Raw genomic sequence first — 57,671 nt, forward strand, 5'->3', positions numbered from 1 at the left:
CCACGTGGAAACCGATAAAACCCGCATTGCCGGTAATCAGATATTTCATGAATAGAATCAGACCTTGATTGAATTTAATCTAGCTTAGTAGTTTAAGAAGGCTAAGCAAATGGAAAACTCATTTTAATTAGGTGCCGTAATTGTCATCAATTCCTCTGAATTGCACCTTGGATAAAACACAAGGGAAGCTATACAAAACCGGCGCAAAATGAGCATCGCGAGAATAAACACTCTGCCTATTCCGCGCAAGCAAACTCAACCTCAAGATGCCAAGCAACCTAGAAACCTAGCTCTGCACTCACATTAACTCTACAGCATCTAAGAACTACGGCAACTCGCAATATCGTTCTACTCTGAGCAAGACAAAACCCAAAAAAACCGTATCGAGCTTGCCTTATAAATCTAAAGATATGTTTAAATGGTATTAAGCATGCGTACCAAGACCGGTGCAATCTATCTGTGAGGCCTAAGAGTAGAGTCTATGAAGCAATCAATAAATCCTTTCAAAATCGATATTCCGCAGGCACAGCTTGATGATCTCAAAGCCAGACTGGCCAATACCCGCTGGCCAAATGCCGAACCCGTTGACGACTGGAGTCAGGGAGCCCCGCTTAATGCGGTGCAAGCACTTTGCGAATACTGGCAGCACAGCTATGACTGGCGTCGCTGCGAGCGCGAATTAAATAGCTACCCGCAATTCACCACTGAAATTGATGGCTTAGACATTCACTTTCTGCACATTCGCTCTCCCCACGACGACGCCATGCCAATGGTCATGACCCACGGCTGGCCCGGTTCGATACTCGAATTTATGCGCGTTATCGAACCACTCACCAACCCCACTGCTCACGGCGGCAGCGCCAGTGACGCCTTCCATCTCGTCATTCCCTCCCTGCCCGGCTACGGCTTCTCGGGCAAGCCAACATGTACCGGCTGGGGACTGGAACGAATTGCCAAGGCTTGGATCACCCTAATGGCAAAATTGGGATACACAAAATATGTAGCACAAGGCGGCGATTGGGGGTCAGGAGTCACCAGCGCGATAGGCTATATAAACCCACCAGAATGCCAAGCAATCCACGTTAATATGGCGCTGGCGCAACCATCAGCCGAAGATATGGAAACCCTTACTGAGCGCGATCAAAAAGCCTTGGCGGATATTCAATATTACTTCGACTCGGACTCAGGCTACGCCATGATTCAAAAAACACGGCCGCAATCCTTAGGTTATGGCCTGGCAGACTCTCCGGCGGCGCAGGCCGCGTGGATATATGAAAAATTCCATCGCTGGACCGACAATAACGGCCGCCCGGAAGATGCCCTCACCCCAGACCAAATGCTAGACGACATCAGCATGTATTGGCTGACCAATAGTGGTGCCTCATCGGCGCGCCTTTACTGGGAAAGCTTCGATAGTATCTTTGCCGAGCCCATGACTATTCCCTGCGGTATTTCAGTCTTTCCAAAGGAGTTATTCCGGCCAGCTCGTCACTGGGCTGAACGTATTTATCAAAACCTAATTCATTGGAACGAACTAGAAAAAGGAGGGCACTTTGCGGCCTTTGAGCAGCCCAAATTATTTGTAAACGAAGTACGAACTTGCTTTGCGAATATTCGCTAACTCGCCCCGCGCGGGGTTAGCAATAGCCCTGCGCAAACTACCAATGTTTGGCAATAAACTCACAAAGTTTATTAAGCGCAATTTTGCTTTCGGGCAAAAAGGAAATGATTTGCATATCGTGGCACTGTCCGGGCCAAATATCTAAGTCCACAGACACACCTGCCGCGCGGGCTTTTTCTGCCCCTACCACCGCCACATCACGCAACAACTCCGTACTGCTCGCGGTAAAATACATCGGCGGATAGCCATCAAACGACGCCAACAGCGGCGACACTTCCGGGTCACTAGCGTCATACCCTGCCAAATATAAGCTGCGGAAAAACAAGAACGAACTAAGGCGAAACATAGGGTCGCGGTCTTCGTTCTCGAATAAAGACTTACCGGACAATGTCCAATCACCCGCCGGCGAAAACAAACTAGCCGAACTTGGCATTGGCAGCGCCGCGCCCCGAATTTTATCGAGAATAGACAACACCAAACCACCTCCTGCGGAATCCCCCAAAAGTGCTATCTGATGTGCCGGCACACCTTTTTCGATGAGTAATTTATAACTTTCAAAGCAATCATCAATCGCCGCAGGGTGTGGATGCTCTGGCGCCAAACGGTAATCTGGAAGCACACCTATCGCGCCTAAATTACTACAAATACCTGCGAGCATGGCACGGTATGTATTAGGCGAGCGCAGACAGTAAGCACCGCCATGAAAGAACAGAATATGCTTTGCGCCAATGAGATCGTCGCTAAATTCCAAGGGTTGCAGAACATCGGCCTGACAATGCGACAAGTCAATTTGGCTAATACGGCACAGTAAATCGGCCTTACCAATTGCCCGCGCATCGAGCTTGGCAAAACGTGCTCTGAGCGCCTTCAGCTGTCCTAAATTCCAAATGGGACGCCGAAGAAGCTTAAGAAAAAAATTCAACAAGCGGCTGCGAATACTTTGCTTCATCATTATGCCCTTATCAGCGTAAAGTGACTTTTTATTTTACCTGTCTGGCCGCTGTATATAGGGCGAAACACTAAAATAACCTTAAGGCGAAATATACTCTGCCACAAAGGAATTAATGGTTTTCTGCGCAGTTTTTGAGGTTGCTCCGCAGAACCGCATATGGGCTATGGTGTGTGCCATACCCAAGATGGTTCGCGCCGCATCTGCAGCTTGTAAACTAGCTTTAATGGAATTATCAGCCCGCCCTTCTAATAAAAGTTTACGTATAGCAGCCGTCGTCGCGGTATAGAACTCCTTATAAAGTTCCCAAATATGACCCTTAGTTGAACCACTCCACTCCAACCAAATTGTCACATAATTTTTATCCGTATCAACAGCCTTGGCAAAGGATGACAACATATCCTCGACACGCGTATGAACCGGCGCATCGACGTCCGTCCTCACAATGACAAAGCCTTCAAGTAAGAACCGACGCACTTCTTTAATCACCGCTTCCTGCAAATCGTCAATCGTCGGAAAATAATGAAATACCGTAGGACTAGCGACACCAGCAAGCTTAGCGATATCGGCGTGCGTCGCCTTCTCAATACCCTGCGAGGCAAATACGTCAACAGCGCACATCAAAATTTGATGTCGGCGCGCTTCGGGCGACATACGTTTAGCCCTTACCTTTACTGTCGTAGTGTTAATCGCTGCTTTCTTTGCCCCTACCACACGCCTACCTCTTTCTGTTTTTTAACATACCCGGTCATTACAAATCCATTGCTAGGGATATCTATTAGCCCAGCATCAACCGCTGCGACAACATCCTAGGATTCTATAGCATAAACAAGGGTTTACACACCCGTTAATCGGATTCTTAACGGCTAGATACAACGTACAATCATAACCCTTTATCAACCGTCTTGTCCTGTCTGTTACAATACACAACAATCGTTGGCGCCCAATGTGTTTATCACGAATAGTACGAGGTACGGTGGCGACTTCTTTAACTATCTCATTATCAAAAAAGGGCAGGTTAATCATGTTTTGCATATCGCCGTCCGTATCGATCCCCGACGACGAAATTGAGCTAAGCGCAATCCGTGCTCAAGGCTCAGGCGGGCAAAATGTTAACAAGGTATCATCGGCAATCCATCTTCGTTTCGATATCCGCGCATCCTCACTGCCAGAGTTCCACAAGCAGAGGTTATTGAATCGAAATGATCAGCGAATAAGTAAAGATGGCGTCATTATTATTAAAGCCCAGCAATTTCGAACCCAAGAAAAAAACCGCGATGATGCCCTGTCTCGCCTACTTGAGTTAATAAAAGACGCCATTAAAATACTGCCGCCAAGACGACCGACCAAACCCACCAAAGGATCGCAAAGACGTCGTATGGACAGTAAATCTCAACGTGGAAAAATTAAAGCCTTGCGCAGTCGTGTAGACGATTAAAGGCCAAGATCTATTGAGCCCTAGCCCTTTAGTAATGCCGCCACACTAGCAACAAGTGTCATAACAAATAGGAACCATTTGAGCCCTTTTGGGCTTGTCTTTATGGCTATGCGCACACCAATTTTTGCCCCCATGATCGTACCTACCGCCAAAATTAAGCCCGGCACCCACGCCACCAAGTCCTGCCAGATAAAAACCGCTAAAGCAGCTACGGTCAGCGCCGCAGTGCATACCATTTTTATCGCATTGGTTTTTACCAAGTCGTATCGCAAACTGCCGGCAAGTGCAGCAATCAAAATAAACCCTACTCCCGCCTGCACAAAGCCCCCATAGACCCCTGCCAGAAAAAGAGTCCAACGCGCATAAGGTGCCTCTTTCATCGACAGCGCCTGGGTACCTAGCGGTGGTGCAACAACACTTGGGCGCACCAAAATAATAAACGCCATCGATACCATTGCCAGCAACAAAGCTGGTTTAAGCCATTCACTCGGTGCAAACGCGGCAATGACAGCGCCTAAGAGTGAACCAAGCAAAGTGGGCTTTAAAATACCGAAGAGATCCTGACGCGCTAACTGGCCATGACGATCAAAGTCCTTGGCAGCGGTCAGCGACTGCATTAATACACCCACACGATTTGTTGCGTTTGCAACGTCAGCAGGCAAGCCCATCAACATCAAGGCTGGCAAGGTCAAATTTGATCCACCGCCTGCTAGGGTATTAATAATCCCTGCAAGCAAACCAACAACAACCAATAAACCGATTAATGCGGGACTTTGATACATTGCACCCAATTTAATTACCCCAGTAAAACAGGCGAAGACTCTCGACCAACAAGCAATGCTGCCATATACCTTGAATCCGACTTATTACCCAGTCTAATAAGTAGATATTCGCATCAAACAGCCCACTTTTTAGCGCTACTATTGCTCAACATCCAGTCGTTTGATTATTACGTAAATAGCGTGTTGATATTATCAATATTACGGAGAATAAAATGACAAACTCTAAAGCGATTAATATAAATATCCCCGTCGTCGCAAATATCATGCTATTTGGCGCATCAATCACTGCAACACAAGCTAGCATCGGAATACTACCTGCTATCGCTCTTGTCCTCGCATTATTACTCAGCGCAACAGCACTTAGTAGCTAAATCAAGGCCACGTACTACAATGCCTAACAAAGGGCTACAGCTACAAAATACTGGCGAGTTAGATTTGTCACCGACAGCTACCACTCATTACAGTACATGTATTATTCTTGTAGTAATGCAACACAAATACGAACAAGTAGTTGCAATCAACTCACCGCAGCAAAAATGAAGAGGCGATATGATACTGGACGAAGCCCGAGTTCAGGACATGACTCGGAACAATACAAAGTTAATCGCCTCTATATCACAACTGTTTCTGAACGAACTTCCTGATATGATCGCCACTATTGAGCGGGCATATAATCAAAATGACTACAATGCCCTAGCAAACGCGGTGCACCGTTTGAAAAGCGCGCTTGGAAATTTCGCAAGCAAAAGCTACTACAATGAATTCTCACACCTAGAGTCTTTAGCACTGAATGCTAGCACTGCAGGGAACTCATTAGCGGAATGGTTCACCGCATGGACTGCGGCAAAACAGAAACTTGAGCAAATGGTCAACGAGCTAAAAAGCATGGCAGGTATCTAAATCCGTGGACGTTCTCATTGTCGACGACGACGCAATAACCCGCTTCGCTCTCTCTGCGGCATTAGAAGAGTGGGGCTTTGTATCCGTGCTTGCTGAAAACGCCGACCAAGCTCTTAAAACACTTGCTACCGAAACTACTCCCCACCTACTTATTATCGACTGGTCGATGCCAGGTATGAGTGGGCCAGATTTATGCAAAACCATACGCAAGCGTGAAGATGGTCAATTTTTCTACATTCTTATGCTTACGGGCAAAGAAGGTAATGAGGCCATAATTGAAGCGATGGAAGCCGGCGCTGACGACTTCCTCAGCAAGCCCTTTGACCACCGTGTGTTAAAAGTACGAATTGCCGCCGGCAGCCGCATTGTTCGCCTAGAGCAAACCCTCAACCAATTAGCCTCTCGGGATGCACTCACGCAATGCTGGAACAGACGCATGATCGACGAGCTATTTGCCAATAGCATTGCGGAATCTACCAGAAAGCGCAGCAAATTCTCATTGATGGTATTAGATATCGATCATTTCAAACGAGTAAATGACACCTTCGGTCACTCGGCGGGCGACGCAGCCTTAAAACACGTTGTTAATATTTTAAATACCAATCTGCGTGAGTATGATCAGGTGGGACGCTACGGCGGTGAAGAGTTTGTCATACTGCTCCCCGCCACTGACCGCAATGAGGCCTGGGGAGTGGCAGAGCGAATTCGTTCCGCTATTCAATTTCAGCCTACTATTCTTAACGACGACCTCAAAATAGATGTCACCGCGAGCATTGGCATTGCAGAATTTGACCGCAGTCGCGACGCCAACCAAAGCGCATTTTTTGAACGTGCGGACAAAGCCCTGTATACGGCTAAGCAGACCGGCAGAAATCGCATTATTTGTTCAGAATAACCGTACTATAGGGTCGATTCAAAATCCGTAATGAATCGAATACGTAAAATAATAAAACCTAAAACGGAAGCCAAACTGTGGACGCTATCACCCCACCACCGCTGCATCTCTCGCTAAGTGAAACTTGGCGTGCTGGTATCGAAATCACCGAGCTTGCCTGCAAGATTGCCAGCCTACAAAACACACCGAAAGGTGACGGGCACCCTGTCATGACTCTGCCGGGCTACGGCGGCGCAGACGGCTGCATGGCTCTACTCAGATATTTCTTAAAAAGTCGCGGCTACCAGAGCTGCGGCTGGGGCCTCGGTCGAAATATGCCGTCAAATCGAATCACTAGTTTAGCTGAGATGAATGCGTTTCAGGCTGATTTACTGTTACGGCTCAACCAGCAAATCGACACCCTATTTGAAAGCAAACAACAAAAAATCAGCCTCATTGGCTGGAGCCTAGGGGGTAATTACGCCAATTTGCTTGCCCAAAGCCGTCCAGACGCTATCCGCCAAGTCATCACCCTTGGTACACCCTATGGTGACCCAAGAGGAACAAGCGCATGGAAAATTTTAAAATGCCTAAACCGGGGCAAGCAATCTGACGCATCACAAAACACCGAAACATGGGCTCACACCAATAACGGCCAGCGCGAAGTACCCACTACCGCCATATACAGTCCGATAGACGGAATTGTGTCACCACAAATTGCCAAATTGAGCACCAAAAATACCGAGAATATCGCCGTCAATTCAAGCCATATCGGCTTCACCGCAAACGCCAAGGTCTATCGGATTATCGCGGAGATACTGGCTCGTCCCCTGCGCCCAATATAAATTGGGCTCAGATAAGCACCTATAAAAATTGGCATAAAAACAAGCGCAAAATCGCGCATTACTAAAATAGATGCACTATATTTATCATCTATACAAAAAATATAACCATAAATTTAACGCATAATAAACATTAACAAAATTTAACAAACATCAAACCCACTCACAACAAGACGCTGCAACGACATTCAGCCCAAACTAATTCAAGCGGATTATGCCTGCATTGTCTTTTAGTGGTTAATATGTTTTAACTAATGCAACGCATTAATAACAATAACGATCCTACACGGAGCGCCTAAGTGAAAAAATTAACTCCTATAGTCTCAGGACTGTGTGCTTTCACCGTTTCAATGAGCAACCCAGTTTTTTCTCAGACCGAGCTTAAAAAATCAGGCTACGCCCTAGAGGAGGTTATTGTTACCGCACAGAAAAAAGCGGAATCACTGCAAGACACTCCCATATCACTAACCGCCTTTGGCGAAGAACGCTTAGAAATTGACGGTATAAATAGCCTAAACGATATCGGCTCAAAAGTGCCCAGCTTAACGATTGAGCCCTTTCCTATTAACAATGCCACGCTGCGAATTTTTATTCGTGGTATAGGTCTTTCTGATGTACAGGTTACCCAAGACCCGCCAGTCGGCATCTATGTAGATGGTGTGTATATTGCCCGCTCTACCGGCACGGCCCTAGATGTTGCTGAGCTGCAACGGATAGAAGTTCTACGTGGGCCACAAGGCACCTTGTATGGTCGCAACACCACCGGTGGCGCGATCAACCTAGTCACCAAGCGGCCCACTACCGACGCTTTCGAGTTAAAACAAAAATTCACCGCCGGCAATCGCGGTCTATTTACATCGAAAACCTCAGCCAATATTCCTTTAACAGATACCCTAGCAGCCAAAGTAGCCTACCTCACCACCAAATCTGACGGTTTTATCGAAAATACCGGCCCTGGCGGTGACTTTGGTGACAGAGAGGTCGAAGGCTATCGCATAGACTTGCGCTGGGACATCAGCGATAGCATGTCGCTGGATTATGCCTACGACAATTCGGACTTTGAGTACTACAACTCCATGTATCAGTCGATTAATCCGGCGATACAAAATAAGGGCCAGGCAGAACCTATTCGCGAGTTTGCGGTAAGCGAGTCTAAACACAGTAAAAGTCGTTTTAACAGCATGGCAACAGCCAGAAAATTTGAAGCATCAACCACAGAAATTGAAGGTCACTCATTTATTCTGACCAAAGATTTCCAAAACGTACAATTCAAATATATCGGCGCCTTCCGTGAACTTAGAGATGCATCTTACGCAGATTTAGGAGGCGGCCTCGGCTCTGAGGAATACCGCGTCGATTCCAACGAATACTGCGGCCCCGCAGCTACCGCCCAAACTGGCTCAGACTGTCTGCCGCTGGTAATACCCGTCATTTCGCAAGAGCAGTATTCACATGAATTTCAGCTTAGCGGCTCGCTCTTCGATGACAGCCTAGACTACATTCTAGGTGCCTATTACTTTGAAGAGGAAGCCACCGAGAATAACTCGCCACTACACCACCAATTCAGTGCTCGAATCAGCAACGGAATAATCCCCATTCCAGTATTGGGTGAAATCCTCGGCGGCGTCCTCATCGGCGCTGGTGACGTGCACCTAGTGAATATGCTGTCACAGCGCTACGACATCAAAAACGAAGCAAAAGCCGTATTTGGTCAGTTCACCTGGACGCCAAACCTCTTCGACAAGCGCATGCACCTAACCTTTGGCGCCCGCTACTCTGAAGACTCGCGCGAGGCGCTCAAAAACCAAATCGATAAAACGTATTTAGAAGTGCGCAGCCTGAATATGGCCATTGATACCGAAGATCTCAGTGCCTTATCGCCGGTACTTGCAGCGGCGGGCTTCCTACTCCCAGGTGACCGCAGCTTTGACAATGTACTTGGTGAAAAAGAATTCGATGACGCCTCATTTAGCTTCATCGGCGAATTTGATCTTACCGACGACATAAACGTCTACGGAAAATTTGTCCAAGCCTATAAGTCCGGCGGTTTTAACACCCGCGATCCACAACGTGGCGCCACCGGCTTTGCTGCCGGCACCCCTGGCAAAGGCGACGACACAGCGGTTGAAGCGCCCGATGGCAACGTTTACGGCTTCGGCTTTGCAGACGGATTTGACGAGGAGCGTGTCGCGTCCTTTGAAGCAGGCATTAAGAGCGAGTTAATGGATCGTCGCCTACGCATAAACGCCAATATTTTCTATAGCGAATACACTGACATTCAGCTCAATTTTATCTTGGCGGGTACCGTTGCAGACACCAAAGTAGCTAACGCCGGTGAAGCGGAAATGCGCGGCTTTGAAACCGACATTACCTACCTTGCTAGTGAAAACCTCATGCTAATGTTGAACTATGCATTTCTTGATGCAGAAGTCACCAAAGCCATTGATGAGTTTGGCAACGACCTTACCGACAGCTTTGGGTTTTATTCAGCACCTAGCCAGTCTTACACCGCATCTGCAGACTACACGGTAGGCCAGTACGACTGGGGACAATTAGCAGTAAACCTGAGCTATAACTTTATGGATAATCGCCGTGGTGGTATTCGAGGCGCAAACTCCAAAAACGTTTACCTTGGCGAATACGGCTTAATCAACGGCCGGGTTAGCTTTAGCGAAATTCAAGTCAGCAAATACGGCACACTCTACGTCGGCCTATGGGGTAAAAACCTAGCCGATAAAGAGTACGAAATTACCGCCGTAGACAACCTTCCCCACAGCGACCGGACTGTTATTTGGGGCGATCCAAGAAGTTATGGCATCGACCTAATCTATCAGTACTAATCGCTGGGCAATAAAAAAGGCAGCTCCGGCTGCCTTTTTTTATATCTGGGCCCTTCCTGCAGAAAGACCTTCGTAAGCTCAAATTCAATATTACATACCGACAAAGGGCTGAATCAATTTAGCCAACCAGCCCTTAAAGACCAGTGGCGCATCCATCCCCGCCAAACAAATACAATCCATGTCGTCATCTGCTACTGGTTGGTGCTCAACACTGCCATCTAGATCCGCCACATCGCCGGCATTAAACTGACCAAGCTTATCGCTGTAACCACCACGTAAAATCAGTGTTAACTCACTGCCGCGATGGCTATGTACGGGCATTTTTTGCCCTGCAGCAATACGCAGCAAACGCGCTTGTCCTTCACCGCAATCCAATACAATTTGCTTTAGCCCCGGCGCAATCGTTTTTTTCCACGGCAGCTCATCAAAATCAGATTCTTTTAATATATTCCGCAACAAAGATGGCATGGCATCCTGCGCAGAAGTTGCCTCAGCTGTTGTAAGCGAGCCAACAGCCGCAGGCACCTCACTCTGCGATTCCTGCAAGGCCAATCGCGCTAACATATTGTCCCTAGCTCGCATAGACAGCGCTTTAGGCGTGAGCGCAGACATCAACTCACCACCCAAACTTTCACCCGCGCGTACCTGCGAACGGCAATGCGGGCAGAACTGTATATGGCATCCCACTACCAAGGCCAAGGCGGCAGGCAGCGAGCCCGCCGCATAGCTCAGCAAGGTATCTTCATTGGGATGGTGCTCAATCCGGCTCATAAGCCATTTTCTCCAAAATACTGACGAAATGCTTTTATCGCCAGTCGTAAACTCGACTTCACACTACCGAGGGGCATACCCGTTTCTTCAGCAATTTCGCTGTGGCTTTTGCCTTCATAATACGATTTATAAACAACCTGGGCCTGATTCACCGGCAAAGTGTCTAATACCGCCTTTAATCGCTCACCGTCAGCATTTAGACGAACATCCGCATCAACGGTCTCCTCTAAGTTTTCATCTGACTCATAAGCTATACCGCGCTGCTTACGTAATTTATCTATCCATAGATTTCTCGCCACGCGAAATAACCACGTGCTCACTGCCGCTTTTTCGGCATTGTATAAATGCGCTTTATTCCATAAGGCCAGCAAAGCCTCCTGCGCTAGGTCCTCTGCCATTGACGCCGCCGCCCCCTGCCCCAATAAATAGGCATTCACTCGAGGCGAAAAGTGGTCGAATAACAACATAAAACTATCTTTATCGCGGCTTTCTGCAATACGAGCCATACAGCCAGCCCAAAACTCACCATTGCGTTCCTGCTCGACGGCATTATCTGCCATTGATAAACCCCTTAATTCAGACCCTATACGTTGCCTGTAGACTTGTGGATCAACGTCTGATTATTTTCACTGGTTGACCATAAAATAGCGGCAATCAACACAAATTGCAGCGGAATACGCAACCAAAGCAACTCCGGAGCAACCGGACTACCAAATATCGGCACATCACTTATGGCCTGATAAATATTAGCCGGTAACACGAGCAAACAATACAGCGCAGCTAACTTACCAGTGAGTAATCGCGTGCTCGGCAGTAAAATTCCAATCACTAAGAAAAACTCTAGAACCCCTGTCACCCACACAATCAACTCAGGCCAAGGTAAAAATGGGGGCACAATACCAGCAAAATCGTCGGTGACGAGAAAGTGCGCAATACCGCCGAAAAAAAACACCGCGCAAACTAAAACTCTAACCACAATTTTAAGCATATAAGGCCCCACACCACGCTTTAGATTTGAATCGTGGCCTATTCTTAAACGACGTACTCGCCAATAGACCCGTAAACCAAGGCGCTGTTACACGCAATAAGTAAGATTAGCACAGACCAGACGAATAATTAGCATTGCTGCTATCCGCTCCCGCCTATACCATTAAGACTGAAAAACACGGAGAAAAACATGCTTTTGCCTAGCGCTAAATCAATGCCAGACCTTATCGGCAACACCCCATTGCTTCACTTAAAGCAAGTATCAGAGCTCACCGGTTGCACTATTCTTGGTAAAGCAGAGTTTCTAAATCCCGGCGGCTCCGTTAAAGACCGCACCGCACTGGGCATTATTCGCGATGCCGAAAAAAAGGGCACGCTAAAACCCGGCGGCACCATTGTGGAAGGCACCGCAGGTAATACCGGCATTGGGCTAACCTTAATTGCCAACGCGCTGGGCTATCGCAGCGTGGTTGTCATGCCGCACAGCCAAAGCCGCGAGAAAATTGAATTGCTCGATTTATACGGCGCCGACCTCCGCCTCGTAGCCGCCACCAGCTACAGCGACCCCAACCACTATATTCACACCGCCCGCCGTTTAGCCGAAAGCCTTAACGAAACCGAAGCGAATGGCGCTGTATGGGCACGACAGTTTGATAATGTCGCCAATTGCGATATCCACGAAACCACCACCGGCCAAGAAATTTGGGCGCAAACTGGCGGCAATATAGATGGCTTTATTTGTGCCGTGGGTACAGGTGGTACCCTCGCAGGCGTAAGCCGCGCACTCAAAGCACACAAGCCCGACGTGACCATCGGCATTGCCGATCCCATGGGCTCATCGCTTTACAATTACTTCACCAACGGCGAATTACGCGGTGAAGGCCGCTCCATAGCGGAAGGGATTGGCATTAGCCTCGTCACTGACAACTTGCGCCGCGCATCCGTCGACGAAGCCTTTGAAATCAGCGACGCCGAAGCACTACCCTATATCTTCGACATTCTTCGCCATGAAGGCTTATGCCTCGGCGGCTCCTCGGCCATTAATATCGCCGGCGCAGTTCGTTTGGCTCGCAAACTCGGCCCTGGCCACACCATCGTGACCATTCTTTGCGATTACGGTGACCGCTACAAAAGCAAACTGTTTAATCCGGTATTTTTAGAAAACATGGGACTGCCCGCCCCAGACTGGACAAGAAACTAAGCTCCGTGCGCCCCGTATCTGAGGGCTGTTATTACAGCCCTTGCCAATAACAAATCTGACTATCGAGTTTATCTAGCCATGCCGCAATGTCCTTTTGCCAATCTCTTAGATCCAGACACCTATGCGCAAGGAATGCCCTACGAGGCACTCAAAGCCATACGTCAACAGGGGCCGGTGGTAAAAATAGACGACCCCATCACCGGCGTCCCCTATTGGGCAGTTGTCGGCCAAGCAGAACTCGATTTTGTCAGCAAGAACCCAGCACTATTTTCCTCTGCCAAACGCACCGCGTTTCCCATGGAATTCCCACAGGACGAAGTAGACTTTATTCACTGCCACACCATTATCAACATGGATCCACCTCGCCATCAAAAAGTGCGACGAATCGTGCGCGAAGCCTTTACCCCCAAACGGGTAAATTCCTATGAGCCGGCGTTTCGTGCCCACGCCAAACGCATTCTCGACTGTGTTATTGATCGCGGCGAATGCGAATTCGTAGAAGAAGTGGCCGCAGAACTCCCCCTAGTCGCAATATTAGAATTACTCGGCGTGCCAACTGAAGATCGCAAGCAATTTTTTGATTGGACAAACATCATGATGTTTGCCGACGACCCAGATATGGCGGTCAGCGTTGAAGCCGGCCAAATTGCCGCTGGTGAATGTATTAATTACGCCCTCAAACTAGCTGCCTTGCATCGCGAAACGCCCATGAACAATATCACCAGTGCACTGCTAGACGCCGAGGTAGACGGCGAACCCATTTCCGAAGAGGACTTTGCCTGGATGTTTATTCTCATCCTCGTTGGTGGCAATGAATCTACCCGTACCGTTATTTCCCACGGCATGCGTTTGCTGATGGAACACCCCGAGCAACTTGAATACCTGGTTCAACACCCCGACAAAATTACGCTGGCAATTGACGAAATTCTGCGTTACAACACCGCTTTTATTCAAATGCGTCGCACCGCAACAGAAGACCTTGAACTTGGCGGCCAGCAAATTACCACCGGCGACAAAGTCATATTGCACTACCATGCGGTAAATCATTCAGAAGCCGTATTCGGCGATGACGCCATGCGCTTTGACGTGCGCCGCAGTGAGCGCATGCCCAAATTAGGCCAGCAAATACGCTCCTTCGGTATCGGCCAACACTTCTGCATTGGCTCCCACTTAGCACGTTTAGAATTGCAAGTTATGTTCGAAGAGATCATTCCGCGGCTGCGCAATCCGCGCCTACAAGGCAATATTGCTTATACCCGCTCCTATTTCGTTAACGGCATCAAAAACATGCATATTCGCTTTAATACGGCGGCCAAAGCCGACTAATTCGCTTTATACTCTGCCTCAAGGTATTTTAACGACGCCGCACAGCACACGGAAAAGGACTCTGTCATGGAAATTGGATTAATTATTAGCCTCTGCCTCCTCGTCTTCGCCATTGCCTATGTCGTGATGCTGTATAACGGTCTCGTCAATCTCAAACACAATGTCGCCAAACACCTTGCCAATATTGATGTTCTACTTAAGCAGCGCCACGACGAACTGCCTAAACTTATAGAAACCTGCAAACAATATATGCGCCACGAGCAAGACACCCTCACCAAGGTAATTGCCGCAAGACAGCATGTTGCAGATGCACAATCGAATCATGATATGAAGGCCCTAGGCGCCGCCGAAACCGGTTTGCGAGCGTCGATGGGACAATTATTTGCCTTGGCAGAAAACTACCCAGAACTCAAAGCCGACCGCACCTTCACCGCATTACAAGAGCGCATATCTGCACTTGAAAACGCCATCGCTGACCGCCGCGAGGTCTACAACGAGGCGGTTAACAATAACAATGTCCGCATAGAGCAGTTTCCAGATGTCATTATCGCCCGCTGGTTTAACTTTGGGCCCTTTGACTTACTACAGTTCCAAAAAGAAGAACTTAGCGACGTTGATGTGAAGTCACTATTTAACTAAATGGAAACCGATTATTTTGCCCTAGCGATTTGCGCCCTCATCTCCCTCGTCAGCGCGGTAAGCAGCTTTAGCCGCCTAAAGACTGCGAGGGTCATTGAAGACACACCCACCTCTAAAATTCGCTCGGCCCATCAAGGTTATGTCGAACTCGTCGGCTTTGCCAAAGCCGGCCCCGAACAATTGCTGTTAAGCGGGCTAAGTCAAACCCCCTGCCTGTGGTATCGCTACAAAATTGAGCGCTATGAGTCCTCAGGTAAAAACAGCAGCTGGCGAAGTATTGAAAATAAAACCAGTGAACAGCCTTTTATCATTAACGACGGCAGTGGCGATTGCTATGTAATGCCAAATCGCGCTGAGGTCAGCACTATCCGTAAGCGTAGCTGGCAAGGTAATTCTCGCCATCCAAAAAAAACGAGTGGTATTAACCTGTTTGGCCAGCGCTATCGATATACAGAAGAAATGCTCTGCACCGACGACCTGCTTTACGTCATTGGCCTATTTGAGACCCGTCACCCACCCAGCCCCACCGCTGTGCGCGACGCTGAAATGGCTAAAATCCTTAACGAATGGAAACAAGATTACGATAAACTTACTGACCGCTTTGACCGCAATGGCGATGGAGAAATTGACCTACAGGAATGGGAACTGGTAAGAGCCGAGGCGCTACGCAAAGCAGAGCGCCAGCAGCGCACGGCGGGGCCAGTTAACCCAGTACATACCATCAGCTATTCGCCCAATCGTAGACAACCCTATATCATTGCCAGTTCAGAACCTGAGTCACTCAGCCGCCGCTATCGATGGCAAGCTTTGGCACTCTTGCTTGTCAGCGTGATCAGCGCTTCAATATTAATTTGGATGCTAAGGCCGCACTAGCACGTGAACAGAGCTGCCATAAATAAGACAGAAAGACAAAGATAGAAAACAAGGACAACACTATGGCTAACCGCCGCAACACCAAACAACGCATTCTCGATATCGCTGAAGACCTCTTCGCCCAGCAAGGTTTTGGTGCCACGTCGGTAAGCGAAATTGCAGCACAGGTTGGCATTAGCAGCCCAGGTATTTATAAGCACTTTAGCAATAAGCTCGACATCTACGAACAGGTTTGCCAACGCCTATTTGAACCCTTAGCTGAAGCTACCCGCGGCATGGCCGCCGACGCAGAGTTTGCAGAAACCCGCCAACAAATCCATCAGGTTATGTCGCTGCTCGCAAATAAACCCAATACTGCAAGAATAGTTCAGCACGCCACCCTTGCGAGAGACGAGACCCTAGATTTATTAAGCGACCGCTGGTATCGAAAGTTTTTTTCCACCATCAGTGACCCCGCCAGCAATCCCGATAAAGAGTGGATTAATGTGCCCACCGCGATGGCCTTCCATTGCATGATATTGGGCTACGTCACCTTGGCCCCACTGCACAAATCCATCTTTGGCGTAGATCCACTATTACCCGAACAGCTCGAAGCGCAGCTGCAATTCCAGCAAGATATGGTCGACGGGTTAAGTAGTTTGGTTCAACGTCCAATCAAAAAAAAGTAAAGCCTTGCCTACTCGACTAAGACTGCGGCCGCAGCTCGAATTTGCTCGCTGTACTTACCCTCCAGCAAAGCCATTTCGGTACCGTATTTAGCACGCTGCTCCGCCGTTAAATTTTTCCACGCTTGGTGCGTTGGAATATGTGCCAGCGCGGCGGCCATCTCGGTAAATACCCCAGTGTCCTTCTGATAGTTTCTATCTAATCGCGCAGTTTCTGCCAATACCGCGATACGCAACGCCAATTCACTACCGCCCAATTGGCCACCCAAATAGCAGCGCGCTAAAACATCTATCCCCTGCTGGGCATCAACTTGTTCTGCAAGCGACTCCCGCTCAGCTTGCTGCAAGGCACTTTTCTCGGCCTGTGTTTGCAAGCGCAAACGCCACAACAAGTTGCCTGCCACAGCCGCAAGTACGACAATAATAAGCGTAGCCAACCCCAGCCACAGCGCATAATTCGACATTCAAACCCCCTATCTTGGTAATAAGCGTAATACCCACACACATACCGTGTCATCTTCAGTGCTGTGGTTGTATCTACCAGCACGAATCGCGTTTAACAAACCTAGGAGCAGAGCCTCCACTGCCTTATAATTACGGCCCCAAAAACTGGAGGTAATCAGTGACTACTCCTAGCGCTATCATTTGGTCAAACAATCAACTGCAATTGCTGGATCAGCGTATTCTGCCTGTGCAATGCGAATACCTCCACTACCAAGATCCCTTTGCGGTTGCCGATGCCATCCGCGCCATGGTGGTTCGCGGTGCACCTGCCATCGGCATTACCGCCGCCTACGGCATGGTGTTAGCGGCCCAGCAAATCACCAACACACCCGCCAGCGTCGCCGCATGGTGCAGCGCCCTAGCGCCGGCAAGAGAAGCTCTAGCCAACTCCCGCCCCACCGCAGTAAATTTATTCTGGGCCCTAGACCGCTGCGATCAGGTGATCGAAGAACAAGGTAATGGCGGCAAGCTACTGCAGGCACTGACCGAACTCGCCGTACAAATCCATGCCGAAGATATTCAAATTAATAAGCGCATTGGCGACTTTGGCGCTAGCTTAATTCCCACCGACAGTATTGTGTACACACACTGCAACGCCGGCGCACTCGCAACTGGCGGCTACGGCACCGCCTTAGGGGTGATCCGCTCAGCCCACCGCGACGGCAAAATTCGCGGTGTTTTTGCTGGTGAAACCCGCCCGTGGTTACAAGGTGCCAGACTGACAAGCTGGGAGCTAATGCAGGACGGCATTCCCGTCACATTGGCCATCGAAGGTGCGGCCGCCCACATCATGCGCGAGCACCGACCAAGCTGGATGATAGTGGGCGCCGACCGCGTGGCAGCCAATGGCGATGCCGCCAATAAAATTGGTACCTACAACCTTGCCATTATTGCCAAACACCACGGAGCTAAAGTCATGGTCGCAGCGCCGACCAGCACCTTTGACGCCAATATCGACGGTCCGCAAATTCCCATTGAACGACGCCCAGCCGAAGAGATCACCCACAGCTTTGGTAAACGGATTGCGCCAGAGCAGGTGGTGACGAGCAACCCCGCCTTCGATGTCACACCCGCGCAACTCATCGATGCTATCGTTACCGAACACGGCATTATTCATCAGCCAAACCGCGACAAGGTTCTCGCACACCTTGCGGCCGCGCAAAAATAGCAGGTAAGCACATGATTGATAGTAAATATTTTTATCAGCAGGCCATTGCCCTCGCCGCCGCTGGCGAAGATCTATATCAACGTGGTTGGGTTCCAGCTACCAGTGGCAATTTTTCTGCACGGCTCGACGCATCCTCCGCCATTGTCACCGCCTCAGGCAAGCACAAGGGCCGCCTAAGCCCCACCGATTTCATTGCAGTGGATTTACAGGCCAAACCCATTAGCGAAGGCAAGCCCTCTGCCGAAACCGAACTACACACCCAGATTTACGCGTGCTTCCCAGAGGTTGCGGCGGTATTACACTGCCATTCACCCAAGGTAACGGTAATTTCAAAAGCAAACGTAAATGCTACGGCCATCCATTTAGAAGACTATGAACTCCTAAAAGCCTTTGACGGCATTGACACCCACGCCACCCGCGTCGATATTCCGATCTTTGACAACACCCAAAATATTAGCGCACTCGCCGCCGAGGTAGACGCCTATTTAGCTCTTCACCCTATGTGCCCCGCCTATCTTATTCGCGGCCACGGCGTGTATTGCTGGGGCAAAGATATCGACAGCTGTATGCGTAATCTTGAAGCCTTGGATTTTCTTTTAGAGTGTGAATTAGAACTGATGCGCCTTGCGCACTAGGAGTACCGCCATGAGCCAACTCACTATTTTTTCAGACGACAATGCCAAACAAGCGCTGTCTAGCAGCCGCGACCCACAGCAAATTAGCGAGCAACTCAAAGCGGTAGGTGTTCGCTTTGAACAATGGCAAACCCGCGACGACATTGTTGCCGGCGACACCCAAGAAGCTGTGCTGCGCGCCTACGATAGCGACGTAAAGCGACTTATCGCGGAGCAGGGTTATCAAAGCGTCGATGTCATCAGTATTGCCAGCGACAATCCACAAAAGGACGCGCTGCGCCTAAAGTTTTTAGACGAACACACCCACAGCGAAGACGAAGTTCGTTTTTTCGTACAGGGTCAAGGATTATTCGCCCTGCACATTGGCGACAAAGTCTTTGAAGTTTGGTGCGAGAAAGGCGACCTATTAAGCGTACCTGCCAATACCACCCATTGGTTTGACCTTGGGCCACAACCCAACCTAGTCGCAATTCGTTTCTTCAATAATCCCGACGGCTGGATTGCAAACTACACGGGCAATGACATCGCCAGTCGCTATTCGCGGCTCGATGCCTAGTTCAGGCTAAAAGGAATATTTTGTGATCAAAGCCATCCTTACCGATATCGAAGGCACTACTAGCTCGATTCAATTTGTGCATCAGGTGCTCTTCCCCTATGCCGCAAAAAATCTGCCTGAGTTTGTTCGTCAGCATCGCGGTGACGACGCCGTTGAAGCCGCCTTAAATGAGGTCGCAAACCAAGCTAAACTCGACATAGACAATACCGAGCAATTAATTCAGCAGTTACTAGAGTGGATCGCAGAGGACAAAAAAGTCACCGCGCTAAAAGCGCTGCAGGGACTCATTTGGGATCACGGCTACCGCAACGGCGACTACCAAGCCCATATTTACCCAGACGCACTTGATGCATTAATTGAGTGGCACAAACAGGGCATCGCGTTATATGTATATTCATCTGGCTCTATTCACGCCCAGAAATTATTTTTTGGGTTTAATGAAGGCGGCGATCTTCAATATTTATTTAAAGACTACTTCGACACCACTACCGGCCCCAAACGCGAGGCCACGTCTTACCGCTTGATACAAAAGGCTATAAACCTAGCCGCGGAAAACATTCTGTTTTTGTCGGATATCCGTGAAGAAGTGGATGCAGCGGTAGAAGTCGGCATGCATACCGCGTGGGTACAACGCGACACCGCCGCGCCGGTTTCAGATCCGCAGCATCAGTGCGTCGGCAGTTTTGCTGATATACAACTACCGAACTAATACTAAGTTTATATCGCGCAAATTATTCAGCGCGAACTAGCTTAGAAATTGACTCAATACTGCAGCGTTTAGACACACCCGCTTCTGGCACAATAATCTCATCAAACTTGGTAAGGGAATTGGTGCGGGTTTTAAACACCAATGATTCTGTGCTTCGCAGCTGGTTGCAGCGGCTTTTCAGACTAATAAGATAATGCTCAGAAATGCCATTGCTAAACATAAAATGCTGGTTGTCTAAATAGGTCCAATCGCTGATTCGGTACGATTGAATTTGGTCAACATTTTCACCAGGGCGAAAACCGTACTCGGCCAAGCGTTCATCTAAGCCCTTGGCATCCTCTTTTACACCGCCACATGCGAGCAATGAGAAAGCCATCAATATCAGAAGATTACGTTTTATTACCGTGCTCATATTCACCTCCAGATGAATGTTCGCCACATTAGTGCCATGTTCATCAGACTCTATATTCGCTATTAGGTTCGTCGTGCTGAAACACCGCAAGCCCTATTTATTCGCGGCGATACGTGTCGCGCGAAACAAATCTCGCCGAAAAGTTTTACTGCCATCGCGAAACCGAACGTGGATGAATCGCGAATCAATATCTGTGACCACGCCGCGACCAAATTTACTGTGCGCCAAAATATCGCCCGTCGCAAATCCGCTCTGTCCTTCCAATGTCGGCAGCACATCCTCTGACGATGACTCAACCAGACCCAGTGCACCATCAAGAACTAGCGACGGAAAATACACGTGCTTGCCACTAAACTGCACCACCACACCATGCTCATCGACCCCGACGATTCGGCCGCGACCGTGAACCGTATGCACAAGCATTGCGCCTAGGTCGTATTTTTCATGTAACGGGATGTCTTTTGCGAAGTCACTGCCGATGTCTAACGCGGCAAGATAACGCGTAGCGATTTTGCTAACCGACATGTCCGCGTTGATCGCATTCTCCGCTAATGACCTGCCTAGCTTTATTGACTGGGAAAGATTCATTTCCTCTAAAAATGGGCTTGGCAGTATATTTAATTCAGGACGCACTCCACCGTTAAACCCATTTACACAATCTAAATTTGGCGCAAATAAATACAGCGCGTCAATTGCGCGGGTCATGGCAACATACATCAAGCGCCGTTCAGATTCCTGCTGTTCAGCATCGGGGCGTCGCCTTTTACCTGCTTGGTAAGGCATATAATGCGCGCTCAAATTCGGCAAAATCACCACCGGCCATTCCAGCCCCTTACTGCGATGCATAGTGGTGATGGTCACCGCATCGGTGGTTGGCTGGCTGGTCTTAGTATTAAACTCCGCACCACCAAAACCTAAGCCCTCGACCATGTCGATAATCGCCGCCGGTGCTTGATCTTGCTGCATGGCGACAAAACTGACAAAGGCACTAATCGTTGCCGCTCGGTTTTCACCGTCTTCACTATTTAAGGCGTTTTCACGAACTGATTTCAGCAAATCTAAATCGGCTAAAAAGGTGGATAAACCATCACCGGCAAGACGTGACTTTTCAATACCTTCAAGCGCACCGGCGACGCGCGACAGGCGCTGTTCTTGGTATACCGTCAATCCTTCTGCAGACATCCGCAGCGCATTAAAACCCATGCCATCACTGAGGATACGCCGCGCATAGCCGCGCAAGGCCTCATGCTTAATTTTTAGTTCGCAGAACCGCAAAAAATCGAACAATTGCTGTTCGCAGTCAGACGAGGGTTGCTCGTAAAAACGCCCCGCCATAATCCGCAGCAATACAATTAACACCTTGGTTTCTCTGCGCTCCAATACCCGACTACCGCCGCTAATGCGATTCGGTATGCCACGCTGTAACAAGACTAATTCAACCGGTGCTGCCTGCGCCCAAGTCCGGCATAAAAACACCATATCCCGAAAGGGTCGGCCCGCCGTGTGTTCGGCTAAACACACTTCCGCTAAACACAAGCCGTCTGCGGATTGGGCGCGCAATTCTACTTTGGTGGCGGGGGCATTATCAGCGCTGATACACAATACCGGCTCGCGGCGCTGATTATGTGAAATCAGGTGGGCCGCCGCTAAAGCCAAACAGTGGCCGTAACGGAAGGTACGCGACATTTGATAATTAATATGGGGATAACTCGCGCCAAAGTGTTCAAGCATATACTCAGGGCGCGCACCCCGAAATTCATAAATACACTGATCGCTATCACCCACCACATGTAAGCGGGCACGATCACCGGCAAGGGTTTTTAAAAGGAAGAACTGTATATCGTTTATATCTTGGAATTCATCGACCACAAATAACTCGACGCGATTTGCGAGAAAATCCGCCAATTCAGGCTTGGCCGCAATCACCATACAGGGATCATAAAGATAGTCAGAGAAGGTTACCCTGCCAGCGGCCTTCCGCCACTGTTCAAACCGCGCAAAGGCTTCAATAAACAATTGATATTGATCTGGATAGTAAGCGCCGTAAAACGTGGTTTCTGGGGCGAGCAAGCTAGATTTTGCTAAATCGACAAAGCCCGCAAAGGCATCAAGCCATTGTTGCTGCTCATCGCGAATAGCCTCCCGCTGGGCAGACGTACCCGCCGACGCCTGCAGGGCTCGCAACATTTCAAGGCCGGTCTGCGCATCACCCAGCGGACTTGGGTCAAATGTAGGTAAGTACCCCTCCTTTGCCAAGGCCATGGCCAAATTTCGGCCCATAGCATGAAAGGTCCTTACCGGCGGCAAGGCAAATGTGGTACCGGCGGCTAACTGCAATTTGTAGCTAAAGTCCTCTTGCGCCGCTTTATTAAACATCACAACCCGCACTAAGCGCGGGTCCATGCCCGACTTGAGGCGCTCAAGCACATAACGCACCATCGTCGTGGTCTTTCCTGCGCCAGCAACTGCGGTCACCCGCGCGTGACCGCGAATATGGCTGGCGACTAAACGCTGTTCTTCAGTCAGCATGACAAAGTTGCTTGATAGATCATGATACGGATGCGGCGAGATTGTCCTAAATTAGCAGGTGGGGAAGGATAGCAAGGTTTTCATTATTTTTCCGAATTAGCCCTGTCATCAGGGTACACATAACTCTCGTTTCGATATCACGTAGTCATTTGTTACAATTTGCGCCACACTAGGCTATCTCACTCCGTTCATCCCAGCAGAGTAGTCTTTACTGCTAGTTTAATCATTAAGGAATACCCTTGGGCAGACCATCCAAACCAATCATTTCAAAGGAACTCGCGGCGCGGGCAGCACTAACCGTCATTGATGAACTTGGCGTAGACGGTATGAGTCTGCAACTGGTTGCCAAAGAACTAGGCGTCAAGGCACCGTCGCTGTATTACCATTTCAAAAATAAAGCTGAAATGCTCGCTGAAGTGGCAAGAATCATATTAATCGACGCCTCATCAAACAAACCACATATTGATGCAGACTGGCGCGAGGCCCAGATCGAACTTGCTATTGCCACCCGCCGCTCAATTCTTCGCCATCCGCGGGCCGCACCACTGATGCTGCAGTTTTTTCCTCGCCATCTTATGCTAAAACCCTATGATCGTTGGAGCCACAAATTTGATGTACCACCAGAGCTGCAATTACTGGTAATTGAGGGCATAGAGAAGCTGACCTTCGGCTCGGCACTGCTCGGCGCCATGAGCCGCGCAAACGGCACCCAACCTATGCCAGAGTTTGAAGCAGAGGACTACCCTCATCTGGATATCGCAATGCAAGCCAACACCCTAGATGAAGAAGCAATGTTTGTTGAAACCCTTCGACGCTTTCTTTCTTCGTTTTGATATTTTTACGACGTAAAAACACCCGAGCCTAGCTGCTAAAAAATACGAAAAAACAATTGTTAGCTTGGCCGCATTCGCAGCCAAGCCAAACGAGTAAAACCTTACTTAATTAAAGATTTCCAAATAATATTGCGCTGAATTTCACTGGTGCCACCATAAATAGTCTGTGCCCGCTCAAACAAATACGCATCTGCAGATAAGCTGCCGTAGCTAGGTGTGCTCAATAGGGAGTGCTGCCAATTCGGCAAATTCATGTCTGGAAACGCCAAGCCATGTCTCGCACTTAACAACATAAATAACTCGGTTATACGCTGAGCGCATTCCGTGCATTGAATTTTTAAGGACGACACCGCAGCGGGAGCCAACTCCCCCACCAAAGCCCGTAACACCGACACTTCCAAGGCGGCTAGCTCGATCTCTAGCGCCGCTAGCTGAGCAGCAAACAAAGGATCATCTATTAACTTCTCGGCTCTATCACCCGACACGTCTGATGCCAGTTTTCGCAATTTAGCAAGGTCCGCCTTTTTACGACCAATATGCGCGTAAGAAAGACGCTCGGTACTCAGTAATACATTTGCGTAATGCCAACCCTGTCCTTCTTCGCCAATGCGATTGGCAACGGGAACACGTACGTTTTCAAAGCTAATACGATTCAGCTCCCAAGCACCGTTCATAGTAATAATGGGATGAACTTCAATACCTTCGGAACGCATATCTACGCAAACAAATGAAATCCCTTCTTGCTTACGTTCACCTTTAGACGTGCGTACTAAACAAAAAATCCAATCAGCCCAGTGGCCTAATGTTGTCCAAACTTTATTGCCATTAAGAATATATTCGTCGCCGTCACGATCCGCCCGCATACCCAAACTGGCGAGATCAGAGCCTGATTCCGGCTCTGAATATCCTTGGGCCCACATACTCTTGGATGACAATATATCTGGCAACCAACGCTGTTTTTGTTCAGCGCTGCCAAATTCGACAATAATCGGTCCGACGTATATGACGGCCATCGGAATAATATTCGGCGCGCCGATACGCTCTAATTCAGACTCAAAAATATAGCGCTGAATTTCCGTCCAACCTGGCCCACCGTGCGTTTTTGGCCAAGCGATACCCAACCATTGCTTTGACTGCAAAGCCGCCTGCGATACGCAGTGATCTTCGCGGCTGAGGCGATCCCCCCGACGCACTTTTTCTAAAATATGCTGGGGATAATCGCACTCAAAAAATTGGCGCACCTCCTGTTGAAATGCGCTTTCGCTAGCGCTTAATTGCAAATTCATTTCACTAATCTGCTTTGGCGCATTGTCTGCTCCGTATTATTTTGTCGCTTTTTTCGGAATGTAAATTGCTTTTGGCTGGGTAAATTCCATCAGTCCCGCCATGCCATTTTCTACACCAAAGCCAGACTGCTTGTGACCGCCCAAAGGTGTCACTGGTGTCGATTGCAAATTTTGATTAATCCACACCGTGCCGGTATCAAGGCGCTTTGCCACCGCTAGGGCTTTATCAATATCTGACGACCACACCGCACCGGCTAAACCGTATTCGCTGTTATTCGCCCGCTCAATAACCTCATCTAAATCGCTGTATCGCAGCAAAGGTAATATCGGCCCAAACGCCTCTTCAGTTACGACTCGTGAATCTTCTGGAGGATTATCGACCAAAGTTAAGGGTAGAAAATAACCACTACCTTGGGGTACCGCGCGCCCCTCTAACAAGGTCAATCCGTCTGCCCGCGCCTCGTCCATCAGGGCTTTGACACGCAAATACTGGGGTTTGTTTTGCACTGGGCCAAATACCGTATCGGGCTCCATACCATCCCCGACTTTTAAAAACTTGGCTAGGCCATGTAGCTTATCCCGCAGCGCATCGTATATATCATCGTGAACATACATGCGTTTGGTCGCGATACAAATCTGCGCAGTGTTATAGAACGCCCCCATGAATAATTCCTGGGCGACTTTGTCGACATCAACATCTGGAAGAATGATTGCCGCATCATTGCCACCTAATTCCAGTGTTAGACGCTTAAGATCTTGTGCCGCCGAAGCCATAATACGTTTACCGGTTGCGGTTGAACCAGTAAACGATATTTTTGCAAAGCCGGGATGCGCAGTCATTAAAGGCCCGAGAGCATCGCCGCCAGTAATAATATTCAGCACCCCCGCCGGAAACACATCGCGCAGAATTTCGCCAATTTTCAACATCGCCAGTGGCGTAAACGGAGATGGTTTTAATACCATCACATTACCAGTAAGCAAGGCGTGGGAAATTTTCCAGAACGCTAATAATACTGGGAAATTCCAAGGCACAATTGCACACACCACACCCAGGGGTTCGTGATGCACCTCTACTCGACGGGTTTCAGAGTCTTCAGTGATATCCACGGGTATGTCGAACTTGGCCATGCTCATTAGCCAATGACTGGCACCCAGTATTTCTTCCTTAGCAAATTTAAGAGGACGCCCCTGTTCCAGGGTAAATATTTCAGCTAATTCGTCGGCGTGTGCAGCAATTACTTTTGCTGCATTTATTGCCGCCGCTGCGCGCTCTTTGTGCGGTGTTGCACGCCATTTCGGAAACGCAGCCGCCGCCGCGCTAACCGCCATATCAAGCTCAGCAGCCCCCGCAACCGGCGCCTGCGCAAACACCTCACCGGATGCAGGGTTTACCACACCCATTGTCTCTACGCCGGCAACACCTTTGCCGTTGATCGTCATCGTATAGGGTGTGGCTCGTAACTGACTCATATCAACCTCATAAAAAAATAGCCGACAAGATCACTTGTCGGCGAAATAAAATCGTCCACAAATTTGCTTTAACGCACTTTACTTAATTCCACATGGGCATTGGCGTATTTAACCCGCAGTGCGGGTTTCGCGATTTTGCCCGTTGCCAAACGGGGCAATGCCTCGCCTTCCAAGACCACATAACGCGGAACTTTAAATGCGCTCAAATGGGTATTGCAGTGCTGAATAACAGTCTCAATGGTGAGATCGTCGCGGCCATAAATAATCGCTAGCGGGGTTTCACCAAAGCCGTCGTCTTTAGCTGCAATGACCGCCACCTCATTCACGCCGTCTATCTCTGAAATAACGCGCTCCAACTCCGCAGCTGAAATATTTATACCGCCAGAGATAATAATATCCTTGAGGCGATCTAACATGGTGAGCAGGCCATTCTCATCTACCATGCCTAAATCACCGGTGTGCAGCCATCCATTCACCAGCGTCTTCGCTGTCGCCTCTGGATCGTTCCAGTAGCGGGTCATTATGCCCGCCCCTTTAATCACGATTTCACCTGGCGTATTTGGCCCGCAGAATTCGCCTTTATCGTCCACAATAGCAATCCGCGTAAACGCTGAGCCACGACCACATTTTTCTGGATCGCTGAGTGCCGCAGACCTTGAGTTGACTGTCGCCTGCCCTCCCGCTTCTGTCTGGCCGTAGAGCTGACGTAGCGTAACGCCCTTCTCCAACCACGTGTCTAGCAGTTGATTAGAAACCCTCGCGCCGCCAACCAGACAGTAACGCAAGCTAGCAAGATCCGCCGCCGCAAAACTCTCGCTGGCCGCCATCCGCTCGAAGAATATAGGCGCGCCCATCATCACGGTAATACCGTGCTCCTGAATCATTTGAATAGCGCGCAGCGGCTCAAAAGCCTCTTCAACAAAGATCGTGCCGCCATAAGCCAAATATTGCGTTGTAACCACGTAACCCGCAGAGGTGCACAGCGGGCCAAACAACAGCACTTTTGCCTTATCAATTGAGTATGGTTCGGCAATGGCGGTTTCCGACACATAGGAACTTAAGGTGCGATGGGAATACACCACGCCCTTGGGGTGCCCAGTTGAACCACTGGTTGGAATAATAACGACTTCGTCATCGAGACCAATTTCCGGACGCGGAGTGCTATTAGCGCTGGCCCCGTTTCTAAATTGATCAATCACACTGATATCAAACACCGTGCAGCCTTCCACTTTGGCCTGCGTAGCATTCGCCAGCTCGGCGCGTGCGGTGTCGTGAAAAATAAACTTCGACTGGTAGCGCTCACCAACCATATAGGCGACTTCGCTTACCGTAAAACGGGGATTCACCGGCGCCAAAATACCGCCAGACAACATCACCGCCTGCGACAGCACTATCCATTCCATGCTGTTGGTGGCCAAAATCGTAACGCGCTCGCCGCGCTGTAAACCTTCAGCTATAAGCCAGTCCGCAATCGCCTCGGCCCAACAGTTAAGCTCACTGTATGTGATTTGATCCTTTGCAGTGACAATTGCGGCAGTGTCTTTACGATCAACTGCCCACCACTTAAAAATGTCTATTAGTGTACTGCTCACGACTTCCTCCGACGGGCCAACCCTTGGTTATACTCTTTATATTTATGACTAAAGACGGCCATTCACCCGAAAATACTGCAGGGGGAAATATCACGCCTTCAATATAGCTCTTTTACGCGCGCCAAGATTATCCTCCAACGCCAATTTTCTCAGTAAGCTCCACCAATATGAGTAATTACAAGGTAGATTAAAACTGAGTAAAACCAAGTCTTGCAGCGCACAACAAGATAATCTAATCTAATTAGATTAATAGCTGCCGTCAACAACTACGTCATGTCACGCTCGGCAAATTGACTCACTAAACGATACAACGCAGGACTCAGCAATGAATATTGAATGGACCGCCGACGAACTAAAATTCCGCGACGAAGTGCGCGATTTCTTCAAACTGGAATTAAGTGAGGACATTCGAGCCGCTGGAAAATTAATGACCAGCGTGTATTCAGACCATGAACTGTCGATGAAATGGCAGCACAAATTAGTCGCCAAGGGCTGGGCCGCCCCCTCTTGGCCTGTGGAATACGGCGGTTGCGACTGGACGGTTGCACAGCATTATATTTTCGCCCGCGAGCGCGCACTTGCCGGCGCACCACCATTATCGCCAATGGGCATACAAATGTGTGCCCCGGCCATTATTTGCTTTGGCACACCCGAACAAAAAGACTTCTTCCTACCCCGTATGCTTAGCGGTGAACATTTTTGGTGTCAGGGCTACTCGGAACCCGGTTCCGGCTCAGACCTGGCCTCACTGCAAATGCCCGCCGTAGACGACGGCGATCATTTCATTTGCAATGGTTCAAAAATATGGACCACCCACGCCGATGAAGCCAACTGGATTTTTTGCCTAGTACGCACCACCAAAGCAAGTAAACCTCAGCTGGGCATTACATTTTTAGTGATCGACATGAACACCCCCGGCATTGAAGTGAAACCGATTATTTCACTCACCGGTGAGCACATTCAAAACGAAGTATTTTTCCAAGATGTACGCGTACCAAAAACCAATGTTATTGGTAAGGTCGATGAAGGTTGGACCGTGGCCAAATACCTGCTCGAATTTGAGCGCGGTGGCGCCGCTTATGCGCCGCTCATGCAAATCCGCTTAGAGGAAATTCGTGACTTCGCCGCGACCATTCCCGGTGACAGCAGCCCTCGCCTTATTGAGGACCCGCTCTTCGCCGCTAAACTCGCCCAAGCAGAAATAAAGGCCGCCACCTTAGAAATGTATGAATTACGAACCATGTCGGCCATTTCCGCCGGCGGCTCACCGGGAACATCTGCATCGGTAATGAAAATACTGGGTACCGAATTACAGCAACTGGTGAGCGAAGTTGCCTTGGAGGCCAGCGCGGCCTACGGCCATAGCTACCAACCCCAAGCCTGCGCCCCCGGTGGCGCCACCATTTATCCGCATCAAGAATCAGGCCTAGAAGGCCCACTCGACGCCGCACTGGCTCCGCTGCGCTACTTTAACGAGCGCGCCGGCAGTATTTATGCGGGTTCGAATGAAATACAAAGAAATATCTTAGCGAAGGCTGCATTGGGGCTGTAAAGCCCCTCCGATTATATTTGAGTTTAGAATAGCAATAACCGCTCATAGCGTTTGGCCAACCGTTGGCTGAAGACGATGCGTTGGACAGCTCGCAGATAAATCACGCTGTGCCAGAGCTAAAGCCGCGCATAGCCCGCACGACCAGCCGACTCACTGAACGAAATATACCCACACTCATTCATTGAAAATTATCGCTAAAGATTTTATCTATACTTACGTTTGCATTTACGAGCGGCAGAAAATAAAAACCATTTGTTAGAATCAGTAAAAAGCCATCGTAACTCTCGCTACAATGGCTATTATTAATTTCCGACTTTTAGTATATGGGCGTTACTAGAACCGGAACCCGACCTCAACACCGTACGTCGCTGGCATACCGTATTGCTGTAACATCGCTGCACTCTGACCTAGCACCTGCACTAAATATTCTTCATCAGTTACATTATTACCGTAAATAGAAACGCTATAGCGCTCATTTTCAGGTGTCCATGTAGCGCGCAGATTCAGCAATGCATAAGCATCTTGGTGTGCATCATTCGCGGCATCAAAATAGAATTTAGACGAATAATAGTAGCTACCAAAAAATGTGAGCATGCCGTTATTTAAAGGTTGATCATAAGTTGCAGAAAGATTGGCCGTCGCTTTAGGTGTACGCAATAGTTCGTTACCGCCTGCATCTATGCTCGCCGTCGTATAAGCATCACCTGGATTGCCGGTACCAATATAGGCTGGCGCATCAGGAAAATCATCGTATTCCGACTTGGTATAAGCGGTATTAAAGTCGATCTTCAGCTTTTCGTTAACGAGATAAGATAGCTGAAAATCCGCTCCGTAGATGGTCGCCGCTGCCGCATTAACGAGAATCGAACTAGCATCGACATATCGATTAACTTGAAGCTCAGAATAATCGTAATAGAAAGCCGCAGCCTCTAAAGTCCAAACATCTTGCTGAGTTTTATAGCCAACTTCATAGGCAATAATTTCTTCAGGGTCAACCGGCACGGTACTAAAACCTGCCGCATTAAACACACCAGATTTATAGCCTTTGGTAACTGACCCATACATTGAACTGTCTTCATTTAGACTATGACGCAATACCACTCGAGGTGAAAAATCGGTGAAGGTTTCTTCCTCGGTAGTGTACGGAATCGCCTGCGGAACGCTTTCAAAATTTACCGTTAGCGTATCGGAGCTATAGCGACCGCCCAATGTTAAGAACCAAGATTCCGAAAGGTCGTAAGTTGCATCAGCAAATACCGCATAGGCTTTGGTCTTCTGCCCATCTGCAAAGAAATTATCTATTTGCGCGCCAGAAGCTGTTAAATTAAAGAATGGAAATTGCGCGTCATTCTCAAAATAATACAGGCCAGCTACCCATTGCAATGGTCCAGAACCTGTAGATGTGAAGTTAATCTCTTGAGAAAAACTGTCGTCCTCTACCTGATAATGACCGTGAAAAATTGGCAGGGAGGTAGCATCGTAGTCTTGCTTACTCACTACCGTCTCATCATGATAGCCAGTGTACGAAGTCAATATAAAGCTATCATAGTCGACCTCAACTTTTATGCTGAAGTCATCAGACTTTGCAGTAAATGCTAAATCAGAATCTACTGACACAAGGCCACGACGCGAATAAATATCAATAGGTTCGCCATCCGTGTGAACAGGGTCTACTGTAGGATTACTAGAATCATTGGCAACAGCTCTACCCTCATAAGCGGTAACTCCGTTAGCGCTGCCGTCATTTCTGTCGGTATGTGCATAGTTCAGTAATACTGAAACGTTATCGGTGGGCTCGATAAGTACTTTTATACGCGCACCCCAGTTTTCTAACTCATCAACATTCTTACCCGTATACCTGTTTTTAACAAAACCATCGTTTTCATGGTAATACGCAGCAACACCCAAGGCGACCTTATCACTAACACCACCAGAACCAGCAAAGGTAGTACGTAAATCGCCATAACGTCCATAGCGCACTTTTAATGCGGCTTCCGGCTCGTAGCTAGGCGTAGTTGTGGTAACTAATATAGCGCCCCCTGTTGCGTTACGACCGAACAAGGTTCCCTGCGGCCCCTTTAACACCTGTACTGACTCAATATCAGCCATTTCAAAAGCACTAGTCAACGCACTTGAATGATAAATTCCATCGACATAGGTAGCAACCGACGCACTCAAACCTGGCCCCGCAACTGAACTACCCACGCCACGCAGGGTAGGCTGTGAAAACCCACCCGAAAGATCCACCCGTAAGCCAGGCACTGTTTGTGCTAGATCTTGCGTAGAAATAATGCCAGCTTGCTCTAAGTCCTCACCGCTTGCACTAGCAATAGAAATTGGCACATCAATATTTCGCTCAGAACGCTTTTGCGCGGTAACAACGACTTCCTCTATTACTGTATCACTTTGAACTCCATGAGAAAAAGCCATAGGGAAACTCATGGCGGATATTAAGACACTACGTGTTGTTATTTTCATACCTCTGCTCCCAGATTAAATACATACGATTGACCCGACCGATACGTCATCAAAATCAATCGATTAACTAAATAGCCAATCTAACAATGTTAGTTTAACGAGCGTAACCCGTCAATTAAGGCGTGGTAGGGATTTATACTTACGGTTATATTTTTCGAGTTGTAATCAAAAATTATCAACTAGCGAAAATCATTACCCATCAAATAAACGAGATAGCTGACAACGCGGGAAACCATCTTCTACCGCGTTTTTTTAAGCTGCATTTTCAGCATTATATTTATAGTACTTCCGTAAGGTGGATCCATCATCGCGCCGAGTTTTTTATACCAGCCTTGTTCAAAAACTGATTTGGCGTGTGAAAATCTTTTGAAGCCCGATCCGCCGCCCCAATAACTACCCATACCGCTATGTCCGACACCACCGAAGGGAAGATCAGACATCATAAGCTGCATCATCACTTCGTTAATGGCTAATCCACCAGAGCTGGTTTGACTTAGGATAGCCGCCTTCTCTTGCTCGTTATCACCAAAAAAATACAGCGCCAAGGGGCACTCGCCCTTGTTGACGTAATCAACGGCGTCTTGAAATGATTTATAGGTTTTAATAACCAAAATCGGCCCGAAGATTTCCTCCTGTATTAGGCGGCTGTCCTCCGGCGGATTAACTACAATCGCTGGCGTAAATTGACGGCGCGCATCGGTGGCGCCCACATCAACTTTAATAATATTACATCCCTTGGCTTCGGCATCAGCTATTAGCTCATGCATGCGTTTGTAATGAGCATCGGTGGCGATCGATGCATAATCTGCCGCCGCCTTGTCTAGCGGGTACATTTTAGTCACCGCAGCCTTAGCCTGCTCAACAAATTCATCGAGCTGCGCCTCTGGAAGCAAAACATAATCAGGAGTAATGCAGCCCTGTCCAGAGTTAATGAGACGACCGCTCATCGTCCGCGACGCGGTATAAGCGATATCAGCACCGGCGCCAATAATCACCGGAGACTTACCACCCAACTCCAGCGTGACCGGCACTAAATTACGCGCGGCTGCAGCCATAATATGTTTAGCGGTGCCAGCACTACCGGTGTACATCAAATGATTAAAAGGTAACTCTGCGAAAGCACGGGAAACCTCAACTTCACCGGTAACAATCGCCAACTCACTCACATCAAAATATTCAGGTAATTTTGTCGCCATCAGCTCTGCCGCATGGGGCGAAAACTCAGACACCTTGACCATAACGCGATTGCCGGCACAAAAGGCGTCCATGCTAGCAACTATCGCCATTGCCAAGGGCCCATTCCAGGGCACCATAACGCCGACCACACCGAGAGCTTGATATTTTATATAGGTTTTCGCACCCATAAGGTTAAAGGGGAAATCCGGTTTACGAACCTCATCCTTCATCCAGTTTTTTAAATTCTTTTTTATTGATTTGGCGTGATTGATAACGGGGATAATTTCTACTGCTTTGATAAAGGAATCTGGTTTATGGATCCAATCCTTTTTAGTGGCTTCAACAATGGCATCTTGATTATCGATTAAAAAGTCCACACAGCGTTCAACACGATCTATACGCGTCTGAATACTCGCCTCTCCGCCCTGCATAAAACTTTCGCGCTGAATACGCAAAATGTCGCCTAGCGATTCTGGACTATTTGCCGCCATCATATTTTTATACTCCCCAATTATTGTATGGCCTAGAATTAGCTCGCGCGCAAAGCCGCGTGGCGCACAAGATGATAATCTGCACTTCCAAATTCAGATTCAATAAGCGTCGCGCGCTTAAAATAATGACTTATCGCCAGCTCGTCAGTCATACCCATACCGCCGTGAAGCTGCACCGCATTTTGGCCTACAAAGCGGCAGGCTTTACTGACGGCAACTTTGGCAGCAGAGGCAGCAATGGCGCGTTCATTTATTGACGAGGATAAATTTAAGGTCACCAAATACGCCGCCGAACGGGCCATTTCGATTTCCATATACATATCGACCATACGATGCTGCAGGGCCTGAAAGTTTGATATTGGCTGACCAAATTGCTTACGCTGCTTGGTGTAGGCAACGGTGTCTTCGTGCAGTACCGACATCACCCCCACGGCCTCTGCAGAGAGCGCGGCTATTGCTTCATCGCCGGCTTGTTCAATATTCGCAAGCGCTTCACCTACGTCGCCGATAAGAGCCTCGGCACCTAATTGCACATTATTAAATTCAACATCCGCGGCACGCCGACCATCAATCGTGGGGTACTCACTTATGCGAATGCCAGTGCTAGCTTTATCGAGCAAAAATAAAGAAATACCGCTGCTATCGCCTGGCTCGCCGCTGGTGCGCGCCGTCACTAACAAATGCGAGGCCCAAGGCGCCGCCATCACCACCGATTTTTTACCGTTTAGCAACCAACCATTGCTATTCGCAGTAGCGGTACTAGCAAGCGATTTAAAGTCGTAGCGTGCATTAGGCTCGCCCCATGCAAATGCCACAATTCGTTCACCGGCAGCAATTTTAGCAAGCGTCTCATCAGCAGTAGCGCCACCAGCACGAGCCAACATACCGCCACAGATAACGACGGTTTCCAGATAAGGCTCTAGTACCAAACTGCGTCCGAACTCTTCCATAACCAGCATGGTGCTTACGGCATCCATACCCATACCGCCCACTCGCTCCGGCAAGGTCATCGCGGTAATCCCTAAGTCTTCTGCAAAGGCCTTCCAAATTTCGGGGCGCCAGCCATCAGCCAAACTCGCTTGGCGACGCGCTTCAAAATGGTAATTGTCTTGCAGATAACTTTGCAGACTTTGGCGGATGAGGTTTTGTTCTTCGGTGAAAGAGAAATCCATAAAATCTTGTTCCGCTAATAAAACCAAATAATGTCAAAATGCCTTCGCGAACCGCTCGCTTTAAGCATCGCGCAAAATAATATCCGCCGCGCGCCACGCCATGGCCATCGTCGGCCCATTGGTATTGCCCGACGGTATTTGCGGCATTATCGATGTGTCCATTACGCGTAAACCAGACACGCCTCTTACTCGTAACGCTGGGTCAACCACAGATTCGGCATCCTGCCCCATACGGCAACTACCCACCGCGTGATAACCGCAGCTACCGTAGCAGTCATATGCCGCGATAATGTCGTCGTCAGAAACACACTTCGGCCCAGGGTAGGTTTCTTCGGAAATTAATTCGTTTAACGATTGCTGAGCAGCATAGCGACGTGCGATATGTACCGTTTCAATCATCAAGGCGCGATCTTCCTCGGTACTGCGATAGTTAGGCTTCAAACTCGGCATCGCATTTGGGTCACGGCTATTGATATGTATTTCACCTTTTGACGTTGGGCGCAGCGGATAACCGACGATCCCCATGCCCGGAAAGGTTTCTAATTTCTCGCGATTGGTTTCAAAATCAAAACTAAATGGCGCAACAAGAAATTGAATGTCTGGCCGCGGCACTGATTTACTGGATTTAAACCAAGCACCCACTTCATAGGCACCAGAAGACATCGGGCCGGTCTTCTTTATAAAATACTGGAAAACGTTTTTCAGTAAGCGCCAGCCGCTATATTCAACATTCTCTGACAGGGGCTGATTTAATTTCCATTGGGCAATAATTCCCCGATGTTCGAGTAAGTTTTTGCCAACTTCTGGGCTGTTGTGGACCACCGGAATATTCAAGCTATTCAACAAATCTACGGGGCCGACACCTGAGCGCTGCAAAATGCCCGGTGACGCCATTGCGCCACCGGCAATAATAATTTCTTTATTCGCAGAGTAGCTGCGCTTCTCAGCGGCTTTTCCGACCAGCGCATCAACACTCACTGCGCGCTTATCTGCAAACTGCACCTTGTCTACCAAGGCTTTTGTCACAATCGTTAAATTGGGGCGATCTCTAACCGGATCGATAAACGCCTTTGATGCGCTCTGACGCTTTCCATCCCAGATTGTGCGCGAGGCGTAACCAACACACTCGGCGTCAGTTGGTGCATTAACGTCTTCAACCCGCGGCAACCCCATTGCCGCAGCAGCATCAATCATCGCCTCGGTCAAACGGTTGCGACGATTAGCTAAACTGACTTTTTGTGGCCCCTTGCCACCTCTGGTTTCGCCCTCGCCCAGCTCGTGGCACTCCAGCGCTTTATAGGCTGCGCCAATATGCTCCCAAGACCAGTCATCGCTTGATTGCGCTGCAATTTCATTAAAATCAGAGGGCTGGCCGCGAACATACATTAGGCCGTTCATTGAGCTAGAGCCGCCCATCACTTTGCCACGCGCCCACACTTCTTCTTTGAAACCATTGCCCGCCTCGGGGTCAGCCGGATATGCCCAAATATGATTTGGGTCTGTCATCAACTTACCCAAACCTTTAGGCATATGCACAAGCGGGTGGCTATCTTCGCCACCCGCCTCTAACAGCAGAACGCTATTCTTTGGATTTTCCGAAAGCCGATTAGCCAGCACACAACCAGCAGCGCCTGCGCCAACCACAATATAGTCAAAGCTATTCATTTATTATTGTCCCCACAAGCCACTGAACTTGCTCAGAATCCGCTGCGGTAATCTTTTAGCCGCAGCAGAACTTGGTATTTTTATTAGCGCGATAATTGTCGACGCCTAGCGATCTTCTGGCGCCAAATACGACTCGATAGAGTCGTGGAACGGCCCGATCATTTCCTCAAGCCCACCAAAATACACCTCTTTAATCGCGCCAGAGTTCATACCTTCCTGCTGCAATTCCGCCGCTCTAAAGTCTTCGCCACCAAATACTTCATCAATAAGAGCAAAGGACTTCGCATACAAAGCTTCTGCTTTTTCACTATCTGCAGGGCCTTTTACCAGCATGTAGTAATCGACCACGGTACGATCTTTCGCGCGCGGCATTAAAATCATAACGCTGAAATAATACGGACTGGTGATGACCACGGTATTTGGGAATACCAAATAGGCGTGGGTAACAAACTTATGAAGATTGTCGACTTCTTCTTGCAGCATTTCTGGCTTGAAATTCGCTTTGCCCGAGGTTTGGCGCTGGTGATCGCCAAGATGGGTATACACACTCGGCACATCCACAAACATGCTGGCAATGGAGTTCGCGTGTAATCTTTGTATGTGATATGCCTCTAAGAATGGCTCCATCACAAACTTCCAGTTGGTTTTTAAATCGTACATGCGGCGCCCATAGACGTGCATTTTATCTAAACCAAATGACTCTAAATCTTCTGCAACCTGATCGGTTCCCTCTATTTGTTCTGGTGCATAATCAGGGTCAAGCCCAACCCAAATGAAACCACCGGATTCGTAGCAGGTTAACGCGACCAAACCTAAGTCGCATTTCTTGGCACTGGGGAATGTTTCTTGGCGAGGAATGCCAACCAGAGCGCCATCCATGCCGTAAGTCCATGCGTGATATGGGCATGAAACCCGCCCTGCTTTAACAGGCTTGTCGCCCTCTACTAATTTTGAACCACGGTGCCGACAGGCATTGATAAATGCATGGGCAACGCCATTGCGATCTCGGGTTAACAGGAGCGGAACACCGTAGCAGTCCTGCGGCAATGACATGCCCGGCTCGGGTAAGTATGCAGACGGTGCAGCGACCACGGGCACCTTTTTGAAAAGGTCGCGCATTTCTGCCTCGAAGCGCGCCTCACTTAAATAAACCGATGTAGGCCGACTCGCCTCGGTTGTTGGAATTTCGGCGTCTTCTGGCGCACGCAATTTTGAAATAGCGTCCCATTGACTGTCAGTCAAACCTAGGGGAGCTTTCTCTGCCACTTTTTTGCTTTGCTCCATATCACGTCCTCTCTTATTCGTATGCGACCAGTCTTAATTTGCCAGTCCCAGGCACAACTCTATGCATTTAAGCAGTAGGGTAAACTCGCGAGTAAACCGCACAATATCGATTACTCATCATGAAGCCAGACTAAAAGAGCATTTATCTAATGTCAATAGTTTTAGGCGCACATTCGAGCATGTAACTCAAAGCCTTTACAAAACTAATAACGATAGATAACATGGTTTTCAACTGACGCCGCAGACCCCTTCTACATCTGTAGCGTCGGCGAAATAAGACCCACAGACAGAAGCGTGTCGTCGTGTTCGACGGCGTCTAGACCTAAAATAATTGAATATACTCAGGCCACAACTTGAGAGGGATTATCGTCATGCACAACAAAGTAAGTATTCCAGACCACATACCGCCGCACCTTGTGTTTGATTACAACTACCACGGCGACGCCAGAGTTAACGCGGAAGTTCATACCAGCCTAGAAACACTACATGACGACGCCCCCGATGTATTCTTTACCCCTTACAACGGCGGGCACTGGGTAATCACTCGTCACGACACAATCTCTGACATTGTTCGCGACCCCGAACATTTTTCAGCGAGCGAAATGCAGATACCCCGCATCGAAAACCCACCGATGTTTATTCCGCTGAATCTCGATCCTCCAAAGAACATACCTTACCGTCAGGCGCTAATGCCCGCCTTTTCACCCAAGGCGATAAAAGCGCTTGAAGGTAAAATACGTTACTGGGCCGGTAGAATTATCGACGACGCCATTGCAGGCGGTGAATGTGATTTTATAAAAGATATTTCTTCGGTATTTCCCGTTACCGTGTTTATGGAGTTTATGGGCATGCCACTGGATAGACTGCGCGAATTTCGTGCGCTGTCCGATGCATTTTTTAGCACTAACTCTCAAGAAGAAATCCATCAGTTATCCATGCAAATTATTGGCGTGATGACAGAAATTGTCGAACAGAAACGTGCCAATCCGGCGGACGATTTAATTAGTCATATTCTCACCGTAAAAATAAACGGCGAGCCCATTAGTATGGAAGAAATACAAAACATGTGCTTCCTGCTTTTTTTGGGTGGCATGGACACCGTCACCAATGTTACCGGCTTTACGTTTAGGCAATTGGCAAATGAGCCCGCACTGCAGCAACGCCTAGTGGATAACCCCGCTGACATTACTAAATTTGTCGACGAAGGGATTCGTAGCTTTGGTGTTATTAGTACTCCACGCCTAGTCGCAAAAGATTGCGAAAAATTTGGCGCAAATTTTAAAGCTGGCGAGATGGTATTGTGCCTACTGCCGATATCAGGTCGGGATGACCGTAAAAACAGCAATCCAAATACGTTCAACATAGACCGAGAAAAAGACGACGGCCACACATTGACGTTCTCAATAGGCCCCCATCTTTGTATTGGGCACTTATTAGCCCGCGCAGAAATCCGCATATTGACGGAAGAATGGGTAAAACGTATTCCCAGCTTTAAAATAAAAGCCGGAACCACGTTAAGCTTCCGGATGGGCTTTGCGCTGGCTCTTACCGGCCTGCCATTAAGCTGGTAAGCGAAACGCTAAGCATACGGGCTCCCCAGAGCCCGTATGCTTACAATTCAACTTTTAACTTTTTGCCCTCGCCGCCTGATATGCCGAACGACTTTGCAATCGATCAAAATAAGCCGTAATGGTTGGCGTAAAATATTTTTGATAGCCAAACAAACTGCTCAATAGCAGCGCGTAACCCACCGAAATATCCGCCGCGGTAAATCGCTCACCACTCAAATATGTTTTGCCTTGCAAACCGGCATCTAACACATTCAGCCGCTCCTGCAAGAACGCAGTGAAGTCGTCGCCCACGACAGGTAAGCGTTGAGGCTTTGGTACAAACAAGGTGTAACGCAAAATCATTGCTTGAATATTGGCCAGCGACGCCTCACCAAAATGCATCCAATTTAACCAACTACCGTAATCAACTTCGTCAGGCGTGACCCGCAACTCACCACCGTCATAGCGATTAAGCAGATACTCCAGTATGGCAATGGATTCGCTCATTTTGGTATCGCCATCCACCAAATACGGCAAGGTGCCAAGCGGATTTATCGAAAGAAATTCTGGCGCCTTTACCCGCGGCGGAAACGGTAGAACGTCTAAATCGTAGGAAACCCCCAACTCTTCAAGCAACCAAACACAGCGTAAAGAGCGGGTATCGACAGCATGATATAGCTTCATTTTTTATTCCTGTAATAATAATTAGAACGCGTAATTATTTTAGTTAATAGCATGAATCAAAAATAATCTAATGACAATAGATTGTAGAGTTTGTAAGCTTAGCAGGCATAAAACTAGCGCAGCGACTAATATTTAATTAAGCCTAATTGCTAACAAAATACTTGGCCACGGAATCAATGTCGAACGCACAACCTTGAGTGTGTCGCCCGTACAAAATGCAAATCTTTGAAGTCATGTAGCAAGGAATAAATCGAACACACATAGTGTCAGGAGAATCATGTGAAAGGTGTCGGAGCAGATGAACCGTATTGGCTGGCACTCAGTGCCGGTCAACTCAAACTGCCAGAATGTAGCGCATGTGGCAAAGCGCATTGGCCCGCAGTGTGGCGCTGTGGTGAGTGCGGTAGCTGGGAACAACAATGGACGTCTTTTGAGTTAAGCGGCACTATTTTTAGCTGGGCGCGCACTTGGCATGAGTTCGGTGCATCCAAGGAGTTTGGCCTCCCCTACGTGAGCGTCGTAGTCGAGATCGATAACGCTGACGGCAGACGTTTATTGGGCACCATCGCCGGCAATGCGGAAAGCATCCGCATTGGTGATCGGGTTCACGGCGAAGTCATTAGCGTCAATATTGAAGACGAAAACATACCCGCACTGCGCTGGTATTTAGACGGCAACTCCTCTACCTCTAAAGCATCTAACTCGGGAGCAACACTATGAACCGCGCATCCCAGGGTAAAGTCTCTGTCGCCGGCATTGGGCTACGACAATACAAGCGCGGCGGTGCGCCGCTGCCAGAACAAGGCATATTAATCAGAGCAATTATCGACGCCTGCGAAGACGCCGGATTTAATCCCGCTGATATTGACGGCTTTGTATCCTACGGCGATGACAAAAATGAACCCGTGCGCCTAATGCCAGACCTAGGCACCAAAGAGTTACGCTGGAACTCGCAGGTTTGGGGCGGTGGCGGTGGCGGAATTGCAGCGGCTTTCGGTCAAGCGGCGGCGGCAATCATTAGCGGCCAAGCCAATGCCGTCATCGTGTTTAGAGCCCTAGCGCAGGGTAATAGCGGCCGCATGTCTGCCGCGGTCATGCGCCACCATCTTAATGATCACATCGTGGGTGCCGGCTTAATTGCGCCGGCCCAAATTTGCGCTCTGCGCGCCCAGCGTATGTTCGAGTATTATCAAGTACCGCACTCCGTCACCGAAGAACTGGTAAAAGCCTCTTACTACCACGGCTCAAAAAATCCGGAAGCCAGCTCATTCGGCAAAGAGCTCGATATCGAAGCCTATCGCACCGGACGCTGGGTCACAGAGCCGTTCAGATTGTTCGATTGTTCGCGTGAAAACGACGGCGCGGGGGCACTACTGCTAGTTTCTACCGAGCGGGCCCGCGACCTTAAAAAGCCACCCATTAGGCTGCTTGGGGTTGCCAACGGTGCGAGCCAAGGCTGGGGAGATCTGATCGAAAATGATACCGACTACGCATCTGCCGGTTTCAAGCCTGTCGCAGATCGCCTGTGGGAGCAAACCGGCTTACAGCCAAAAGATATTGATGTTGTCCAGTTATACGAAAACTTCAGCGCCCAGGGTATCGCCTCATTAATTGATCACGGTTTTTGCAATTATGAGAACGTCGCCGAGTTCGTGAAATTTGAAAACCTCATTGCAGACGGTGGTAAATTGCCGGTGAACACCTCCGGCGGCAACTTTGCGCAGGGCTTTATTCACGGCGTAGGCACCCCGATAGAGGCCGTTCGGGTATTGCGTGGTGAGTCAGCAAACCCCGTCACCAATGCCAAAACCTGCCTACTTGCTGGCGGGCCAGGCGCACCTACCGTTAGCTCGGCAATTTTTGGTGTAGATGATCGTTAATTCGCTTTTCTAGGTTATTGAGCATGGCACATCGCATCTAAGGCATGCAAAATACGGGCGACTTAACTCTCAGCTCCTGCGAGTAAACCACGCTGTGCACAGCGCGGCACTTCTCGACAGACGCTGCCACAAAGGATGATAAAAGATGAACTTCCAAGAAATTACCGTTGAGATTCGCGAATCCGTCGGCATTCTCACCCTCAACGTGCCAGAGACCCTCAATGCGCTGACACCGATTATGGTGGGCGAGATCACCGAGGCAATTGATTACATCGCTGACAATGCGCGCGCAATGATACTTTCCGGCGCAGGTCGCGGATTTTGCTCAGGTGCTTCGCTAAATCCTAACAATCCACTAACGCCTATGTCGGCTGATCGCAGCCAACGCGATATTGGTTTGATTCTAGAAAAATACTTGAATCCCATTATGATCAAACTCAAAAACCTACCCATCCCTTGGATTACCGCTGTTCGCGGTAGCGCGGCTGGTTTTGGCGCCTCACTTGCACTTGCTGGCGACATGATTGTCGCCAGCGAAAACGCCACGTTTATTCAGATTTTCTCAAAAATCGGCCTCGTTCCCGACGGCGGTGCCACCCACTTACTTAGCCGCACAATCGGTCGCGCCCGCACTATGGAATTAATGCTAACGGGCGACCGCCTCAGTGCCGAAAAGGCCTTGGACTGGGCATTGGTTAATCGCGTTGTTGCTGATGAGGTATTGGAAGAAGAAGCCTTTAAAATAGCGCTCGCCCTTGCCATGGGCCCAACCGTTGCACTAAGCCTAATCCGCAAAGCGGTTTGGACCGCAGTCGACTCAAATTGGGAAACCAGCTTACAAACCGAACGTGAATTGCAGAAAGTAGCGGGACAGACCGCCGATTTTGACGAGGGTGTTGCCGCCTTTGTGGAAAAGCGCGCAGCCAAATTCACCGGTCAATAAATAACCACCATATCAGGACGGTCTTTGATGAACTTCCAATATCTACTTTATAAACTTGAAGACGGCATTGCGACGATCACCATTAACCGCCCAGACAAACTCAATGCCTTCACCCCCGCGATGGCCGACGATCTGATCGCAGTACTAGATCACATCGACGAAGACGACAACGTCAAAGCCGTGGTGATTACCGGCGCTGGCCGCGCCTTCTGCGCCGGAGCTGACTTATCATCCGGCAAAGATACCTTTAATGGCGAAGGCGATGGTGAATCTGCCGTGCGCGCCGGCGACACTTTAGATTACAGCGACGAGTCCGTTCGAGATATCGGCGGCCTTGTGACGCTGCGACTTTATCGCTGTTTAAAACCGATTATTGCCGCCATAAACGGCCCTGCGGTCGGCGTTGGTATTACGATGACTCTAGCGATGGATATTCGACTCGCCAGTGAAAACGCCAAGGTCGGCTTTGTTTTTGCTCGCCGCGGCATTGCGCCAGAAGCCGCGTCCTCCTTCTTTCTACCCCGTATTGTGGGCATATCTCGCGCACTGGAATGGTGCTTTAGTGGCCGTGTTTACCCAATTTCCGAAATCAAAGACAGTGGATTGATCAGAAAAGTGTGTTCTGAGCAAGAATTACTTCCCGAAGCCTATGCAATTGCACGCGAAATCGTAGACAATACGGCTCCGGTTTCTGTGGCCCTGATCAGACAAATGTTGTGGCGAGGGCTGGACATGAACCACCCTATGGATGCCCACAAGCTAGACAGCAGGGTAATACTTAGCCGAGGTCGCAGCAGCGATGCCGCCGAAGGTGTTGTATCATTCATAGAGAAGCGTCCTCCGGAATTTAAGAATCAAGTGTCGAAAGACATGCCAGATTTTTACCCGTGGTGGGACGAACCAAAGTACTTATAACTTAGTACCTATAACTTAGTACCTATAAAACATAATCCATGAGTCTTACGGCAGCCCGCAAGACAACATGAAACTGAACAAGAGCCTCCTGGAAATTACTTATGAGTGAACACTGTATTATTATTGGAGCCAGTCACGCAGCGGCCCAGCTAGTATCCAGCCTCCGCCAAGAGGGCTGGGAAGGCAAAATTTCGCTAATCGGCGACGAGCCAAATCTGCCCTACCACCGTCCACCGCTGTCAAAGGCCTTTTTTGTCGGCGAGAAGTCAGAAGATGAACTACTGATTCGCGCAGCTGATTTCTATGAAAAGAATAAGGTTGACCTACTTTTGGGTTCGCGCGTTACAAAAATTGACCGCGACGCCAAGCAGATCACCCTAGAAGACGGCGCTGAAATTTCCTACACCAAGCTCGCCCTTACCACCGGCGCACGGGTTCGTAAAATTCCTTTCACTGGCAGTGAACTTGCCGGTGTGTTCTATATGCGCGACCTAAACGATGTGAAGCAAACCCACAAATTCACCGCCCCAGGCAAGTCGGCGGTTATTATTGGTGGCGGCTATATCGGCTTAGAAACCGCCGCCTCACTGCGTAAAATTGGCATGAAGGTCACAGTAATAGAGGCCATGTCACGGGTATTGCAGCGTGTTACTGCACCTGAAGTTTCGGCTTTTTATACCCGTGTACACACCGAAGAAGGTGTTGATATTCGCACTGAAGCGGGCGTCGATGCCATTGTTGGTGAAAAGCACGTAGAAGGCGTTCGCCTTGCCGATGGCACAACCGTTCCCGCTGACTTAGTCATTATTGGGGTCGGCGTCATCCCCAACATCGAGCTAGCAGAAGCAGCCGGCATCACCATCGACAACGGTATCGCCGTTAACGAATTTGCTACCACCAACGATCCAGACATTGTGGCAGCAGGCGACTGCACCAACCATTACAATCCCATATATGATCGCAAACTGAGATTAGAATCAGTACAAAACGCTACCGATCAGGCTAAAATAGCGGCCAAGAGCATCTGTGGTAAACCTGAAGCGTATAATGCCCTTCCATGGTTCTGGTCAGATCAATACGACCTAAAACTTCAAATTGCTGGACTCTCACAGGGTTTTGACCAAGTCATTATCCGTGGTGACAGTGAGCAAGGCCGTAGTTTTGCTGCATTTTATTTCAGTGAAGGTCGCTTTATTGCAGTAGATGCGATTAACCGGCCAAAAGAATTCATGATGAGTAAACGCGCCCTCACAAGCGGCCAAATTGCTGATCCACTGAAGCTAGCCGACGAGTCTATTGAAATCAAAGACGTATTCAACTAATTCTAAGTACGAGAAAACATACCATGCCTTTAATCATTTACAAATCTCACGATGGCAGCACGCAAGAAGTTCACGCGGAAGTTGGCACCAGTATTATGCAAGCTGCGGTTGACAACGGTATCGACGGTATTCTTGGTGAATGTGGCGGCTGCTGCAGCTGTGCCACTTGCCATTGCTATATTGATCCTGCTTGGGTTGCTAAAGCCGGTGAGCCAGACAGCACAGAAACAGACATGCTCGACTGCGTACTAGAGCCGCAAGAGACTAGCCGCCTAAGCTGCCAAGTAATTATTACTGACGAAATGGACGGCATTATTATTGCCATGCCTGAATCTCAGTACTAATTACCAGCACTTGAATAGGGCTTTCAATAGCCCTATTCAATCCCTCCATCCAATACTACAAACACCCCCTCCCCGCTCAATCTTTCACCATCCTCAGATGCATCCTCCCAACAAAAACTAAGCGATCAATTAAATATATGCTAGGATTCGCATAAGTCACTATAATATTCGACCATCATCGCCATTTATATTGGAAAAACAGGCCGACATGACCGCTGCTGATAACAAGCCCAAACACAAACCTACTACGAAGAAAAAAAATAATTCCAAAGATCAGCTTCTCATCGCCGCCAGCACAATACTGACTGAGCGCAACGCGATCGACATCTCACTCAGTGATATTGCAGAAGCGTCAGGCCTCAATTCAGCCTTAATCAAATACCATTTCGGCAATAAAGAAGGTCTACTACTCGCACTGGTTGCGCGAGATGCGGCGTCAACACTTGGTCTGCTCGATCAGCTACTGGCGATGCATGTATCGCCCGCACAAAAAGTGCGCCTACATGTTGCCGGCGTGGTTAAAACCTATGCCAAATACCCCTATCTGAACCGCCTCATTCACACCCTGATGGACAGTAAAGACCCCATTGTTGCCGAAGAAATGGTGAACTTTTTTGTAAAGCCGCTGCTTGAATCTCAAACCAAAATTCTCGAAGAAGGCCTACAAGCGGGCATTTTCCACAAGATTGATCCAATGATGTTTTATTATTCGGTCATCGGCGCCTGTGACTATATTTTTTACGCCCGCCACTCCCGCAAAATCGTTACCGGGAACACCGAACTCACGCCAGAGTTACGCGATAAATATATTAATTTTGTCGCCGACACCATTCTCAAAACCCTTTGCATTGAAAAAGAGACCGAGAAGTTAGCAACGCCGTAGCACCTAGCGCAACATCAAACCACCATCAACCACAATGCTTTGGCCAGTAATATAGGCAACCTCAGGAGATGCTAAAAACATCACCGTCTTAGCGACTTCGTCTGGAGCCCCCCACCGCCCAGCAGGTATAGAGCGTAAAACCTCGGCCTGCGTTGCTTTATCGCTCTTTGCCCAGTCGATAATTTTAGTATCGATAAAGCCAGGCGCCACTAAATTTACCCGCACTCCGCGGCGCACCCACTTATCGGCAATCGCCCGCGTAAAACCCAATAAACCAGACTAGCTCGCTGTATAAGCTGGGTAATCTCGCAGAGCGATAAAACTCGCACTTGAACCTACATTTATAATGGCGCCCTGACTGTCACAAAGCCGCTGATAAAACCGATAACATAGGTCGACTACACTGTTTAAATTCACCTCGATGGTCGCCAGATAAGTCCGGTAATCGTACTCGCCCACCTCTGCGCGGCCTGCATTATTTACCAATATATCTAGCACTGAAAAAGAATCAGCAAGTCGCCCACGGCCAACCTCATCAGCCAAATCTAATTGATAATAGATAAACTCAGATAAATCGGCCTCATAGTCTGCAGCACTAGCCCGCGTGCCAGTAATGTGAACCTCAGCACCCGCCTCAGCAAAACCTCGTGCGATGGCGTAGCCAATTCCTTGACTACCACCAGTGACCAGCACCACTTTCTGGCTAAAATCAAACGTGATCACAACACACCTCACTTAGGGGAAACAGGTCGAACACGGAGCGCTATTGTAGTTTGTTTAACCGTTCGATTAAACAAACTTTGCAGCTAGGTCATGTCATCACACGGCGTCTTTAATTGGAACCGCTCCACTTTATCCACGCAAGATTGACTATCGCCAGCCTTTGGTAATCCACCTCTACACAGTTTATAATCTGCGCAGATTTATCAACCTCAAACGCAATCTGAAATGGAAGCCCACAATGAGCTACAACCAAATTCCAGCCGGTAAAGACCTACCAAACGACATTTATGTTGCCATCGAAATTCCCGCTAACAGCAGCCCAATCAAGTACGAAATTGAAAAAGAATTCGACGCGTTGATGGTAGACCGCTTCATGGCAACGCCCATGTTCTACCCAGCCAACTATGGCTACATTCCAAACACCCTGTCTGAAGACGGCGATGCACTGGATGTACTTGTTGTAACGCCATACCCAGTAGTACCAGGCTCAGTGATCCGCGCACGCCCAATCGGCATTCTGAACATGAGCGATGAAGCAGGTAAAGACGCTAAATTGCTAGCAGTTCCACACGACAAATTGAGCGTTTTATACAAAGACGTTAAAGAGCCGTCTGACCTGCCGCCATTGCTGATTCAGCAAATTGAGCATTTCTTTGAGAATTACAAAGATCTAGAAAAAGGCAAATGGGTTAAAATTGATGGCTGGGCTGGCAGCGAAGAAGCCAAAGCAGAAATCATAAAGGCAGCTGCAGCTTACAAAGGCTAAGCCGTCACGACGGAGTCACATTAGCGACTCCGTCCCCTCCCCTTAGCAATACCGCCTCATTATTTTCCAGACATAAAAAAGCGGAGCCTATTCAGACCCCGTCATTTGTTCTCAACAGCTGTAGTTCGTGCAATTAATCCAGCCACAACACCTATGAAACGTTTGGCATTGCCTTTAATAAGCGCTGGTATAATTTAGTATTTTTGCGAATCGACTTATGCTTTGCATACGCATCCACTGCACGATTCCATGCATCATCGCTACCATGGGCATTCAGAGAGAAACTAGTGCACACGGTTTTATTTTCAACCTTTGAAGCCACACCAACTTGAAAAATTGGCGTTAGATTTCCGCTTTTTTCGGTCTTCAATAAATAACTGATTCCACGCACCGTGCCGTCGCTTTTAAAACACCGATCCTCTTTGGTTTCATCTAAATAACGTTGCTGCTCAGCTTCTAACACCGCATCGCGGGCCAGCGCTTCTTTCTCAATGTCATTCTTCTGTTTACCGTCAAGGCGCGTGCCTCCGGTCTTCAGCGAGAAATACTCCTGATACAACTTGCCCGCCACGGTACGGCGCACTCTGTAGCCATAGAATGCTTTGTTATCCAGTAGTTTAACGCTCACACTAACCTCGCTTTTGCTGTTCTGCCACTATAGCTCACAATATAACATATGTAACACAATAAATCTGACGCAACGACCTAGCTGCGCTAACTTTCGTCACTGATGTATTGATCCATATTCAACGCCGGAAGTTCCGCAGATAAGGCACCGACTTGCTTCGCCGGAACACCCGCCACTGTAGAATGCGCAGCAACATCACTTAACACCACGCTACCAGCAGCAATTTTCGCCCCATCACCAACTGTGATGGGGCCAAGAATTTTCGCACCCGCGCTGATCAATACACCGTCGCAAATACGCGGATGACGCGCGCCCAATCCACTTCCACAACCACCCAAGGTCACCGAGTGCAACATAGATACATTATTGCCAACCACCGCCGTTTCGCCAATAACTAAGCCGGTAGCGTGATCTACCATAACACCACTGCCAATAACCGCGGCGGGATGAATATCTACATCGAACACACTGGCAATGCGATTCTGCAAAAACAAGGCCAGTGATTCACGGCCTTGTAGCCACAGCCAATGGGCGATTCTATATGCTTGAATTGCCTGAAAACCCTTAAAGTACAAAAACGGCATACCATAGTGGTCACAGGCGGGATCACGCTCAAAATGGGCGCAAATATCCCGTGCTGCCGAATTCACTATGCTTTCATCGCTGGCAAACGCTTCATTAAACACATCTCTGATCAACATTGCCGGTACTGAATCACAATCTAGCTTAGCGGCGATGTGAAAACTTAAAGCATCAGCAAAACTCGTGTGATTTAAAATACTAGCGTGATAAAAACTTGCCAACACCGGCTCATTGCGGCCGTACTCGCGGGCTTCGGTGGTCATTGCTGACCAAAGTTCGCTTACAGATAAACTCATAACGGCTCCCGACCGTTTAGGGCTTGCGCATGAACCGGCGGATAGCAACTAGTCGGCACTGCGATATAGCGCTGATAAATATTAGGCAATTCTTTTAAAACGATATCCCTTAACCGTAGATCCGACTGCTGCTGTAACGCCTCATAAAGTAACTCGGCCTGCATCACAACATCGCATTCAGCCGCCAAGGGTGCGTAACTTAAATGCCAGCGTTCCGGTGCGATGCCGCCGCGATCAACATTATAAGGCCTAAAAAACCCTTCGCCGCGCCCCGCTGCAAACTCACCATCAAGCCATTTATGCATGGGACCAAATACCCCCGCATCAGTCACCTCCTCAGGGGTCAACTGCACATGATAATCTGCTGACACCGCGGCGGCGTCATAAACATCAACATCGCTCCCCCAGTGATGACGAGAGGCGCCGGGTAACGCCGACCAACGTAATATTGCAGTTATTAATTCGGGCTCAGATAAACTAGCCCAATCTAATAACTGCCCCGCATCATCTAAAAGCTGGCGCTGCCCCGCTGCCTTGGCATTCCAAATCGCTAGCTGGCGGTCAAAACTGCGAAAACCACTCACCACCCTAAGATCAAATCCCGCGTTGGCCGCAGATGTCTTAAGCGCAGTTAAAGGGGCGACAATCTCCTGATGAACTGGCACGCCGTCCAACAAGCTCATCACCGACTCATCACGGCCCAGCAGTAAATCTCTGCTGATATTGTAGCGATTAGGATTTAACATTTTTTAGGTACAAATTATTCCTGCGGTTGAGTTGTCACCAGTCGTGGCATCATACTACCGACAATTGATCTATGTTGAAATTCCGGAGTGATGCAAGGTGGAAGACGCTACACTAGGTAACAAGAAAATCGCCTTGGCGCTAGGCAGTGGCTCAGCGCGAGGCATGGCTCATATTGGTGTTATTCAGCGTCTTGGCGAATTAGGTATTCAACCGGACATAATCTGCGGCACCTCTATTGGCTCAGTTATCGCTGGCTGCTATCTCACCGGTAAATTGGAACACTTCACCGATTGGATACAATCACTCAGTACCACCCAGGTACTGCACTATATGAGCGTTAGCCTTACGGCAACGGGAGGCGTTGCCCATGCGACACGCCTGATCGAGTTTTTTATAAATGAGTACGGCAACCCCAATATCGAAGATTTAAATATGCCCTTTGCCGCCGTCGCCACCGACCTAATGCGTGGTCGCGAAGTATGGCTGCAACGCGGCCCACTATGGGACGCAGTTCGCGCATCGATGGGAATTCCCGGCATTCTTACGCCAGTTGCCTTCGGTAACTCTTGGTTGGTAGATGGTGGCCTGGTGAACCCTGTCCCAGTTTCCGTATGCCGCGCCCTTGGTGCCGACATCATTATCGGCGTTGATCTCAATAGCGACTTAGTGGGGCGCCAAAAAGTGCTAACGGATGCTAAGGCACCTGCAAATGAAGAGACCATCGAAGAAGAGGAGTCTGAAGATGAGGAGTTACTACCGGAAGAAGCCGAAGACGACCCCTTTTTAGGCGCTGCCTTTAGCCGCTTCGCAAACTCCATCAAAGAGGCGACTAGTAACTTCCGCAATAACAACGCCGAGAAAAAGCCCGAACCGCCAAGCACCATGAGCGTGATGATGAGTGCCATCAATATTATGCAGGATCGCATTACTCGCAGCCGACTCGCGGGCGAACCCGCAGACATTATGCTGTGGCCCCGCCTTGGTCATATTGGTCTATTGGAATTCAGCAGCGCCGCCGAGGCGATTGTCGAGGGTCGCGATGCCGTTGATCGTATGCTTCCCGCAATTCGCCACGCGTTCATGAGCGAAGGTGATGACCGCATACTAGAACCAACAACACCACAACCACCGTTAAATACATAGATTTTATGCACACACTTTGCCCCATCGACGACATCCCCGAGCCCGGCTCTAAGGGCTTTAAATTTCCGGACAAATCACTCTTTGCCGTGCGTGCGCGAGGAAAAGTTTTTGTTTACCAAAACAGCTGCCCTCATCTTGGGATTGAACTGAACTGGCAGGAAGATCAATTCCTCGATTACGACGACGCCCTCATTCAGTGCGCAACCCACGGTGCACTATTCATTATTGAATCTGGACAATGTATTGCCGGTCCCTGCCACGGTAAAGCCCTAGAAAAAATCGCCTGCAAAATAGAAAACGGTTATATTGTGCTCACCGAGGAATACCAGCCGAACGTAATCGCCAAGGAAAGCTAACTCATAACATCACTGAAACCTGATCAGCTAACACCAGTTCCTTATCGCTAATCTGCGCCTTGTATGCAAGTACTTCCAAGCCTTCATTTACCGCATTTTTTAAGGCCAGCGCGTATCGTGGGTCGATCTCGAATGCCGGTCGAACACAGTTAATGTCCTCGTGAAGCACCGCAAACAATAAAACCACCCTCGCCCCCTCTCGCTTCAATTGCATTAATTCATCTATGTGCTTTAGCGCCCGTACGCTGACAGCGTCAGGAAAAGCGCCGATACCATCTCCGCAATGCAGAGTCACAGACTTAACTTCTACATAACAATCGCGCGTATCGTCGAGGCTATCTGCCAAAAAGAAATCTATCCGACTGCCCGAAGGTAACTTCTTCTCAGAATGGACCTTCGCATAGTTTGCCAAGGGCGCTATTCGCGACGATGCCAAAGCCTCATTCACTAAGCTATTCGCGCGGGCCGAATGAATACAAATCATCCCACCGAGTTCACTTTCCACCAGCTCCCATGTATAGGTATATTTACGCTTCTCATTGTGGCTATTCAGCAGCCACACTCGGCTATTTGCTACGGCGCAACCGGTCATGGCGCCAGTGTTAGGGCAATGCACCGTAATTTCCTCGCCGCTATCCAACACTACATCGGCCAAAAAGCGCTTATAGCGTTTTAACAATCTTCCGCGCTGTAAATTTTCAGGCCACTTCACGCAGTACTCCAGCAAACATCATCATTGTTTTCCTCTATAAAATCCGCCACATTCCCGCGGTATCATACCCTATACCATCACCCTCAAATGCCCTTCTACCGCGCTACAAGCGGTACCATCTCTAGCTTAGCAATGTTAATCTAAGACCATTCGTCATCTGCACGACAACATCTGCAATCCGCCGTTTGCCGTAATACTAAAATTAAAGCGGTATTCGCGTAACATCCTAGCGCCGTAGTAATACGGAGCCGGAAAAGAGTATTCATTGTGATCAAAAAATTTCTACTAGGCCTAAGCCTAATTATCGGCATTATTGTACTAGTGGTCGGCATTGCCCTTATGCAGCCGCATTTGCTACGCGGATTGATAGACAGTGGCGCCCAACGCTTTGCCGGTTTAGATATAGAAATCTCAGACATCCAATCGCACCTTAATCCACTGCGTTTTGAAATAAGCGGTCTGCGGCTTAACAATCCTGAGTGGCCACAGCCAGAACTCCTCGCCCTAGGCGATATCACCATCGCCTTAACGGAAAGCCCCTTCAGCCATCAAGCATTCTGGGAATTACGTGCTAAAAAATTAGTAATTAATGTTGCGCAGAATGACGCCGGCGAACTGAACTGGATTAGCAGCAAACTAAAATCTAACGAAGAAATGCCGACACCAGAAGAGATAGACAAGGGGCCACTGCTCCCCGGCGACTTTAACTTCAACCGCATCGCTATTAGTGAAGTTACCTTGAACTGGCGCGATAAAAAAGATAACGAGAGCCAAATTTATCTGCCGGAGTTAAGGGCAGAGCGAATCGAAGCCGGCAATGGCGACATTTTTATTGGCCTCGACTATCTTGAGCAGCATATCGAGTTACACAGCGCGATCACGCTATTTGACCCGCAGCAAGGCATACTCGGTTACGACCTATCACTTCACCACAAAGACGTAGATATCAAAAGTAAAGGCAAGCTGTATCTTAGCCCTAACTTAGCCGGCAGTACGCTATCCTTAAACCTCGATCTACGCAGAGCCGACGCCCTTGGCAAACTTGCGAATACCGATCTTCCAAAACTGCCAATCACAAAGCTTTCTACAAATATTGCTATCACCCCGAATTACGAACTAAGCGACATCGTTCTTGAACTCAACGACAGCAAAATTAAAGGCGACATTAATATCGACGCCGAGACCTCCGCGGTTAAGGCAAGCCTACGCTCAGCCAATTTAGATATCGACAGTCTATTACCTGTAGCAAGCGATTCCGAAGCAAACGATACAAGCAAGACAACAAACGCGAGTAACACTGCAATAGTGAGCAAAGACGAAGCCCCCATAGACTGGGCTTGGCTACATGACACCAACGTACAAATCAATCTCGACATTAAAAAACTTAGCGTTATGGGCTGGGAGCTAAATGGCCTGAAGTCGGATATCACCGTTAAAAAACCAATCAAACTCACATTAAGCGCCACCCAAATTATTGAGCTGGCAAGCAAACGTGAAATTACGGATTTCTCCACAGATATTAACCTAGAGCCCCTCGCTGAAAACACCAGTGGCAGCGACGCCAAGGTTTCAATCACAGCCAAGCAGCAAGGCATTAGCGCCGAAGCTTCTGGCACGGTTAATTTAAACGGGATCGCAGGTACAGAATTTGACCTTAAAGCCGATGCAGAAAAGAGTCAGGCCGTCTGGAAACTAGCGCTGCTTCCCTGGCAAGAGGCCGGCCCTCTCGCAATTAACGTGGCGATAAAAACCACAGCAGACAGCTACGCCGTAAAGGGTAGTAGCCGTCTCGGAGAACAAAGTACGGACTTAGATCTTAATTTCACTCCCGCTAATACCCCAGACGACATATCGAATTTGAAGGGCACACTATCGCTGCGTAAAATTGATTTAGCCTTCCTCAACCCGCCTGCCGATGCATCGCAAACGGAAGAAAAACCTAAGCCCGCCAAATCCTCCAAGAAAAAGCTCATCAGTGACGAGCCCATCGCCTTTGACTCACTAAAGTCCGTTAACGCTGAATTACAAATTCAGCTTGAAGACATCGACACCGGCTACAACCGCATTAACAAAGCGAAATTCAAACCAACCGTAAAAAATGGCTTGCTTAAACTCAAAGACACAACCGTCAATTTTGACGGCGGTGAAGCCAAAATCGCCCTCACATTAGATACCGCCAAAGCCATCCCTGAGCTGGATATAAAATTCAGCGTCGATGCTGACGACTACGGCAAGCTCGGCCTAGACAAGGCGGCGGGGATCAACCAAGGCACAGGGCGTATTCGTTTTGACGCCGACAGTAAAGGCCTAAGCCCCCATCAATTTGCCGCCAATATGAATGCAACATTAGATATAAAAATTACTGATTTAGTCGCACAGGGCAACGCGCTAAATCTCATTGGCTCTGACGTGCTCAGTGAAACCATCGATAAACTCAATCCTTTTTCCGAAAAAAAATCCCGTACCGATATTGAATGTGTTGCGGTGCATTTTAAGGGAAGTGAGGGCAAATTTATCAGTAAAGATGGTATCGCGCTCGAAACCGAACAAACCAAAATTATCGGCACAGGTAATATCGATATCGGTAACGAAGAATTTCTACTCGGCGTATCACCCATTGCCCGGACCGGTGTAGGAATTAATGTTGGTGCAGCGGCTGGCCTAGTCAGGCTTGGAGGAACCTTCAGCAAACCCAAGATAGTCGCTGATCCAGCGGGAATGTTTACCTCAGGACTGTCTACCGGCGCCGCTATTTACACGGGTGGCTTATCGCTCTTAGCACAGGGCTTACTCAAACGCGCCATTTATGCCGGCAGTGCCTGCGACGGCGATATTGATGATATTCCGACGGTAGAGGAACTACCTGATGAAATCCTCAACCCCGTCGCGCCAGATGATCAAGTACCTCAGCAAAATACGCCCGCGCAGACCACACAAATACCTACAAGTAGCTAAGGCTAGGATTATTTCTGTAAACATACGATCTTAAATCCGTCCTGCTCACACAGCAGTTCACAGGCCTGAAACAGGCCTTGGGCTTTACGCTCAAGGGGAATAAATTGATTCACCACAAACAGCGCCCGTCCCTTTTTAGCTAGTAGGCGGTGGGCTGCTGCCAGAAATCGATCGGTCAGCGATCCCGCCACCGCAAAGCCTTGATGGAATGGTGGGTTGCATAAAACCGCATCAACAGGGCCTTGCATACCAGCAGCGCAATCTGTCAATACTAACTCTGCATTTAAGCCGTGTACGTCGCAGTTCTTGCGCGCTGCCAATATCGCACTGGCATTATTGTCGGTTAGCAACCACTCCGCATCAGCTAGCTGCTGTGCCGCCATCACCGAGATATATCCATAACCACAACCTAAGTCCGCAACGCGGCTTGGCTGAGTTTCAAACATGTTTAAAAAGATGGGCAGATGTTCAATAAGTAGTGCACTTCCGCGATCTTGTTTTTGCCAGCCAAACACGCCCGGTTTGCTAAATAATTGCGGAGCTTGGGCAATCTCTCGAATCAGCGTGTATTGGCTATCGTCCAGCAAGCTACTGGGTTCCTGCTGTTTAATAATTGTTGCGAGGTAGGCGCCACCGTCCTGCTTTTTAATATCGGCGTTAGTGCCTAGCAGCGCGGCGGCCTTCTTTGCGTAATTATGTAGGCCATCATTTTTATGGCCAGTGAGTAGCAAACTGCCCCCTATTGGCAGGGCTTGCAGAGCCTGATTAATGAGGTAATGCACAATGGCTTTTTCTTTAGAGACGCGGTAACACACCGTGCTTGGCTGCACGGCGTTGACGGGAATGTCAAAATCCCCCAGCTCTACACTAAAGCCGCCGTCGCGTAGCTGATCCGCAATGTCACAGCGATTCGTGAAACTTTGCCAATCTGGTTGTGCATGGGGGAGCGGCATATCCGCTATATGTTCGTCGGCGAACCACCACACCGGCGACACCAACGATGAAAACTGCCGATACAGTGCAGTTAAGGCGGTATCTGTCGCAGCTCCCTCTCCCGCACTGGCACCAACTCGTGATTTAGGCATAGTTCTTTTATTCCTACTTGGCAATGTTCAACAAAGCACCCATTGCATACTTCGACTCTTGGATTATCAAACCCGTGATAGTTTTTGAGTTAATGACCGACACTTGCAATTTCGTCGGCGCTTAAGGCGCGATACTCCCCCTCAGCCAAGCTACTATCTAGGCTGATCTCGCCAATCACTTCGCGGTGCAAGCGGGTCACTGCATTACCCTCAGCACCAAACATGCGTTTCACTTGGTGGTAGCGCCCCTCACAGATTTTCAGCCTTGCACGACAATCATCGATAATGCTGAGCTCAGCGGGCAGGGTTCGCGCCTTATCATCTTTTAAAAACACTCCCCGAGCAAAATGCTCAATACAACGCTCAGCAATCGGCTCTGCCGTTTCTACATAATAGGTTTTCCAACATTTGCGCTGAGGTGAGGTAATAGCATGTGACCAATTACCGTCGTCAGTCAGCAACACGAGCCCTGTGGTATCAATATCTAGCCGCCCTGCCACGTGCAAACGCTCTGGATTATCTTCATCCATTAGATCAAGCACCGTCGAATGCCGACGATCGCGTGCCGCACAAACATAGCCCTGCGGCTTATTTAGCATTAAATAACGCGGCCCTATAGTCCGCAAGGTCGCCCCCATAAGGGTAACGTCTGCCGTGGCGGGAATTAGCTGCGAGGGGTCTGTTACCGCACGACCATCAACGGCAATATCGCCTGATTTGATCAGTTTTTTTGCGTCGCTGCGGGAATAGTCGGTCACGCTGGCCAAATAGCGATCCAGACGGATGGGCTTACTGGGGGTATTCACAAATCCAAGCACTCTTAAACAATGCCGGTATTGTCGGGTAAGTGCTTCAAGCAGGCAATAAAAAAGGGCCGATAAGGCCCTTTCCGTTAGCGTTGCAAACCTCAGTTTTACTGAGCTTCTGCACCCGCTTC

The 57,671-nt window shown here is 48.9% G+C and carries 56 protein-coding genes and 1 pseudogene (2 of these 57 cut by a window edge); 30 read left to right on the forward strand and 27 right to left on the reverse strand.

Features of this window, described 5'->3' with window-relative positions; genetic code table 11:
• On the reverse strand, positions 1-49 hold the 5' end (the start) of the coding sequence (locus GVJ32_RS07345; protein WP_159239414.1) for an NAD-dependent epimerase. Its footprint begins 989 nt before the window's first position; only the first 49 of its 1,038 coding nucleotides appear in the window; the start codon lies at positions 47-49; its stop codon lies beyond the left edge, outside the window.
• Positions 50-481: 432 nt separating this feature from the next.
• Here GVJ32_RS07345 and GVJ32_RS07350 point away from each other — a divergent pair, with 432 nt between their 5' ends.
• Positions 482-1,621 (forward strand): epoxide hydrolase family protein, encoded by a 1,140-nt coding sequence (locus tag GVJ32_RS07350; RefSeq protein WP_159239415.1) that lies wholly within the window; start codon positions 482-484, stop codon positions 1,619-1,621.
• Between the two features lie 37 nt (positions 1,622-1,658).
• Here GVJ32_RS07350 and GVJ32_RS07355 read toward each other — a convergent pair whose 3' ends face one another.
• A complete protein-coding gene (locus tag GVJ32_RS07355; RefSeq protein WP_159239416.1) occupies positions 1,659-2,570 on the reverse strand; it encodes an alpha/beta hydrolase in 912 nt (303 codons plus the stop codon).
• Between the two features lie 81 nt (positions 2,571-2,651).
• Positions 2,652-3,224 carry a TetR/AcrR family transcriptional regulator gene (locus tag GVJ32_RS07360; RefSeq protein ID WP_159239417.1) on the reverse strand — a complete coding sequence of 191 codons (573 nt, stop codon included), beginning with the start codon at positions 3,222-3,224 and terminating at the stop codon, positions 2,652-2,654.
• A 370-nt stretch (positions 3,225-3,594) separates the two neighbouring features.
• Between GVJ32_RS07360 and arfB the strand changes: the two genes are divergently transcribed.
• Positions 3,595-4,008: an alternative ribosome rescue aminoacyl-tRNA hydrolase ArfB gene (gene arfB / locus GVJ32_RS07365; protein ID WP_159239418.1), complete on the forward strand. Its 414-nt coding sequence runs from the start codon at positions 3,595-3,597 to the stop codon at positions 4,006-4,008.
• Positions 4,009-4,028: 20 nt separating this feature from the next.
• On the opposite strand, the gene GVJ32_RS07370 is transcribed toward arfB, so the two are convergent.
• Positions 4,029-4,790: a sulfite exporter TauE/SafE family protein gene (locus GVJ32_RS07370; protein WP_159239829.1), complete on the reverse strand. Its 762-nt coding sequence runs from the start codon at positions 4,788-4,790 to the stop codon at positions 4,029-4,031.
• A 212-nt stretch (positions 4,791-5,002) separates the two neighbouring features.
• Here GVJ32_RS07370 and GVJ32_RS07375 point away from each other — a divergent pair, with 212 nt between their 5' ends.
• The 5 genes from GVJ32_RS07375 to GVJ32_RS07395 all read left to right on the forward strand — a co-directional run bounded on the left by GVJ32_RS07375 (position 5,003) and on the right by GVJ32_RS07395 (position 10,246).
• Entirely contained in the window at positions 5,003-5,161 is a 159-nt protein-coding gene (locus GVJ32_RS07375) for a hypothetical protein (protein ID WP_159239419.1), read from the forward strand.
• A gap of 178 nt (positions 5,162-5,339) precedes the next feature.
• Complete coding sequence (locus GVJ32_RS07380) at positions 5,340-5,690, forward strand: Hpt domain-containing protein (RefSeq protein ID WP_159239420.1); 351 nt, start codon at positions 5,340-5,342, stop codon at positions 5,688-5,690.
• A 4-nt stretch (positions 5,691-5,694) separates the two neighbouring features.
• Positions 5,695-6,585: a diguanylate cyclase gene (locus GVJ32_RS07385; protein WP_159239421.1), complete on the forward strand. Its 891-nt coding sequence runs from the start codon at positions 5,695-5,697 to the stop codon at positions 6,583-6,585.
• 77 nt (positions 6,586-6,662) lie between these two features.
• Entirely contained in the window at positions 6,663-7,409 is a 747-nt protein-coding gene (locus tag GVJ32_RS07390; protein WP_159239422.1) for an alpha/beta hydrolase, read from the forward strand.
• 296 nt (positions 7,410-7,705) lie between these two features.
• The gene (locus tag GVJ32_RS07395) at positions 7,706-10,246 is read left to right on the forward strand and encodes a TonB-dependent receptor (protein ID WP_159239423.1); all 2,541 of its coding nucleotides are present in this window, start codon (positions 7,706-7,708) and stop codon (positions 10,244-10,246) included.
• Positions 10,247-10,336: 90 nt separating this feature from the next.
• Here GVJ32_RS07395 and GVJ32_RS07400 read toward each other — a convergent pair whose 3' ends face one another.
• From GVJ32_RS07400 to GVJ32_RS07410, 3 genes are read right to left on the reverse strand one after another with little or no spacing between them, the layout of a single operon-like run.
• On the reverse strand, positions 10,337-11,017 hold the full coding sequence (locus GVJ32_RS07400) for a ChrR family anti-sigma-E factor (RefSeq protein ID WP_159239424.1): 681 nt from the start codon (positions 11,015-11,017) through the stop codon (positions 10,337-10,339).
• Complete coding sequence (locus tag GVJ32_RS07405; protein ID WP_159239425.1) at positions 11,014-11,577, reverse strand: sigma-70 family RNA polymerase sigma factor; 564 nt, start codon at positions 11,575-11,577, stop codon at positions 11,014-11,016. Before GVJ32_RS07405 ends, GVJ32_RS07400 begins: the two co-directional genes overlap by 4 nt.
• A gap of 23 nt (positions 11,578-11,600) precedes the next feature.
• Entirely contained in the window at positions 11,601-12,005 is a 405-nt protein-coding gene (locus tag GVJ32_RS07410; protein WP_159239426.1) for a DoxX family protein, read from the reverse strand.
• A gap of 189 nt (positions 12,006-12,194) precedes the next feature.
• Here GVJ32_RS07410 and GVJ32_RS07415 point away from each other — a divergent pair, with 189 nt between their 5' ends.
• The 5 genes from GVJ32_RS07415 to GVJ32_RS07435 all read left to right on the forward strand — a co-directional run bounded on the left by GVJ32_RS07415 (position 12,195) and on the right by GVJ32_RS07435 (position 16,711).
• A complete protein-coding gene (locus GVJ32_RS07415) occupies positions 12,195-13,205 on the forward strand; it encodes a cysteine synthase A (RefSeq protein WP_159239427.1) in 1,011 nt (336 codons plus the stop codon).
• Between the two features lie 78 nt (positions 13,206-13,283).
• Positions 13,284-14,531, forward strand: a complete 1,248-nt coding sequence (locus GVJ32_RS07420) for a cytochrome P450 (protein WP_159239428.1) — start codon at positions 13,284-13,286, stop codon at positions 14,529-14,531.
• Between the two features lie 66 nt (positions 14,532-14,597).
• Positions 14,598-15,170 carry a LemA family protein gene (locus tag GVJ32_RS07425; RefSeq protein WP_159239429.1) on the forward strand — a complete coding sequence of 191 codons (573 nt, stop codon included), beginning with the start codon at positions 14,598-14,600 and terminating at the stop codon, positions 15,168-15,170.
• Entirely contained in the window at positions 15,171-16,043 is an 873-nt protein-coding gene (locus GVJ32_RS07430) for a GIDE domain-containing protein (RefSeq protein ID WP_159239430.1), read from the forward strand.
• A gap of 62 nt (positions 16,044-16,105) precedes the next feature.
• Entirely contained in the window at positions 16,106-16,711 is a 606-nt protein-coding gene (locus GVJ32_RS07435) for a TetR/AcrR family transcriptional regulator (RefSeq protein WP_159239431.1), read from the forward strand.
• Positions 16,712-16,719: 8 nt separating this feature from the next.
• Here GVJ32_RS07435 and GVJ32_RS07440 read toward each other — a convergent pair whose 3' ends face one another.
• A complete protein-coding gene (locus tag GVJ32_RS07440; protein WP_159239432.1) occupies positions 16,720-17,172 on the reverse strand; it encodes a DUF2489 domain-containing protein in 453 nt (150 codons plus the stop codon).
• 158 nt (positions 17,173-17,330) lie between these two features.
• On the opposite strand from GVJ32_RS07440, the gene mtnA reads away from it, so the two are divergent.
• From mtnA to mtnC, 4 genes are read left to right on the forward strand one after another with little or no spacing between them, the layout of a single operon-like run.
• Positions 17,331-18,380 (forward strand): S-methyl-5-thioribose-1-phosphate isomerase, encoded by a 1,050-nt coding sequence (gene mtnA, locus GVJ32_RS07445; protein WP_159239433.1) that lies wholly within the window; start codon positions 17,331-17,333, stop codon positions 18,378-18,380.
• An 11-nt stretch (positions 18,381-18,391) separates the two neighbouring features.
• Positions 18,392-19,015 (forward strand): methylthioribulose 1-phosphate dehydratase, encoded by a 624-nt coding sequence (locus tag GVJ32_RS07450; RefSeq protein WP_159239434.1) that lies wholly within the window; start codon positions 18,392-18,394, stop codon positions 19,013-19,015.
• 10 nt (positions 19,016-19,025) lie between these two features.
• Entirely contained in the window at positions 19,026-19,571 is a 546-nt protein-coding gene (locus GVJ32_RS07455; RefSeq protein WP_159239435.1) for a 1,2-dihydroxy-3-keto-5-methylthiopentene dioxygenase, read from the forward strand.
• A gap of 22 nt (positions 19,572-19,593) precedes the next feature.
• The gene (mtnC, locus tag GVJ32_RS07460; RefSeq protein WP_159239436.1) at positions 19,594-20,280 is read left to right on the forward strand and encodes an acireductone synthase; all 687 of its coding nucleotides are present in this window, start codon (positions 19,594-19,596) and stop codon (positions 20,278-20,280) included.
• A 22-nt stretch (positions 20,281-20,302) separates the two neighbouring features.
• Here the strand turns inward: mtnC and GVJ32_RS07465 are convergent, their stop codons facing one another.
• Both GVJ32_RS07465 and GVJ32_RS07470 read right to left on the reverse strand, forming a co-directional pair.
• Positions 20,303-20,692 carry a DUF6491 family protein gene (locus GVJ32_RS07465; protein ID WP_159239437.1) on the reverse strand — a complete coding sequence of 130 codons (390 nt, stop codon included), beginning with the start codon at positions 20,690-20,692 and terminating at the stop codon, positions 20,303-20,305.
• A 93-nt stretch (positions 20,693-20,785) separates the two neighbouring features.
• A complete protein-coding gene (locus tag GVJ32_RS07470; protein WP_159239438.1) occupies positions 20,786-23,221 on the reverse strand; it encodes an ATP-dependent helicase in 2,436 nt (811 codons plus the stop codon).
• Between the two features lie 239 nt (positions 23,222-23,460).
• Here GVJ32_RS07470 and GVJ32_RS07475 point away from each other — a divergent pair, with 239 nt between their 5' ends.
• Entirely contained in the window at positions 23,461-24,054 is a 594-nt protein-coding gene (locus tag GVJ32_RS07475) for a TetR/AcrR family transcriptional regulator (protein WP_159239439.1), read from the forward strand.
• Between the two features lie 101 nt (positions 24,055-24,155).
• Here GVJ32_RS07475 and GVJ32_RS07480 read toward each other — a convergent pair whose 3' ends face one another.
• From GVJ32_RS07480 to GVJ32_RS07490, 3 genes are all read right to left on the reverse strand, one after another.
• Positions 24,156-25,340, reverse strand: a complete 1,185-nt coding sequence (locus GVJ32_RS07480; protein ID WP_159239440.1) for an acyl-CoA dehydrogenase family protein — start codon at positions 25,338-25,340, stop codon at positions 24,156-24,158.
• Between the two features lie 36 nt (positions 25,341-25,376).
• Complete coding sequence (locus tag GVJ32_RS07485) at positions 25,377-26,810, reverse strand: aldehyde dehydrogenase family protein (protein WP_123183675.1); 1,434 nt, start codon at positions 26,808-26,810, stop codon at positions 25,377-25,379.
• A 68-nt stretch (positions 26,811-26,878) separates the two neighbouring features.
• Complete coding sequence (locus tag GVJ32_RS07490; protein ID WP_123183674.1) at positions 26,879-28,402, reverse strand: class I adenylate-forming enzyme family protein; 1,524 nt, start codon at positions 28,400-28,402, stop codon at positions 26,879-26,881.
• A gap of 325 nt (positions 28,403-28,727) precedes the next feature.
• On the opposite strand from GVJ32_RS07490, the gene GVJ32_RS07495 reads away from it, so the two are divergent.
• Entirely contained in the window at positions 28,728-29,954 is a 1,227-nt protein-coding gene (locus tag GVJ32_RS07495) for an acyl-CoA dehydrogenase family protein (protein ID WP_159239441.1), read from the forward strand.
• 333 nt (positions 29,955-30,287) lie between these two features.
• On the opposite strand, the gene GVJ32_RS07500 is transcribed toward GVJ32_RS07495, so the two are convergent.
• The 5 genes from GVJ32_RS07500 to GVJ32_RS07520 all read right to left on the reverse strand — a co-directional run bounded on the left by GVJ32_RS07500 (position 30,288) and on the right by GVJ32_RS07520 (position 38,220).
• A complete protein-coding gene (locus GVJ32_RS07500) occupies positions 30,288-32,432 on the reverse strand; it encodes a TonB-dependent receptor (RefSeq protein WP_159239442.1) in 2,145 nt (714 codons plus the stop codon).
• A gap of 239 nt (positions 32,433-32,671) precedes the next feature.
• Positions 32,672-34,102 (reverse strand): aldehyde dehydrogenase family protein, encoded by a 1,431-nt coding sequence (locus GVJ32_RS07505; RefSeq protein WP_159239443.1) that lies wholly within the window; start codon positions 34,100-34,102, stop codon positions 32,672-32,674.
• A 35-nt stretch (positions 34,103-34,137) separates the two neighbouring features.
• A complete protein-coding gene (locus tag GVJ32_RS07510) occupies positions 34,138-35,271 on the reverse strand; it encodes an acyl-CoA dehydrogenase family protein (protein WP_159239444.1) in 1,134 nt (377 codons plus the stop codon).
• 60 nt (positions 35,272-35,331) lie between these two features.
• Positions 35,332-36,936 (reverse strand): GMC family oxidoreductase, encoded by a 1,605-nt coding sequence (locus GVJ32_RS07515; RefSeq protein WP_159239445.1) that lies wholly within the window; start codon positions 36,934-36,936, stop codon positions 35,332-35,334.
• Between the two features lie 105 nt (positions 36,937-37,041).
• The gene (locus GVJ32_RS07520) at positions 37,042-38,220 is read right to left on the reverse strand and encodes an aromatic ring-hydroxylating oxygenase subunit alpha (RefSeq protein ID WP_159239446.1); all 1,179 of its coding nucleotides are present in this window, start codon (positions 38,218-38,220) and stop codon (positions 37,042-37,044) included.
• Positions 38,221-38,591: 371 nt separating this feature from the next.
• On the opposite strand from GVJ32_RS07520, the gene GVJ32_RS07525 reads away from it, so the two are divergent.
• Entirely contained in the window at positions 38,592-39,791 is a 1,200-nt protein-coding gene (locus tag GVJ32_RS07525; protein WP_159239447.1) for a cytochrome P450, read from the forward strand.
• A 54-nt stretch (positions 39,792-39,845) separates the two neighbouring features.
• On the opposite strand, the gene GVJ32_RS07530 is transcribed toward GVJ32_RS07525, so the two are convergent.
• Positions 39,846-40,454, reverse strand: a complete 609-nt coding sequence (locus GVJ32_RS07530; RefSeq protein ID WP_159239448.1) for a glutathione S-transferase family protein — start codon at positions 40,452-40,454, stop codon at positions 39,846-39,848.
• A 279-nt stretch (positions 40,455-40,733) separates the two neighbouring features.
• Here GVJ32_RS07530 and GVJ32_RS07535 point away from each other — a divergent pair, with 279 nt between their 5' ends.
• From GVJ32_RS07535 to GVJ32_RS07565, 7 genes are all read left to right on the forward strand, one after another.
• Entirely contained in the window at positions 40,734-41,174 is a 441-nt protein-coding gene (locus GVJ32_RS07535) for a Zn-ribbon domain-containing OB-fold protein (RefSeq protein WP_159239449.1), read from the forward strand.
• Positions 41,171-42,334, forward strand: coding sequence for a thiolase C-terminal domain-containing protein (locus tag GVJ32_RS07540; RefSeq protein WP_159239450.1), 1,164 nt, complete (start codon positions 41,171-41,173; stop codon positions 42,332-42,334). Before GVJ32_RS07535 ends, GVJ32_RS07540 begins: the two co-directional genes overlap by 4 nt.
• Before the next feature lie 145 nt (positions 42,335-42,479).
• The gene (locus GVJ32_RS07545) at positions 42,480-43,277 is read left to right on the forward strand and encodes an enoyl-CoA hydratase-related protein (protein ID WP_159239451.1); all 798 of its coding nucleotides are present in this window, start codon (positions 42,480-42,482) and stop codon (positions 43,275-43,277) included.
• Between the two features lie 27 nt (positions 43,278-43,304).
• The gene (locus GVJ32_RS07550) at positions 43,305-44,192 is read left to right on the forward strand and encodes a crotonase/enoyl-CoA hydratase family protein (protein ID WP_159239452.1); all 888 of its coding nucleotides are present in this window, start codon (positions 43,305-43,307) and stop codon (positions 44,190-44,192) included.
• A 101-nt stretch (positions 44,193-44,293) separates the two neighbouring features.
• On the forward strand, positions 44,294-45,514 hold the full coding sequence (locus GVJ32_RS07555; RefSeq protein ID WP_159239453.1) for an NAD(P)/FAD-dependent oxidoreductase: 1,221 nt from the start codon (positions 44,294-44,296) through the stop codon (positions 45,512-45,514).
• Positions 45,515-45,537: 23 nt separating this feature from the next.
• Complete coding sequence (locus GVJ32_RS07560; protein WP_159239454.1) at positions 45,538-45,858, forward strand: 2Fe-2S iron-sulfur cluster-binding protein; 321 nt, start codon at positions 45,538-45,540, stop codon at positions 45,856-45,858.
• A 208-nt stretch (positions 45,859-46,066) separates the two neighbouring features.
• Positions 46,067-46,741: a TetR family transcriptional regulator gene (locus GVJ32_RS07565; protein WP_159239455.1), complete on the forward strand. Its 675-nt coding sequence runs from the start codon at positions 46,067-46,069 to the stop codon at positions 46,739-46,741.
• Between the two features lie 3 nt (positions 46,742-46,744).
• Here GVJ32_RS07565 and GVJ32_RS18340 read toward each other — a convergent pair.
• Positions 46,745-47,476 (reverse strand): annotated as a pseudogene (locus GVJ32_RS18340) (SDR family NAD(P)-dependent oxidoreductase).
• Positions 47,477-47,702: 226 nt separating this feature from the next.
• On the opposite strand from GVJ32_RS18340, the gene ppa reads away from it, so the two are divergent.
• Positions 47,703-48,230 carry an inorganic diphosphatase gene (gene ppa / locus GVJ32_RS07575; protein WP_159239456.1) on the forward strand — a complete coding sequence of 176 codons (528 nt, stop codon included), beginning with the start codon at positions 47,703-47,705 and terminating at the stop codon, positions 48,228-48,230.
• A gap of 151 nt (positions 48,231-48,381) precedes the next feature.
• Here the strand turns inward: ppa and GVJ32_RS07580 are convergent, their stop codons facing one another.
• The 3 genes from GVJ32_RS07580 to GVJ32_RS07590 all read right to left on the reverse strand — a co-directional run bounded on the left by GVJ32_RS07580 (position 48,382) and on the right by GVJ32_RS07590 (position 50,482).
• Positions 48,382-48,858, reverse strand: coding sequence for a hypothetical protein (locus tag GVJ32_RS07580; protein WP_159239457.1), 477 nt, complete (start codon positions 48,856-48,858; stop codon positions 48,382-48,384).
• 86 nt (positions 48,859-48,944) lie between these two features.
• A complete protein-coding gene (gene cysE / locus GVJ32_RS07585; RefSeq protein WP_159239458.1) occupies positions 48,945-49,736 on the reverse strand; it encodes a serine O-acetyltransferase in 792 nt (263 codons plus the stop codon).
• Positions 49,733-50,482, reverse strand: coding sequence for a M15 family metallopeptidase (locus tag GVJ32_RS07590; RefSeq protein WP_159239459.1), 750 nt, complete (start codon positions 50,480-50,482; stop codon positions 49,733-49,735). Before GVJ32_RS07590 ends, cysE begins: the two co-directional genes overlap by 4 nt.
• Positions 50,483-50,579: 97 nt before the next feature.
• Here GVJ32_RS07590 and GVJ32_RS07595 point away from each other — a divergent pair, with 97 nt between their 5' ends.
• Entirely contained in the window at positions 50,580-51,626 is a 1,047-nt protein-coding gene (locus tag GVJ32_RS07595) for a patatin-like phospholipase family protein (RefSeq protein WP_200841370.1), read from the forward strand.
• A 5-nt stretch (positions 51,627-51,631) separates the two neighbouring features.
• The gene (locus GVJ32_RS07600) at positions 51,632-51,982 is read left to right on the forward strand and encodes a Rieske (2Fe-2S) protein (protein ID WP_159239460.1); all 351 of its coding nucleotides are present in this window, start codon (positions 51,632-51,634) and stop codon (positions 51,980-51,982) included.
• Between the two features lies 1 nt (position 51,983).
• On the opposite strand, the gene sfsA is transcribed toward GVJ32_RS07600, so the two are convergent.
• Positions 51,984-52,694, reverse strand: coding sequence for a DNA/RNA nuclease SfsA (sfsA, locus tag GVJ32_RS07605; RefSeq protein ID WP_159239461.1), 711 nt, complete (start codon positions 52,692-52,694; stop codon positions 51,984-51,986).
• 267 nt (positions 52,695-52,961) lie between these two features.
• On the opposite strand from sfsA, the gene GVJ32_RS07610 reads away from it, so the two are divergent.
• Positions 52,962-55,649: an AsmA family protein gene (locus GVJ32_RS07610; RefSeq protein ID WP_159239462.1), complete on the forward strand. Its 2,688-nt coding sequence runs from the start codon at positions 52,962-52,964 to the stop codon at positions 55,647-55,649.
• An 8-nt stretch (positions 55,650-55,657) separates the two neighbouring features.
• Here the strand turns inward: GVJ32_RS07610 and GVJ32_RS07615 are convergent, their stop codons facing one another.
• The 3 genes from GVJ32_RS07615 to GVJ32_RS07625 all read right to left on the reverse strand — a co-directional run.
• Complete coding sequence (locus tag GVJ32_RS07615) at positions 55,658-56,734, reverse strand: methyltransferase (RefSeq protein WP_159239463.1); 1,077 nt, start codon at positions 56,732-56,734, stop codon at positions 55,658-55,660.
• Positions 56,735-56,823: 89 nt separating this feature from the next.
• Positions 56,824-57,519, reverse strand: a complete 696-nt coding sequence (gene rsuA, locus GVJ32_RS07620; RefSeq protein WP_159239831.1) for a 16S rRNA pseudouridine(516) synthase RsuA — start codon at positions 57,517-57,519, stop codon at positions 56,824-56,826.
• Positions 57,520-57,647: 128 nt separating this feature from the next.
• Positions 57,648-57,671, reverse strand: the 3' portion of a protein-coding gene (locus GVJ32_RS07625) for a hypothetical protein (RefSeq protein WP_159239464.1). It continues 456 nt past the right edge of the window; the window shows 24 of its 480 coding nt (coding positions 457-480); its start codon lies off the right edge, out of view — the gene reads right to left on this strand; it ends in the stop codon at positions 57,648-57,650.

The sequence above is a fragment of the Zhongshania aliphaticivorans genome (assembly GCF_902705855.1).
GTDB lineage: Bacteria > Pseudomonadota > Gammaproteobacteria > Pseudomonadales > Spongiibacteraceae > Spongiibacter > Spongiibacter aliphaticivorans_B.

What these genes read in the sequence shown, in the direction of transcription:
- GVJ32_RS07350 (WP_159239415.1), top strand. Translation starts at nt 482, where the DNA reads ATGAAGCAATCAATAAATCCTTTCAAAATCGATATTCCGCAGGCACAG.
- GVJ32_RS07355 (WP_159239416.1), bottom strand. Translation starts at nt 2,570, where the DNA reads ATGAAGCAAAGTATTCGCAGCCGCTTGTTGAATTTTTTTCTTAAGCTT.
- GVJ32_RS07360 (WP_159239417.1), bottom strand. Translation starts at nt 3,224, where the DNA reads ATGTCGCCCGAAGCGCGCCGACATCAAATTTTGATGTGCGCTGTTGAC.
- arfB (WP_159239418.1), top strand. Translation starts at nt 3,595, where the DNA reads ATGTTTTGCATATCGCCGTCCGTATCGATCCCCGACGACGAAATTGAG.
- GVJ32_RS07370 (WP_159239829.1), bottom strand. Translation starts at nt 4,790, where the DNA reads ATGTATCAAAGTCCCGCATTAATCGGTTTATTGGTTGTTGTTGGTTTG.
- GVJ32_RS07375 (WP_159239419.1), top strand. Translation starts at nt 5,003, where the DNA reads ATGACAAACTCTAAAGCGATTAATATAAATATCCCCGTCGTCGCAAAT.
- GVJ32_RS07380 (WP_159239420.1), top strand. Translation starts at nt 5,340, where the DNA reads ATGATACTGGACGAAGCCCGAGTTCAGGACATGACTCGGAACAATACA.
- GVJ32_RS07400 (WP_159239424.1), bottom strand. Translation starts at nt 11,017, where the DNA reads ATGAGCCGGATTGAGCACCATCCCAATGAAGATACCTTGCTGAGCTAT.
- GVJ32_RS07405 (WP_159239425.1), bottom strand. Translation starts at nt 11,577, where the DNA reads ATGGCAGATAATGCCGTCGAGCAGGAACGCAATGGTGAGTTTTGGGCT.
- GVJ32_RS07410 (WP_159239426.1), bottom strand. Translation starts at nt 12,005, where the DNA reads ATGCTTAAAATTGTGGTTAGAGTTTTAGTTTGCGCGGTGTTTTTTTTC.
- GVJ32_RS07415 (WP_159239427.1), top strand. Translation starts at nt 12,195, where the DNA reads ATGCTTTTGCCTAGCGCTAAATCAATGCCAGACCTTATCGGCAACACC.
- GVJ32_RS07420 (WP_159239428.1), top strand. Translation starts at nt 13,284, where the DNA reads ATGCCGCAATGTCCTTTTGCCAATCTCTTAGATCCAGACACCTATGCG.
- GVJ32_RS07425 (WP_159239429.1), top strand. Translation starts at nt 14,598, where the DNA reads ATGGAAATTGGATTAATTATTAGCCTCTGCCTCCTCGTCTTCGCCATT.
- GVJ32_RS07430 (WP_159239430.1), top strand. Translation starts at nt 15,171, where the DNA reads ATGGAAACCGATTATTTTGCCCTAGCGATTTGCGCCCTCATCTCCCTC.
- GVJ32_RS07435 (WP_159239431.1), top strand. Translation starts at nt 16,106, where the DNA reads ATGGCTAACCGCCGCAACACCAAACAACGCATTCTCGATATCGCTGAA.
- GVJ32_RS07440 (WP_159239432.1), bottom strand. Translation starts at nt 17,172, where the DNA reads ATGTCGAATTATGCGCTGTGGCTGGGGTTGGCTACGCTTATTATTGTC.
- GVJ32_RS07450 (WP_159239434.1), top strand. Translation starts at nt 18,392, where the DNA reads ATGATTGATAGTAAATATTTTTATCAGCAGGCCATTGCCCTCGCCGCC.
- GVJ32_RS07455 (WP_159239435.1), top strand. Translation starts at nt 19,026, where the DNA reads ATGAGCCAACTCACTATTTTTTCAGACGACAATGCCAAACAAGCGCTG.
- GVJ32_RS07465 (WP_159239437.1), bottom strand. Translation starts at nt 20,692, where the DNA reads ATGAGCACGGTAATAAAACGTAATCTTCTGATATTGATGGCTTTCTCA.
- GVJ32_RS07470 (WP_159239438.1), bottom strand. Translation starts at nt 23,221, where the DNA reads ATGCTGACTGAAGAACAGCGTTTAGTCGCCAGCCATATTCGCGGTCAC.
- GVJ32_RS07480 (WP_159239440.1), bottom strand. Translation starts at nt 25,340, where the DNA reads ATGAATTTGCAATTAAGCGCTAGCGAAAGCGCATTTCAACAGGAGGTG.
- GVJ32_RS07485 (WP_123183675.1), bottom strand. Translation starts at nt 26,810, where the DNA reads ATGAGTCAGTTACGAGCCACACCCTATACGATGACGATCAACGGCAAA.
- GVJ32_RS07495 (WP_159239441.1), top strand. Translation starts at nt 28,728, where the DNA reads ATGAATATTGAATGGACCGCCGACGAACTAAAATTCCGCGACGAAGTG.
- GVJ32_RS07500 (WP_159239442.1), bottom strand. Translation starts at nt 32,432, where the DNA reads ATGAAAATAACAACACGTAGTGTCTTAATATCCGCCATGAGTTTCCCT.
- GVJ32_RS07505 (WP_159239443.1), bottom strand. Translation starts at nt 34,102, where the DNA reads ATGATGGCGGCAAATAGTCCAGAATCGCTAGGCGACATTTTGCGTATT.
- GVJ32_RS07510 (WP_159239444.1), bottom strand. Translation starts at nt 35,271, where the DNA reads ATGGATTTCTCTTTCACCGAAGAACAAAACCTCATCCGCCAAAGTCTG.
- GVJ32_RS07515 (WP_159239445.1), bottom strand. Translation starts at nt 36,936, where the DNA reads ATGAATAGCTTTGACTATATTGTGGTTGGCGCAGGCGCTGCTGGTTGT.
- GVJ32_RS07520 (WP_159239446.1), bottom strand. Translation starts at nt 38,220, where the DNA reads ATGGAGCAAAGCAAAAAAGTGGCAGAGAAAGCTCCCCTAGGTTTGACT.
- GVJ32_RS07525 (WP_159239447.1), top strand. Translation starts at nt 38,592, where the DNA reads ATGCACAACAAAGTAAGTATTCCAGACCACATACCGCCGCACCTTGTG.
- GVJ32_RS07530 (WP_159239448.1), bottom strand. Translation starts at nt 40,454, where the DNA reads ATGAAGCTATATCATGCTGTCGATACCCGCTCTTTACGCTGTGTTTGG.
- GVJ32_RS07540 (WP_159239450.1), top strand. Translation starts at nt 41,171, where the DNA reads ATGAACCGCGCATCCCAGGGTAAAGTCTCTGTCGCCGGCATTGGGCTA.
- GVJ32_RS07545 (WP_159239451.1), top strand. Translation starts at nt 42,480, where the DNA reads ATGAACTTCCAAGAAATTACCGTTGAGATTCGCGAATCCGTCGGCATT.
- GVJ32_RS07550 (WP_159239452.1), top strand. Translation starts at nt 43,305, where the DNA reads ATGAACTTCCAATATCTACTTTATAAACTTGAAGACGGCATTGCGACG.
- GVJ32_RS07555 (WP_159239453.1), top strand. Translation starts at nt 44,294, where the DNA reads ATGAGTGAACACTGTATTATTATTGGAGCCAGTCACGCAGCGGCCCAG.
- GVJ32_RS07560 (WP_159239454.1), top strand. Translation starts at nt 45,538, where the DNA reads ATGCCTTTAATCATTTACAAATCTCACGATGGCAGCACGCAAGAAGTT.
- GVJ32_RS07565 (WP_159239455.1), top strand. Translation starts at nt 46,067, where the DNA reads ATGACCGCTGCTGATAACAAGCCCAAACACAAACCTACTACGAAGAAA.
- ppa (WP_159239456.1), top strand. Translation starts at nt 47,703, where the DNA reads ATGAGCTACAACCAAATTCCAGCCGGTAAAGACCTACCAAACGACATT.
- cysE (WP_159239458.1), bottom strand. Translation starts at nt 49,736, where the DNA reads ATGAGTTTATCTGTAAGCGAACTTTGGTCAGCAATGACCACCGAAGCC.
- GVJ32_RS07590 (WP_159239459.1), bottom strand. Translation starts at nt 50,482, where the DNA reads ATGTTAAATCCTAATCGCTACAATATCAGCAGAGATTTACTGCTGGGC.
- GVJ32_RS07600 (WP_159239460.1), top strand. Translation starts at nt 51,632, where the DNA reads ATGCACACACTTTGCCCCATCGACGACATCCCCGAGCCCGGCTCTAAG.
- GVJ32_RS07615 (WP_159239463.1), bottom strand. Translation starts at nt 56,734, where the DNA reads ATGCCTAAATCACGAGTTGGTGCCAGTGCGGGAGAGGGAGCTGCGACA.